This is a genomic window from Phenylobacterium sp. (genome assembly GCF_016793225.1).
Taxonomy (GTDB): domain Bacteria; phylum Pseudomonadota; class Alphaproteobacteria; order Caulobacterales; family Caulobacteraceae; genus Phenylobacterium.
This window is the reverse complement of record NZ_JAEUMN010000126.1, coordinates 1-49,969: the sequence shown is the minus strand read 5'-3', so window position 1 is coordinate 49,969 and position 49,969 is coordinate 1. Positions and strand designations below refer to the sequence as shown.

Here is a 49,969-nt window from a genome sequence, read left to right as displayed (position 1 = left end):
CGTGCGGCCCAAAGCCTGTGTGCGCCGTCGGCCACGATGACGTCGCTCCCGGCCATCTCGATGCGGCGGCGCTGGACACTCGCCGGCGGAAGGTCCGGCGAAGGACGGACAACGCCATAGCGCACCGGCGAAGGCTCCCCTGACGGACGCTCCGCGGTTCAAGTCCGCCACTGCCGTCCTTTGCAGATTCCGAATATGTGCGCGGTATGTGACAGTTCTGTGAAACCTCGATGCCGCTGTCATGAAAGACGAGGTCGGCTGATGATAAGTCGAACCGCCCTAAAGTGTCGAAAAACTGTTGCATAGACGCGATATACGTTGTCGTTTGTCTCCGAAGAGCGGCTCGCGAGCCGCCAAGTCCGGAGGAACGCCCATGCGCGCCATGCTCTGCGCCGCCGTCTTTTCGGCCATGATCGCCGGTCCCGCCCTCGCGCAGCCCGCCCCGGCGCAGGCCGGCGAACCCGGCGCGAAGCCGTCCAGGACCGTCTACGTCTGCGACAAGTCGGCCGCCACGCGCCGCGGCTTCGAGCGGGAGTTCGGCGTCGCCGCGCAGTTCGTCAAAGCCGATCAGGCTGCGGCTACGGGCGGGTCGTGGGCTGCGCCGAAGTGCATCACGGCCGCCGAGGCCCGCAAGCTCAAGCGGGAGCTCGCCAGCGCGAAGTAGCCGTCAGCGCGGCTGCTCCGACGCGGGGTCGTTCCCCAGGGTTGAGGTCTCGCTCAGCGGCAGCGGCTCGGGCGGCGTCCCGGCGCGCACAGCCCGCACCATGGTCTGGATGGTCTCGATGACCACCTCGGGACGCTCGTTCATGACCAGGTGCGACGACAGCACGGTGCGCTGCGATCCGCCGCGCGAACCCAGCGCTAGGCGCACGTGCTGCAGCTCCCACATCGAAACGGGCTTCTCGAAGCCGACCTGCTGTGCGGCCGCCGCTGTCTCCGAGGCGGTGAGGACGTACATCGGGATCTCGTCCAGCAGGCCGCCCATCCGGTTCACGGCCTCGGATGTCCGTCCGAAGATCGCGTCGAGCTCGGAGAGCTGGCCGAGCCACGTGGCGGGATTGCGCGCGATCTCGCGCGTCCGCACATCGGCGCGCGCCGGCGCACAACCCTCCCAATCCGGCGCGGCCTCGGGGGGCTGAGGTTGCGCCTCGGCCGCCGCCAGGCAACGCCGCAGCCGCCGGCGGATCCCGTCGAGGCCGTCGCGTCCGGGCGGGGCGCGGCCCTCCACCGTCGGATCGACCAGCACGAACCCCCGCACCTCTCCGGGCCGGCGGCCGGCGAAGAGGCGGCCGTACAGCCCGCCGGCCGAGTGACCGGCCACCACGAACGGCCCTTCGATCCCGGCGCGCTCCAGGGCCGCGTCGAGATCGCGCGCGATGGCGGCGCCGTCGCGGGGGAGGGGGCCCGGATCGCTGAAGCCATAGCCGGCGCGATCGTAGGCGCAGACGCGCGTCGTGCGGCTCAACTGCGGCTGCACGCGCGCCCAGGCCGCCGAGCTTGCGCCGAAGCCGGATTCGAGGATCACCGTCGGCGAGCCGCGGCCGGCGCAGCGCAGGTTGATGCGGCGTCCGTCCTCCAGTTCGACCAGTCGGCCGGGCCGCCCAAAGGCGCCGGTCGCCGCGTCCACCGCCGGGGCGGAGCCGCAGCCGGCGAGGAAGGCGGCGACGGCCGCCAGCAGCAGCGCGCCGCTCAGCCGGCTGCGTTTCGTACCCGCACAGGTCATCGCCGGGCGTTAGATCAGGAAATCGCCGTGGCGGCACGGGTCTTGCTCAGGTGCAGCGTCCGTTTGACCGAAACGGACGGCTCGGGGACGATTGCGCCCGCCGGGCTTCCTGATACGTAAGAGCGCTACACGGAACACGGAGCAACCTGGTGGAAACCGTCTACGATTGGATCACCGTGGCGATCTTCGGCGGCCTCGTTGTCCTGTTCCTGCACCGCTCGGTGCAGCCGGGCGAGCCGCAGGATCACATCCTACAGTACCTGCCCCCATCCCTCGGCTGCATGGCCGCCAACTGGGTCGGCAACCCTGAACCCAGCGGCATGGGCAACGGCCTGCTGTCGTTCCTCATCGTGGCGGCCGTGCTGATCTACATCCTGATCGTGCTCAAGCCGTTCGGCTTCGACTTCAAGTTCCCCGGCAAGCGCTGAGCCGCGCGCGGGCGTTGACGTCGTGAAATCGCGGCGGCCGTCGGGTCGCCTCGAACCCTTGCCCTGAAAGTCGTCGCAGGCCGCCTGTCGCGGCGCCGCCCCGGCGTATGGACGCGACGGGCGCCGTGGCGTGCCGGAGATGGCGGTGTTGCCGCTCGGCGGCCGCGGCATGCGCCACCGTCTCGCCATTAAGTATTGGCTCAACATAGTCATAAATGTGGCGCTAAATTGTCAGCCTACATTTCGGCTAGACTTGGCGTGCGCAATCGTCGCACCCTCTAGATCGATCCGAACAATCATCGTAACGACTCCGCAATTTCAACGACGTCCTCTCTAGGGGCGCGTTACGACGGATTTCGTCTGTCCGTAGTGTGCGCGGACAACTACAACCGTAATTGTGGAGAGTATTCGTGGCGGACATGCTCGTGGCAAACTCGTCTCAGCTCAGCGCCGTGCTGGCGTCCGCCAAGGGGGGCGACGTCATCAGGCTGGCGCCGGGGAACTACGGCGATGTCAGTATCGCGGGAATGACCTTCGCTACGGACGTGACGATCACGTCCGCCGATCCGGCGCGTGAGGCCGTTCTTCGTTCGTTGACCGTCGCGGGGTCGTCCGGGCTCAGCTTCAGCAACCTGACAGTGAACTTCACGCCCAACGCCGCCACCACCACCTATTCCTCCGCCGTCAAAATCAGCGCGTCGAGCGACATCAGTTTCTCGGGGGGGACGATCAAGGGCGGCGGCGCAGTGACCGGGGTGCCGAGGACCGCCGCGGACACCGACTCGACGGGGAACGTGCTCGGCCTTCCAACTGCCCGGGCCGTCTCGATCGAGCGGTCGAGCGATGTCCGCATCGACGGCAACGACATCTCGAGCTTCTTCAAGGGCGTCGTGCTCTACAAGGTCTCGGGCGTCGCGATCCGGGGCAACCACATCGAGGACATGCGCACCGGCATGGTCACGGGCGCCGAGGTCAGCCGCATGGTCGTCGACGGGAACACGCTCTCGTCGTCGCACCCTTGGAACTGGGGCAAGGGCGATCACGCCGACTTCATCCACTTCTGGACAAACAAGTCCCAGGGCGCCGCCAGCACCGACATCCGGATCACCAACAACCACATCGAACAGGGCGACGGGATCGCGATCCTTGGCATCTACCTCGACGACAACGGCAACAACGTCGGCTTCCGGGGTGTGGAGGTGTCGGGGAACGTTCTCCTGAACGGCAACTCGATCGGCGTGCGCCTCGAGAACACCTCCGCGTCGACCATCCGCGGCAACGTCTTCCTGCAGACGCCCGGAGAGGACAACAAGCCGCCCGGCATCTACCTGACCGACAAGACCCACCACGTGACGGTCGTGGACAACATCCTGGGCTTCATCACCGATGTGCAGAACACCAATGCGGGTCACATCGGGAGCAACACGATCGCCCAGCCCGTCGATGCGTCCCTGCCGGGCTACTACGACAGTGTCGTCCTGGAAACCGTCGCAGACCTCACGGGCAGCGCGGCCGTGAACTACGTCCTGGGCGCCCTCGGCGACGGGGAGCCTGTGGTGGCGACGGACGTGACCGCAGACCAGAAGCTGGCGGCCAAGAGCAACGCCGACACCCCGCTGCGGGGGGGGCTCGGAAACGACACGCTGGTCGGCCTCGGCGGCAACGACACGCTCAATGCCGGCGAGGGCAACGACCTTCTGACGGGCCGCGGCGGGAACGACCATCTCATCGGGGGCGGGGGAGCCGACCGCTTCGTCTTCGCCGGCAGCTATATCGGCAGGGGCGGCACGGATCTGATCGCGGACTTTTCGCGCGCCGACGGCGACCGCATCAACGTGCACTCGATCGATGCCAACAGCCTGATCGCCGGCGACCACGACTTCAGGTTCCTCGGCGCCGGCGCCTTCACGCGCAACCCCGGCGAACTGCGGTACGAGGCGGTTTCGAAGACGGAAGTGCGGGTGATGGGCGATCTCAACGGCGATGGCGTCGCCGATTTCGCCATCCGCGTCGTGGGCGTCGGCACGATGACGGCGAGCGATTTCATCCTCTGACGGAACGACGGCGGCCGTGGCCGGCGCGTCTCAGGACGCGGCGGCCCGGCGACGGCTGGCGAACTCGGCGAACCGGTCGGCGGCCCACCAGGTCGCGAGCCCCAAGGCCACCGCTGCAATGAGGTTCACCCCCAGGTTCTTCACGCCCAGCTTCCAGTAGAGCAGCCAGAGCGGCGCGACGTGTGTGAGGTAGATGTAGAAGCTGGCTGCGGCCACGGCGCCGACGAGGCCGTGCAGGATCGAAGGGACCGGGATGCGTCGCATCCACAGCATCCCGACCGCACTGGCCGAAAGCCACACGGCGTGGGCGTAGCTCGAGGGCTGGGGGTAGGGCTGCCACAGCCCGGGCACGCCCACCACGGAGAGCACGGCAAGCGCCAGCAGCACGCCCGTCATGAGCGTGCGGCGAGCCCGTGTCACGGCTTCGTTGACACACCAGCCGACGGCGATGAGAAGAAGCGTCGAGTCCGGCGTGCGGTTGACGAGGTGATCGTGCTGGAAGATGGCGAAGGCGGCGCATTTCAACACCGTTGCAGCCACCAGGAACGCCAGTCCCGCTCTCCACGGATCGGCTGCGATGGCGCGTCGGACCGGGGGCAGCAAGGTGATCGCCGAGACGATCACGAGGGACTGGATGATCGCTTCGAGGAACCAGAACGGCTCGAGGAGTGAACTGAAGCGCCCGAAGAAATTGCTGACGAGGAGCAGGGACGGAACATCGAAGTCCTGCTTGGCGGCGAGGTAGAGCACCAGGAGCAGGTAGTAGGGCAGGATGATCCGACGCGCGAACGAGAGCGTGAACTCGAAGGCGCGGCCCTCCCTAAGGCGGGCTTTCTGGTAGCGGGCCAGGTTGTAGCCGGCGAGGATGAGCAGGACCTCGGCCCCGCCGCCGACCACCAGGTCCGACGCATGATTCACGACCACCGCCAGGATGGCGAGCATCCGCAGGACCACTTCGGTTTCCAGCGTGCGCAGGCTCCACCAGCGGCGAGGCTCCGAGAGAGGCTGCAAAGCCGTCAGGTCCCGCAGACTGAGCTGCTCCCAATCCTCCGGCAGGAAGCCGAGGATCCTCTCGAGGTCCAGCGACATGGAAACGTAGTTGAGCGAGTCCCCGCCCAGGCTGACGAAGCTGTCGTCGGCCTTGATGGTCTTGCCGGGAAACGCATGCGCGAAGGCGGCGTCGATGGGGTTGGCTGACGAGGGGGCCTCCACCGGGGCGCCAGACGCGCGCGCGCGGGACTGGCGCAGGATGGACTGGTAGTCGACCTTTCCGGACGGGAGCGTCGGGAGTTCGCTCCAGGTGGCCACGTGGAACACGCTGGCCGGGATCTTGTAGTCCGTGGACAGCTGACGCCCGACAACCGCAGGGTCACCGTCCTCGGTCAGCGCCACGTAGATCAACTCGTCGTCGCTGACGACGACGCCCCGCACGCCCAGCTGGCCGAGCCGCGCCTCGACCTCGTCGAGGCTGATCCTCAGCCCGAAGATCTTCGCGAAACGGCTCTTGCGCCCCGTGATCCGATAGAGCCCGTCCGCGGACCTGACGGCCAGATCGCCCGTATGGAGCTCATCCAGGTCCCGACCCCGCGCGAGATCGTCGGCGGCCGTCGCATAGCCCATCATGACGTTTGGGCCGCGGTACACCAGCTCCCCGGCTTCCTCGACGCCGTCCAAGGCGCCGCCGTCCTCGTCGATCAGGCGGAACTCGCCCCCCGGGATCGGCCGGCCGATAGCCTCGGGGCGATCGAGGACGACGTCGGGCGGCAGGTATGCCATCCGGGCGGTCGCCTCCGTCTGCCCGTACATGACGAAGAATTGGACGCCGCGCCCTTTCGCCCACTCCGCCATCCGCCGCACGAGTTCGGGCGGCAGGCGCCCGCCCGCCTGGGTCAGCGTCCTGATCGTGGCCGGGGCTCTATCCCGGAAGTGCACGCGTTCGAGGAGCTCATAGGTGTAGGGCACGCCGGCCAGTGATGTGGCGCCCTGGCCTTCGACGAAGCTCCAGAACGCGGGTTCGACCACAGACTTGTCGGTGAGCAGGACGGTCGCGCCCGCCAGCAGGTGAGAATTGATGACGGAGAGGCCGTAGCTGTAGTGGAACGGCAGCGAGGTGACGGCTCTGTCGTCCGCGGTGATGCCGAGGTACTCCACGATGGACCGGGCATTGGCCTCAACCGCATCTCCGCTCAGGCGAACGAGCTTCGTCGCCCCGGTGGTGCCGGAGGTCGAGAGCAGGACGGCCAGCTCGGGGTGCAGCTCGGGACCTGCGGCGTCGGTCAGGGTCAGGCGCCACTCGGCGCCGACCAGGGCGTAGCGCGCATCCGGCCGGAAGGCCTCGACCAGCCGCGAGTGATCTCCTCCGGCCGCCGTCAGGATCACCGGATGTCCGGCCCGCAGCGCGCCCAGGTATGCGGCCAGGGGCTCGAGGGCGTTGGCGGCTTCGATCAGGAGCAGGCGGCGCTGGGCGCCCAGCCGTGCGGCGAACGCGTCCGCGAGGCCGGCGAGCTCGGCGTACGTCACCGTACGGCCGGCGTCCGTGACGACGGCCGCCGTCGATCCGAAACTCTCGAGGTCACGCGCGAAGGCGCAGCCGGGCTTGCCTGCGGCTGTGCTCACAGCTGCGGCCCGGACCGCTCCCGGGAACGTCGCAGCGTCTCCCCGGTTCGCCTGGCCGACCCGGCCGACACAAGGTAGGCCAGTTTCCTCATGCGCGACGGATGGCGATCTGCGACTTGGTGAGCCCCAGGACGCGCTCCGAGACGTGCTGCGCATCCGGGAACAGCAAGCGGAACTGCCGCCGGTCGATGAGCTGAGTGCCGTCCAGGACGCCGAAGGCGGCGTCGAGGGACTTCGCCTTGCCGGAGTAGGTCACGGGGAACGTCGTCATCACTCGAGCGGCCAGCGGGCGCGGCATCCAGTGGATCATGGGCGCCCGGTAGAAGTGCGGCTCGATGGGGAACCAGTAGTACGGGGTCTGCACGTAGTAGCTGCGGCCGACGCGTCGCGTCTCGCTCGCGAACTGCTTCATGCGGCTCCAGTTGCCCACGTGCTCGATCACCGAGTTCGAGTGCACCAGGTCGAAGCCGCCGTCAGGGTAGGCCGAGAGGTCGCAGGCGTCGCCGACCACCGCCTCGAACAGGGTGGCGTCGGCGCCTTCCGCCTTCAGCTCGAAGGCCGTCACGTTCATCACGACGACTCGGGCGTCGACGTCGCGCAGGAAGTCCAGGCCCACGCGCCGCCAGTACTCGACCGATCCCCCTACATCCAGGATGCGCAGCGGTTTGCCGCCGCCCGCTATGCCGCCGATGAGTTCGCGCAGCCGCAGGTCCCGCTTTTGCCGGAAGCGGCTGGACAGGGACGTCGGATCTGCCGTGTCGGCGAGCCGCAGACGGGTCTTGTGATTGGCGGCCGGCGCGTCGTTCATCAATTCGATCCGAACTGTGTAATAGGAGGCCCTTCATCAGAACGCCGCCAAGCCAGGATTGACGGTCGAACTGTGACGGAGTCTAGAGCGCCGCCGAGCCGAACAGGAATCAGCGGCCGATATTTTAGGTGAGGACGTAAATGATCGCCTACCCTGAGAGCTTCGACCGGCAATTCACGGTCGCTCGGTGCGGGGTGGTGACCCCTCCGGCGGGAAGCCAGACGGCGGTGCTGAACGACCTCGAGGTCGTCACGATCGGGCGGATCCCGCTCCGGCGGGTCTACGCGGCGGACGGCGCGCTGCTCGGCGGCTTCCTGGGTTTCCCCGTGGACTATCGCCGGGGCGCGGTGATCCAGGAGGACATCCGGCTGGACGCCCCGGCGCCCAGCGCTGCGCAACTGGACGCATTCGTCGAGGATTTCGTCTTCGGCCACTCGGGCAGTTTCCTCTTCATCCTCGACCAGCCGACGGCGCGCCGGGTCTACCTGGACGCGGATGGGTCGCTTTCCGCCGTCTATGACGCGGAACGCAAGGTCTGTGCCGCGACGGCGGGCCTGTTGCTGGACCGCGAGGCGTACGACGCTCGGTTCCGGCGCGAGCTCCACGAGTTCCTGAATGTGCGCGCCGACGGCTGGTTTCCGGCCGGCCTGACGGCGCACGTCGGGATCTCGCGGCTGATGTGCAATCACTACCTGGACCTGGACGAAGGCCGTACGCACCGTCACTGGCCCACCGGCCAGATCGCCATCACCGACGATCCCGATGCGGCTATCCGGCGGATCAACGCCTCCATCGTCGACACGGTCCGCGCGCTTCACGCGGGCGGTAGGCTGACGACGACGCTCACGGCCGGCAACGAGACGCGAATGATCCTGGCGGCCTGTCGCGAGATCAAGGATCAGCTGAACTTCTACACGGTCGACAGCGTCGAGACGCGGCTCGACGCCAAGCGCGCGCAGGAACTCGCCAAGCGCTTCGGACTCAATCACCGCCTGCTGCCCATCCGCTACGCCACGCCCGAGCAGGCGGAACAATGGCATGCGCGCGCCGGCCACAGCATCGGCGGTCCGAACATGCTGAGCTTCCCGACCGTCGAGGCGCTGGCGTCGTTCGACTTCGTTTCCGGAGGACTCGGGGGGGAGATCGGGCGCGCCTTCTTCTGGCGGCCCACCGACACCGAGGCGAGCCAGCACTCCGCGCACGACATCGCCGTCCGTTTCGGGATGCCCATCAGCCCCGAAGTCGTCTCGGCGGTGGAGCAATGGATGGCGACGGTCCCGCCCGTGGACGGCTATCTGATGATGGACCTTGCGTACCTTGAGCTTCGCATGAGCTGCTGGGCCTTCGCGCAGGCGTACGCCACGCCGGACAACTATGCGATCCACCCCATGATCTCCCGCGAGGCGTTCGCCGCCATGCTGTCGCTGCCGCCCGACTGGCGGCGCACCAACCGAATGATCATCCGGGGCATCGAGCTGGCCTGGCCCGAGCTGCTTAGCCTGCCGATCAACCGCTACGGGGACTATCGCGACGTCCTGAGGCCGCTCGGCCGCGCGATGCGGAACCCCAACCTCGTGATCAAGAAGCTGCGCAAGCGCTTCGGCTAGCGGTCGAGGCCGTAGCGATAGAGCACGCGCAGTCCGACGTCGCCGACGCCGGGGTTGTAGCGCCCGGCGAGGCGGCCGTGGCTCAGGTGAATCCAGGAGAGTTCGAGCGAGAGCCGCCGCGTGGCCTTGTAGCCGATGGAGAGTTCGGGCTCGAAGAGCACGCGTGAGCCCAGGTCGAGCTTCGTCTGGAAGTCGTTCAGACGCTTCAGGCGCTCCGCAGGGCTGATGCCCGGCTCGTCCGGGGAAGGGAACGCCACCCGGCCGTCGTGGATCGCCAGACCGAGGCCGGGCTGGACGTAAAGGCGCTTCGTCAGGTCGAACCGCCAGGCGAGGCCGCTGGCGACGTAGTTGACGCCGCCCGAGGTGTTGAGCCCCGCCAGCAGGTGCACGCGCGGCCGGCCGAGGAACGCCAGTTCGTCGAGGGCCGTCGTCCGCACGCCGCCGACGATCTGCGCCCCGTCCTCGAACTTGCCGTAGGAAATGCCGTCGTCGATGTCGTGAGCGTAGACGCCGACGAAGGCCTCGCCGGCGGTGGCGGGACCGGCAAAGAGGATGGCGGCCACGAAGGGGACGGCGAGGCGTGACATGCCGTCCCTTCTAGCGGAGCCGCCGCGCCGTTGTCAGCGTACGGCTCCGCTGTCGCCGAGGAGGCAGGGCGCGGTGCGCAGGATGATGGCGACGTCGAGCCAGAAGGAGCGGCGCTCGACATACTCGAGGTCGAGGGCGACGCGGCGGCGGACATCCTCGGGCGTGTCGACCGGACCCCGGCTGCCGTTGACCGCGGCCCAGCCGGTGAGGCCCGGCTTGATCCGGTGCCGGTGGGCATAGGTCTCGACGAGCTTCGAGGCCTCGGCGCCGCCGCTGAGCATCCCGATGGCGTGGGGCCTGGGGCCCACGATCGACATCTCGCCGGTGATGATGTTGAAGATCTGCGGCAGTTCGTCGAGGCTCGTCTTGCGGATGAACCGGCCCACGCGCGTGACGCGGTCGTCGTCGGCGGTCACCTGGCGGGCCGCCTTGTGGTCGGTCGCCTCGACCCGCATCGAGCGGAACTTCCAGACCAGGAACTCCTCGTTCATGTAGCCGTGGCGGCGCTGGCGGAAGAAGACGGGGCCGGGGCTGTCGAGCTTGATGGCGACCGCCACGGCCAGCATCAGCGGGGCGAGGGCGATCAGGCCCATCACCGAGAGCGTCAGGTCCAGGACGCGCTTGGCGGCGAGGTAGCCGGACTTCTCCGGAGTCCCCGAGATGTGCGCGAGGTCGAAGTCGGCGACGCGACCGACAGCCTGGGCCTCGGTTTCGTCGTCGGCGTCGTCGAGGAGGAGCGAGATCGGGTTCGGGATCGGCGCCAGCCGCTCGAGCAGTTCGGCGATGCGCCCGCTGGCCTTGGGCGGCACGGTGATCACGATGCGGTCGACGAAAGGCAGGATGCGGTGGTCGATCAGGTCGGCGGTCTTGCCGAGCACGGGGACGCCCGCCACTTCCGGGCCGACCCGGTCGCGGCGGTCGTCGAAGATGCCGAGGATGTTGACGTCACGGGTCCTGAGCGCGCGCCGGATCAGGCGTTGCGCGGCCGACGTGCCCCCTACGATGATGAGGTTCGGGGTGATGTGCCCCTTCCTGCGCAGCGTGCGGACGACGGCTCGCCAGGCGATGTGGCTCACGCACAGCGCGGTCGCGGCCGCGGCCACCCAGATGGTGCAGGCGATCATCGGGAAGGCCGGGTCGAAGGCCGCGTAGAGGGCCCCCGCGCCGCCGCCCGCCGCGGCGGCCGCCAGCAGCAGGCGGCCGAAACGGCGGCGCGCGCGCTCGCGCGCGTTCATCGAATAGGCGCCGGTGGCGACGAGCAGGAAGAGCGCCAGCATCGGCGCGCCCAGCCACATCACCTCGGGAAGCCGGGTCAGGAGCGTCGCGACGCTCGACGCCGCCATCAGAGCCGCGACGTCGCCGGCCTGGAACAGGCGCGCCAGGCCCGCGCCGGAAATGCGCGACCGCACGCTGTGCAGCTGCGCCGGACGCAGCGGGCCACGCCGATGGACAGGCGCGGCGTCCTGAGTTTCAGGAACGGCGCGGAAGGCGCCGGTATCGTCGGCCATTCTGGCCTCCCCAACCGTCTCGGGCGCGACCCTAGCCGGGGGCTCTGAGCGATCGGTTAACCGGGATCAGTAGGCGCGTTCGTCGCCGAAGATCAGCGGCAGGGTCCGCCACACGATCTTCATGTCGAGCGCGAAGGACCAGGTATCGATGTACTCGTTGTCGCTCTGGACCCGGTCGATGATCGCCTGCGGGTCGCGGACCTCGCCACGGAAACCGCAGACCGCGGCATAGCCGGTCAGGCCCGGGCGCGCGCGGAAACGCTGGTCGTAGCCGGGCACCGTCTTGCTCCAGGCCTCGTCGTGGGCGACCGCGTGCGGCCTCGGGCCGATCAGCGACATGTCGCCCTTCAGGACGTTCAGCAACTGGGGCAGCTCGTCGAGGCTGAACTTGCGCAGGATCGACCCGAGCGCCGTGACCCTGGCGTCCTGTCGGGTCGCCTGCCGTACGACGTCGCCGTCCTCGGCCACGGTCATGGTGCGGAACTTGTAGACCGTGAAGATCACGCCGTTCAGGCCCGTGCGGCGCTGCCGGAAGAGCGCCGGACCAGGCGTCTCGACGCGGACGAGAACAGCGATCGTGAGCAGGAGGGGCAGGAAGACGAGCAGCGCGCCCAGCGCCATCACGATGTCGAAGGCGCGCTTGCGCCGGCTGGTGGCGACCTTGGCCTTCACCGGAACGGCCTGCGGGAGTGGCGCGACGGCGGCCCGGGGCGGGCTGGCAGGCGTCCACTTGGCCGGCTCGGCATGACCATGAAACTCCGCCAGCTTATTCATAGCAGGCTCGGCGGTCAGGCTTGCCGAGTCCGCGGAGGAACGCCTCCATGGCTTCCGGGCTCCAGAGCCGGACGCTGAGGCGGGGGCCCCGGGAGCCGATCTCGGTGGAGATCCGGGCATCGCCGTCGACCTCGCCCTCGTGCGCGTTGAGAAAGCCGTAGAAGGCGGCGCGAATGCGCTCGGCGTCTTCCTCGGCTCCGAACCGCGTTTCAATTCCGGACATCTTCCCCGCCGTCCCGTCGACCACGCCGGGAACCGAGCAAGAGCCGCGCCACGGCCCCGTCCTTCCCGGGCGGTCGCTCTATATTCGGACGATGCGACCGTTCGGTTGCATGCGGCGTTGATCAATCGTCAACCATGGCGCCGAAGCGGCGTCAGTACGCCTGGGGATCGCGGAAAATGATGACCGCCGTCTTGGCGAGGATCGCGAAGTCCAGGCCCAGCGACCAGCTGTCGATGTAGAGGTTGTCGGCGGCGATCCGGTCGCGCATGCAGTCGATGTCCCGGATCTCGCCACGGAGCCCATTGACCTGCGCGAGGCCGGTAAGGCCGGGCTTCGCGCGGAACCTGTCGCGGTATGTCGGGATGTGCTCGGCGTAGTGCTCGTCGTGGGCGAGAGCATGCGGCCGAGGGCCGACGATCGACATGTCGCCCTTCAGGACGTTCAGGAACTGGGGCAGCTCGTCCAGGCTGAGCTTCCGCAGCACCGCGCCCACCGCGGTCACGCGCGAGTCGCCGCGAGTGGCCTGGCGCACGTTGGCGCAATCCTCGGCCACCGTCATGGTCCGGAACTTGTAGATCGTGAAGACGCGCCCGCCGCGGCCGGTCCGCCGCTGCTTGAAGATCACCGGACCGCCGGACTCGATGCGCACGAGCAGGGCGATGGTGAGCAGGAGCGGCAGGAACGCCAGGAGGGCGAGGGCGGCGCCGGCGATGTCGATGCAGCGCTTCGCCACGCTGGAGGCCGCGGAGACCTCGACGTCGCGACCACGCGCCGCGGTCGGCCGGTCTGTCGCCGCGCCTTCCTCTGTCGTTCGTGCGAGGACGTCCGTCATCGCCTTGAGCACTCACTCCTCTGCCGGCGTCCTGGGCCGCCGCGCCCTTATGGTTGCCGTCCCGTTAGCTCTTTCCCCAAACGACTTGTTCACGCTCGTCGGGCTTAACTCGTCCGAGCCCGAAAAGCGGGCGGAGTCGGAGTAGAAAGATGCCGTCCGACGTGTCTGTCGAGTTGATGACGCCCGCCGCGGTGGAAACCCCGGCCCGCCGCATCCCCGTCGGTGTCGGCCTGACGCTGGGCGCGATCGCGTCGCTCGCTCTGTGGACCTGCATCGGCCTCGGCCTGCGCGCACTGGTGGCCTGAGCGCACCTCCCTCCACGGCGCGGCGGACCGCGCCTGCTCGAATTCCGGCCGTCTTTTACATGCGGGCCCTCTGAGGGGCAATCGAGGGCGAACTCCACGCCGTCGCGCGAGGCCGTTCCCGTTTCGGCGCACACGCGCTAGGTGAAGCGCCTGTCAGGCCCGCGCGGGAGACCCCCATAGCTTCGCCCGTCTATCCGTTGATCCTCTGCGGCGGGGTCGGCGAGCGGCTCTGGCCCTTGTCGCGGCCCGGGCGGCCAAAGCCGTTCCTCCCGCTTCTGGGGACTCGCTCGACCTTCCAGGCGGCGCTCCTGCGCGCCCGGGCGCTGGCCGGCGGCCAGATCATCGTCTCAGCGGCGGCGCGGGACGAGGCCCTCGTGCGTGAGCAGCTCGCGGCGGTCGACATGGACGCGCTCATCATCCTGGAGCCGGAGAGCCGCGACACCGCGCCGGCGATCGCCGCGGCGGCCGCCTGGACCGCCCAAGAGGATCCGGACGCCGTGCTGGTGGTGCTCCCCGCCGATCATCACATCCCGGACACGGACGCCTTTCGGGACGCCGTCGAGGTGGCCGTCGTCGCCGCGCGTGGCGGGGCGATCGTCACCCTGGGGCTGCGGCCGGATCGCCCCTCGACGGCGCTCGGATACATCCGGCCGGCGCAGGGAAGGGAGCCTGTGCGGCCGATCGCCGAGTTCCTGGAAAAGCCTGACGCGGCGCGTGCGGCGGCCCTGGTCGCGGAGGGCGCGCTCTGGAACGGCGGCGTCTTCGTCGCCCGGGCGCAGGTGCTGCAGGACGAGATCGCGCGCCATGCGGCGGAGGTGGCGAGCGCGGTCGAGGCTGCGTTGCGGGAAGTCCAGACCGAGGCGGGTGCGGTCCGGCTCGGGGCGAGCTACGGTCGGGCGCCCCGGATCGCTTTCGACCGCGCCGTCATGGAACGCACCGACCGGGGGGCGGTGCTGCCGGTTGAATGGGCCTGGTCGGACTTGGGCGCTTGGGATGCGGTGCTTGCCGCATCCGAGCAGGATGTGCACGGCAACAGCCTCACGTCGGGCGTGCAGGCGCCCGGCGCGTCGCAGGTTCTGGTGCGGGCAGCAGACGGGGTGGACGTCCGGGTCGTCGGCGCGAGGCGGCTGGTCGTCGTGGCGGAACCGGACGCCGTGCTCGTGTGCGGGCTGGAGGCCGCCCAGGACGTCCGGGAGGCTCGGGCGGCCACGGCTCTCGCATCGGTGCGCGCGGCGCCGGGCGTCGAGGTCGCCGTCGTCGGCGCGAACGTCGCGGTGGTGGCCGCGTCGCAGGCCGTGCTGGTGCGCGCGCCCGAGCCCGTGCTTCGGCCGCGCCGCACGCCCTTCGGGAGTTTCGAAGAGGCGGCCGAATGGTTCGGCGTCTGGCTGGACGCCGCAGCCCTGCCGCTGTGGGCGACGCAGGGCGTCGATGCCGCCACGGGGGGCTTTCGCGAAGCCCTGACCTGGGACGGGTCGGTTCACGATGTCAGGAGACGTGCGCGCGTTCAGGCGCGCCAGGCCTTCGTGTTCGCAAGCGCCGACGCGGACGGGATCACAGGCCCCTGGAGCATGCTGGCGCGGGACGGCTTCGGCTGGTTCCGCCGTCAGGGAAGGCGGGCGGACGGCCTGTATGCGACCGCCTTCTCCGTGGAAGGTCAGGTGACCGACCCTGAGCCGCGGCTCTATGAGCACGCGTTCGTGCTGTTGGCGCTCTGCGCGCTCAGCCGGAGTGACGGCGACGCAGCGGGAGAGGCGGCCTCGATCGCGGAACGCCTCAGGACGCAGTTCCAGCACCCCGAAGGCGGCTATCGAGAGGCTGGGCCGCAACCGTTCCAGGCCAACGCCCACATGCACCTGCTGGAGGCGGCGCTGGCGTGGGACTCCGCAGGGGCTCCGGGTTGGGCTCGGGCGCTGGCCGACGAGGTGGCGACGCTTTCCCTGCGGCGGTTCATCGATCCCGCGACCGGGGCGGTTCGAGAGTTCTTCGACGCCGGATGGAGCGCCGTGGACGGCGAAGCCGGCCTCATCGAGCCTGGGCACCAGTTCGAGTGGGCATGGCTGCTGCACCAATGGTCGAACGCGCGGGGGGACGCGGACGCGGCGGATGCCGCGCGGCGCCTCTTCGCCGCCGGGCGCAAGGGTTGGGACGCAGGGCGAGGGGTCGTCCAGAACGCCGTCTGGCCGGACCTGTCGGTGCGGGACGGCGGCGCCAGGCTGTGGGCGCAGACCGAGCACCTGAAGGCGGCCGTGCTGCTCGGCGAGCAGGGGGCGGCGTTGGAGGCCGCGAACGGCCTGCTTGCCTTCCTCGACACGCCTCAGCCGGGGTGCTGGCGCGAGCGGATGGCCGCGGACGGCGCGTTCCTCGAAGAGCCCTCGCCGGCCACGTCGCTTTACCACCTCTACGGCGCCATCCGTGAGCTCAGGCGCGCGGCGGCCAAACCATGGTAAGCCCGCGCCGATGGTGATGAACCCCTTCACACGGACGCCGGCCCGCATCGCGGTCATCGGCCTCGGCTATGTGGGCCTGCCGCTCGCCGTGGCGTTCGCCGCCGACCACGACGTGGTGGGCTTCGACCTCAGCGAGACCCGGATCGCCGAACTCGCCGCCGGCCAGGACCGGACGATGGAAGTGCGGGCCGAAGAGCTGGCCGCCGCCCGTCGGCTGAGCTTCTCGAGCGACCCCGAGGCGCTCTTGGGCGCCAACGTCTTCATCGTGACGGTGCCGACGCCCATCGACGGCCACAAGCGCCCTGACCTGAGCGCCCTCATGGCCGCCAGCCGCACCGTGGGAAGCGCCATCCGCCAAGGCGGGGTGGTGATCTACGAGTCCACCGTCTACCCCGGAGCCACCGAGGACGACTGCGTGCCGGTGGTGGCGGAGGTTTCCGGTCTCGGGTTCAACCGTGATTTCTTCGCCGGCTACAGCCCGGAGCGCGCCAACCCAGGTGATCCCCACCACCGGCTGGCCGACATCGTGAAGGTGACGGCGGGATCGACGCCGGCCGCCGCCGAGTTCGTCGATGCGCTCTATGCCTCGATCGTTCGGGCCGGCACCCATCGCGTGAGCTCCATCCGGGTGGCCGAGGCGGCGAAGGTCATCGAGAACACCCAGCGCGACCTGAACATCGCGCTCGTGAACGAGTTCGCCCTGATCTTCGGCCGGCTTGGGATCGACACCCAGGAAGTCCTGGGCGCGGCGGGCACCAAGTGGAACTTCCTGAACTTCAGGCCGGGCCTCGTGGGGGGGCACTGCATCGGGGTGGATCCCTACTACCTGACCCACAAGGCCGAGGCCGTCGGCTACCACCCGGAAGTGATCCTCGCCGGACGGCGGATCAACGACGGCATGGGCGGCCACGTGGCGCGGGAGCTGGTCAAGGAGATGATCCGCCGGGGCGTGCTGGTGAAAGGGGCCCGCGTGCTGGTGATGGGGCTGGCGTTCAAGGAAAACACGCCCGACCTGCGCAACACGCGCGTGATCGACATCGTGCGCGAGCTCGAGGACTACGGCGTCCGGGTCGATGTCTGGGACCCCTGGATCAGCCACGATGCGGCCCGCCACGAGTACGGGCTGGAGATGGTCTCCGAGCCGATGAGGGCGGCGTATGACGGCGTGGTGCTGGCCGTGGCGCACCGAGAGTTCGCCGCCCTCGGAGCCGAGGCGATTCGCGCCCTTGGCCGGCCCGACGCCGTGGTCTTCGACGTCAAGGCCGTGTTGCCGAAGGACGCCGCGGACCTGCGGCTCTAGTCCTGCCTGCCTCTACTCCGCTTGATCGCCCGGTAGAGCCGGGGCGGCAGAAGATCGGCGATCAGTTCGCTGCGCGCCACCTTCCAGTCGGTCTTGTCCTCCGTGCCGGGGCGAACCTTGAACTGGGTCGTGTGATCGCGTTTCGCAGCGCTCCAGGTGGAGGTGTAGTAGTAGAGCGCGATCGACCGGCGGCTGAGACCCTGAGGGTGGTTCACCGGCTCGGGGTTGCCGTGCCAGCTCTCGGACGTCGTGTTGAAGATGACGCAACGGTTGAATTCCGGCGCCAGCTTGTGTGCGCACGAACTCATGCCGTCGTTCCAGAGCTCGAGCGAGCCGCCGTATTCCAGCTTCCAGTCCTTGTTGAGGTAGATCAGGACGTTGATCCGCCGCTCCAGGTTCATCGGCTTGTGGTGGTTGAAGTCGGCGTGCACCCCCAGGTGGCCGCCGGTCTGGATCTCGTGGAACCCGGCGCCGAGGAAGTACGGGTCCGGAATCAGACCCTTGATGCCCGTAATGTTCTGCAGGACCTGGATGAATGGTCGTGAGTTGAAGCTGTAGAACAACGTCCGCAGCCACGGGTTCATCTCGTCCGGGTTGAACTGCGACTTGTAGCGTTCCTGGTCCCGATCGAAGGTGTTCGCCTCTGAGCGGAGGTTCGACGGAAACTCGTCGAGGCACCGCTGCAGCACCTCCGGCGGAAGGAACCCATCGATGCAGATGTGGGGGAACGGCTTGGCGGCCATGTAGCCGGCGTTCAGCTCCAGGCCCTTCTTGCGGTCGATGTCGGCAGGGACGAACCCCGTGGCGGGATCCATCTCGTGCAGGTACGGCGTCGTCGCCACCACCTTCTCAGCCGCCAGCATTGCGCTCCCCGATACTCCAGCCATGATCTTCCAACCTACCCGATCTCTACGCGCGAGACCTTGAGCTGGATCAACCCAACTCCGGGTTAACGCCAATAGCAGGTCCCTGATGGCGGCCGAAGCTGAGCCTTGAAGAAATCCCTTCGACGGCCGCCTGCAGCCCCCGGGCCTGCAGGAAGCGTGCCGCCAGGCGCCTCGGCGCGCACCGTCGAGCTTGAGCCCGGCCCGGAGTCGCGCGACGGTCCCCGCCCATGGATCGCAGGAGCTTCTTGGGCTTCGGAAGCCTGGCCGCGCTGGCGCCGTCGCTGACTTGGGGTGCGGCCCCGGGCCCTGAGGGGCCTGGCTCGCCGCCGCCGCCGATCGGCGGACCGGAACGGGCGGCGCGCATCGCCAAGGTCCAGGGCCTGCTACGGCGGGAGGGCCTCGCGGCGCTGATCGTGGAGCCGGGCTCGAGCCTGGTCTACTTCACAGGCGTGCGCTGGGGCCGCAGCGAGCGGCTCACCTGCGCGCTCATACCGGCCCGCGGCGAGGTCGTCATGGTGACGCCCTTCTTCGAGGAGCCGTCGATCCGCGAGAGCCTCGGCGTGCCGGCCGACGTGCTGACATGGCACGAACATGAGGATCCGCTGGCGATCGTCGCGACGTGGCTGAAGGCCCGCGGGGCGGCGTCACAGGACGTCGCGATCGAGGAAACCAGCCGCTTCTTCATCGTGGACGGGCTGAAGCGGAACCTGCCAAGCGTCCGCGTCGTCAGCGGCGCCGGTGTCGTGCGCGCCTGCCGGATGCTGAAGACCCCGGCCGAGATCGCGCTCATGCAGCACGCGTCGGACATCACGATGGCGGCCTATCGCTACACCGTCCCGCGGATCGAGGCCGGCATGCGCCCCGAGGACATCGGCGCGATCATGAACGGAGCGACGGTGAAGTTGGGCGGGCGGCCCGAGTTCGCGCTGGTCCTGCTGGGCGAGGCCGCGGCCTACCCGCATGGATCGGGCAAGCCCCAGGCGGTGAAACCCGGGGAGGTCGTGCTGATGGACTGCGGCTGCACCTTCCAGGGCTATCAGTCGGACATCTCGCGGACGTTCGTGTTCGGCGAGGCGACGCCGCAGCAGCGCAAGGTCTGGGGCGAGGTCCGGCGCGGGCAGGAGATCGTCTTCGAGGCCGCCCGGCTGGGGGCGACCTGCGGCAGCGTCGACGACGCCGTGCGCGGCTACTACGCGAGCCTGGGGTATGGCCCGGACTACAGGCTGCCCGGTCTCTCCCATAGGACGGGCCACGGCATCGGCATGGACGGGCACGAGCCGGTGAACCTCGTCCGCGGTGAGACCACGCGGCTGGCGCCCGGCATGTGTTTCTCCAACGAGCCGGGCATCTACCTCCCGGGCGCGTTCGGGGTCCGCCTGGAGGACTGCTTCCACATGACGGAGCAGGGGCCGAGGTGGTTCTCGCAGCCGGCGAAGTCCCTGGACCAGCCGGTCTGACCTCGCGCTGCGCGGCGGCCGCGCCTCAGACCCCGTAGTACTCGCGATACCAGTCCACGAACCGCCCGACCCCGATCTCGATCGACGTGGACGGCGCATAGTCGAGGACCCGCCGGGTCTCGGCGGTGTCGGCCTCGGTGGCGGCGACGTCGCCCGCCTGCATCGGCAGGAAGTGGATCTCGGCCTTCCTGCCGAGCTTCTCCTCCAGGACTTCGATGTAGCGCATGAGCTCGACGCGGCGGCTGGCGCCGAGGTTCAGAACCCGCCAGGGCGCGGCGCTGGTCGCGGGATCGGGCTTCGTGGCGTCCCAGGCCGGATCGGCCGACGGCGGACGGTCGATAGCGGCTACGAGGCCATCGACGATGTCGTCGACATAGGTGAAGTCGCGCTGCATCTCGCCCTGGCCGTACACCTCGATCGGCCGGCCCTTCAGGATGGCGTCGGTGAACTTGAAGAGCGCCATGTCGGGACGACCCCAGGGGCCGTAGACGGTGAAGAAGCGGAAGCCGGTGCAGGGGATGCCGAACAGGTGGGCGTAGGCGTGCGCCATGGCCTCGTTCGCGGCCTTGCTTGCGGAATAGAGGGTGATCGGGTGCGTGGCGGCGTCGTGCACGCTGAACGGCAGGTTTGCGTGATTGCCGTAGATCGAGCTGGTGGACGCGTAGATCAGGTGGCGCGGCGGGTGGGCCCGACACCCCTCCAGGACGTTCAGGAAACCGACGACGTTGGAGTCCACGTAGGTTTCGGGGCTCTCGAGGCTGTAGCGGACGCCCGCCTGGGCCGCGAGATTGATCACGGCCTCGGGCCTGGTCTCGGCGAACAGCGCCGGCATGCGTTCCCGGTCGGCCAGGTCGATGGTCACGTGCCGATACGCGGCGGAGGCCTCCAGGATCGCGAGCCGGGCGCGCTTGAGCTGGGGATCGTAGTAGGCGTTCAGGCTGTCGAGCCCGACGACGGCATGGCCCGCGGCCAGCAGGCGCCGGGCCAGATGAAAGCCGATGAAGCCGGCGGAGCCGGTGACGAGGATCGCCAAGGGAACCTGCGCTCGAGGAATCCGCGCGACGGCGCGCAGGCTCGTGCGTAAACCGCGTCGCGGCGCCTGACTAGCGCCCGAGCCCGACCACCTTGCGCAGCGCCGCCACGCCGGTCGGCTCGGACGAGGCCGCCTCCAGCCGGGCCGAGGCGGCCTCGGCGGCGCGCAGCCGCGACAGCACGGGGAAGAGCGCCGAGGCGGTGGCCGCCAACACCCCCATGCGACCTTCCCGCCATCCGCCCCGCGCGACATAGGCGCCGAGGAAGGTGAGGAGGCCCGAGGCGACGATGGCGCCTGCGCCGCGGATGCGCCCGGCCTCGGCCAGATCCTCGGCCGCCAGCGCCGTCAGACGATCGAGCCGGGCGATGACGCCGCCCGCGTCGCGGCCCACCGAGCGGCGGATCGCGCCCTTCAGAGCGCCTCCCGAGGCGCCGGCGAGCACATAGGGCGCGTTGAGGCGCCGGGGGCCCCAGGCCTTCAGGCCGCGCTTGTAGAGGCGCGCTTCCCGCCGCGGGGCGAGGGGACCGGCCCAGCCGCCGCGGACGCGCGTCTCGCCGATGTAGTTGTCGATGGGCAGCTCGTACCAGTCGCCGACCGGGCGCATCTGGATGGCGGCGCGGATCTCCCACGCCACCGCGGCGTCCACGAGCTCGTCGGGCTCGATCTCGAGGATCCACTGCGAGGTGGCGGCCTCGATGCCCGCCTGCCGGCGCTGGTTCTCGAGCGGGAAGATGCCGTCGATCACGACCGCCCCGTGGCGGCGCGCGATCTCCTGGCTGCGGTCGGTGCAGCGGTCGGCGACCACCACCACCTCGTCGCAGAAGCTCAGCTTGCGAAGGCACGCATCCAGGGATGCGTCCTGATTCTGCGCACAAACGAGCGCCGTGAGTTTTACCACGTACCCCGCTCCCATCCCACCATGGGTAAAGACGCCGCCGCAGGGGCCCGCCCCCCAGCCGCGGCAGCGCTTCAGAACGCGGCCGCGAGTCTCACGCCGAAGGTGCGCGGGCGTTGCGGGGTCGCCTGGCGGACGGCTTCGATGATGTCGGGCGTCTGGGGATTGTCGGCGAAGCTGAAAGGGTTGCCGTAGGCGAACGTGTCGCCATCGTCGTTCAGGGGATTGGTCACGAAGGCGGTGAGCCGCCAGTATCGGGCATAGACCTCGGCGGCCAGCTCGGTGCGCAGGTAGTGGTCGGTGCGCGGCGGCTGATCGAAGGACAGGCCGGACCGACCGACGTAGCTCGCCTCGGCGACCAGGCGCAGGGACAGCGTGTCGCCGAGCGGCCGCAGGTAGGTGACCAGCACGCCCGCGGAGAGATCCGGCACGCCGGGCAGGTCGTCGGCGATCCGCGCGGCGGGCGACACCGGGAAGTCGGGGTTGATGTTCTTGACCCGCGAGTCCGAGACAAGGCCGTTCGCCTGCACCGTGAGCCCCGATGGGAACTCGTAGGCGGCCTCGCCCTCGAGGCCGAGGATGCGCGCGTCTCCGACGTTGGCCGTGTAGGCGAGCCCGGACTGCCGGTACTGGTCGGTCTGGATGTTCGCCCAGTCGTCGTAGTAGGCCGCTGCGCGGACGGTGAGGCGGTTGTCCAGCCGGCGGAACTTGGCGCCGACCTCGAAGTTGCGCAGCCGGTCGGGCCGGAAGGTCGTCCGCGTCGTACGGATCGGGAAGAAGCCCGAGGAATTGAAGCCGCCCGGGCGATAGCCCTCGCTGACCAGGGCGTAGACGAGGTCGCCGTTCGGGAACTCACGCTGCAGCGAGATCTTGGGGGAGAAGCCGTCGAAGGTCCGCGCCTGATCGAAGAAGCGCGGCGCGAAGGGGGGGCTGATCCTGAGGTCGGCGGTGGTGACGACCCGCGTCTGGAAGACCCGGCCGCCCAGCGAGGCGGTCCAGCCGCCGCCGAGGTCGTACGAGCCTTCGCCGTAGAGCGCGTACTCGGTCAGCTTGTCCCGCCGGCTCTCCCAGTAGACCGTGGACGCCGACGCCGGCGAGAGGAACTCCAGCGTGGACGGGCTGCGGGCGCGCGTGCGGGCCGCATAGAGGCCGACCAGCCAGTCGAAGCGGGCCGCCGGCGAGGAACGCACCACGAGATCCTGCACGACCATGGTCGATCGGGTGCGCTCGTCATAGACGCCGAGGTCGGCCAGTTCGGCCCCGAAGATCCCGCGCGCGGCCGACGCGTCGTACTGGCTGGCGAAGACGTGGTGGATGTAGCTCGTCGACGACGCGACGGTCCCCCAGCCGAAGTCCCCCTGCAGGCGCACGCCCCCGTAGGAGAAGTCGTTGTTGTGCGTCTCGCGGATCCGGTTCCCCCGCTCGTCCGGCGCGGCGGCCCGGCCGGGCCGCGCCATCGCCTGGGGCTGCCGCCGGCCCCCCGTCATCTCGGCGGTGACGTACTGGGTGTCGTTGGAGCGGAGGTTCTGGGTGGCGGCCAGGGCGTCGAACCGCCAGTCGTCGCTGAGCTGCAGCCGGAACGCGAGGCGGCCGCCGTCGCGCCGCGTCTGATCGACGTTGGTGACCCTGAGGCGGACGTCGTCGAGATAGCCGCCCTGCACGTCGCGGTAGGCGACGAGACGAAGTCCCGCGCGGTCCTGCAGCAGGGGCAGGTTCATGTACCCGTCGAGTTCGTGGCTGGTGCTCCCGCCCTCGGTGGTCGCCACCGTCGCGGAAGCTCCGAACGCGACGTCGCGGACGTCAGGCTTGGCCGTCACGATCCGGTAGATGCCCGCGATGGCGCCCGACCCGTACAGCGCGCCCTGGGGGCCGCGCACGACCTCGATGCGTTCGACGTCGACCAGGCGGAGGTCCGGGTCCGGGGCGTTGTAGTTGATCGGCGCGTCGTCGAGGTAGGTCGACACGGTGGTCCGGGTGCGCCCCGTGAACGCGCCGTCCGACAGGCCTCTGACCAGCAGCTTGTCGCGCCCCGGCCCCAGGTTCGTGGAAAGAACGCCCGCCAGTTGCCCGATCGTCTGGCCGACGTCGTTTGCCCGCGTGGTGGCGATCTGGTCGCGTGAAATGGCGCTGACCCCGGCGGGGAGGCGGTCCAGCGCGGCCGGCCGCTTGGTGGCGGTCACGAGCACCTCGGCCACCACCGCCGCGGCGCGTGGCGGCTCGGGCGGGGGCGGGAGCGAGATGCGGGGGGGCGCGGCGGTGATCCGCACCGTGCGGGAATCGATGCGGCGATGGCGGCACGGCGCCCCCGCCAGGATTCGGTCCAGCGCCTCGTCGAGCGTGTAGGAGCCCGAGAGTTCGACGCGGCCGCCGGCGCCGCAAGTGGCGGTCCCGAGGATGGAGACGTTGGCCTGCAGCGCCAGATCGATCAGCGCGTCGGCGTAGGAGCGCGGCGGGATGTTGAGGCGCAGGCGCGCATCAGCCGCGTCGGCCCGGCCCGCTACGCAGGCAAGGACAACGCCGCCCAGCACCGCTCGGAGAGGCAGGCTCCGTCGTCGAATGGCTCCACGCCCTGCTTAACGGTCCGACGCAGGATCGCGCTTGAGGACCACGGCCGAGCCGGAACGTACCGCGCTTATGGGAACGAGCAAGGCGAGGCGACGTATCACCGCAGCCTGGTCGTCGAGGACGAGCACGCCCGAGATGGGCATGGCGCCGAGCGCCGGATCCTCGATGCGGATCGGGGTCTGGAACTTCTGGTTGAGATCGTCAACGACCTCGCGCAGGGGCTGCTCGCGGTAGATGAGCCGTCCCGTGCGCCAGGCGAGGACGTCCCGCGGTTCGGCGGCCGCTACGCGGGCCTCGGCGGCGCCTTCCTCGTGCTCGAACCTCTGGCCGGGGCGGAGGCGGTACGCCTCGCCCGCGGCGCCGTCGCCGGGGCGCACCTCGACCGACCCGCGCGCGACGGTCACGGAGACCTGGCCGCCGAGCCGGCGGACGTCGAACTGGGTGCCGACCACGCGGACGAGGCGGTCGCCAGCCGCCACCACGAACGGCCGCCGGGCCGCGTGCGCCACGTCGAAGACCGCCTGGCCCTCCTCGAGCGTGACGCGCCGCGCGCCGCGCGAGAAACTGACCGTCAGGCGGGTGCCGCCGTTCAGGTCCAGGGTCGAGCCGTCCGGGAGGGCGATCGTGCGCCGCTCTCCCTTGGCCGTGACAAAGGTCTGGGTCTCGGGGCCGGCGAGTTCAGGCGCGAGCACCACCGCGACGGCCGCAGCCGCGGCCGCGGCGCCCAGCCCCAGGGCTGCACGGCGACCGACGCCGACCGGCGCCGGCGTGGCGCGGCGTTCGGCGAGCGCCCGCGCGACCGCGTGGCCCTGCGCGCCATAGCCCTGCGAAACGGCGAGGGCGGCGTCGAACGCGGCGGCGTTCTGGGGGCTGGCCGACAGCCAGGCGTCGAAGGCCACAGCCTCCGCTTCCCGAAGGTCTCCGGCTTCCAGCCGCACGACCCAGACGGCGGCGTCCTCGCGCCGCGTCTCGTCGCCGTATCGCCAGCCGAGGTTCATCGCTCTCCCCTGACAGGCCCCATGCGACGGCCCGTCGCACGGTTAGACGTCGCCGAGGGCGCTTGCCCCCCGGTCGTCCGGTACAATTTCAGGTAGAGCCTCATAGGCCGAGTCTCGCCGTCAGCGTCTTCAGCGCCGCCGACACATGCTTTTCCACTGATTTGACGGAGATTCCCATCTCCCGCGCCGTCTCGGCGTGGCTGCGGCCCTCCAGCTTGTGCAGCCGGAACGCGCGCCGCTGCTGCGGGGGCAGCTCGGCCGCAGCGTCCACCAACTGGCGCAGGCGTTGGCGGGACGACACGGCTTCGTCGGCCGGGGCGAGTTCGGCCACGTCCTCGTCGCCGATCGTGACGTGGGCGACCCGCCGCCAGGCGGCGTCGCGGGCGCTGGATCGCGCGTCGCCCCGCGCGCGGTCGAGCATGACGTTGCCCGCGATGCGGTAGATGAGGGCCACGGGGTTCTCGGCCGTGACGCTGAGGTCACGGGTGGCGATCTTGACGTAGAGTTCCTGGGCCAGATCCTCGGCGAGCTCGGTCGACCCGCAACGCGCCGCGAAGTACCGGACGAGATTGGCGCGCCGCTCGAGGTAGATCTCGAGCAGCGGGTCGGTGGGCCGCTGGGCGCCGGGGTTCGCCATCAGGCTCATACGGTGTCAGAAATGCCTCAATCCGGCGCTGTCGCCAACGTCGCAGCGGACGCCGGGCGAATTCACTGGGGGGCGGGCGCGATCGGCGGCGTCTAGCCTTCGACGTCACTTAGGTTCGCGGCGCCTCGATGGGCACGCCGCGCTTGGGGAGCGGCGTCATGGCGTGCGGGTCGCGGGGGAGCGGCCCGCACGTCCAGCCCCAGGAATTCTCGCAGCCGATTCGCCGATGCGCCCTGGTCTGCCGCAACGGCATGCCTGGAACATGAGCCAACCGGGCGCCATTTCCGTATTCTATCCACACGATAGCGCGAGCTTCGCCGGTGACGGATTGGCCCGCGGTATGCAGACGGGGTTACAGCCTCTATGAGGATCGCTCGCGGTGAGGGGGCGCTGGGGACGCCCCTGTGCCAAATTGGGTTCGAGGAGTAGCAGATCTATGAGCCTTAGGACCGTGCCGGGACTCGAACCCGCGCCGACCAAACATGCCAAGCTTGTGCAATGGGTGCGTGAGATCGCCGACCTGGCGGAGCCGGACCGCGTGGTCTGGTGCGACGGGTCGGAGGAAGAGTGGAACCGCCTGACCGCCGAGCTGGTGGCCGCGGGGACGCTGAAGCCCCTCAACCCGGCCAAGCGGCCGAACTCCTTCTACGCCGCCTCGGATCCCCGCGACGTAGCGCGCGTCGAGAGCCGCACGTTCATCTGCTCGGAGAAGCCGGAGGACGCCGGCCCGACCAACAACTGGCTCGACCCCAGCGAGATGCGCTCGGACCTGAAGGACCTCTTCAGGGGCGTGATGCGCGGCCGCACCATGTACGTCGTGCCCTTCTGCATGGGCCCGCTCGGCTCGCGGATCAGCCAGATCGGCGTCGAGATCACCGATTCCGCCTACGTGGCGGTTTCGATGCGGATCATGACGCGGATGGGCAAGGGCGCCCTCGACATGCTGGGAGACGACGGCTTCTTCGTGCCCTGCGTGCACACGGTCGGCATGCCGCTGGTGGACGGCGTCAAGGACGTCGCCTGGCCCTGCAACGAGGTGAAGTACATCGTCCACTTCCCCGAGACGCGGGAGATCTGGTCGTACGGCTCGGGCTACGGCGGCAACGCGCTGCTGGGCAAGAAGTGCTTCGCGCTGCGCATCGCCTCGGTGATGGCGCGCGACGAAGGCTGGTTCGCCGAGCACATGCTGATCCTGAAGCTGACGTCGCCCGAGGGCGCGGTGAAGTACATCGCCGCAGCGTTCCCGAGCGCCTGCGGCAAGACCAACATGGCCATGCTGCAGCCCACGCTGAAGGGCTGGAAGGCCGAGACGATCGGCGACGACATCTGCTGGATGCGCTTCGGCGACGACGGCCGCCTGTACGCGATCAACCCGGAGGCCGGGTTCTTCGGCGTCGCGCCCGGCACGGGCGAGGTCACCAACAAGAACGCCGTGGACGCCCTGTGGGGCAACGCCATCTTCACCAACGTGGCGCTGACCGACGACGGCGACGTCTGGTGGGAAGGCCTCACCGACACCCCGCCCGCGCACCTCATCGACTGGAAGGGCCGCGACTGGACCCCCGACAGCGACGAGCCCGCGGCGCACCCGAACGCGCGCTTCACGGTTCCGGCCGCCCAATGCCCGGTGGCCGCGCCCGAGTGGGAAGACCCCGCCGGGGTGCCGATCTCCGCGATCCTGTTCGGCGGCCGCCGCGCGTCGGCCGTTCCGCTGGTCACCGAGGCGCTGGACTGGCGTCACGGGGTGTTCATGGCCTCGAACGTGGCCTCGGAAGGCACGGCGGCCGCCGAGAACGCCATCGGCGAACTGCGCCGCGACCCGTTCGCGATGCTGCCGTTCTGCGGCTACAACATGGGCGACTACTTCGCCCACTGGCTGAAGATGGGCGAGACCGCGCCCGACGCCGGGAAGCTGCCGCGGATCTTCTTCGTCAACTGGTTCCGCAAGGACGAGCGGGGCAAGTTCGTCTGGCCCGGCTACGGGGACAACAGCCGCGTGCTGAAGTGGATCGTCGAGCGGCTCGACGGCAAGGCGGAAGCGGTGAAGACGCCCATCGGCCTCGTGCCGGCCAAGGCCAGCCTGGACACGTCCGGCCTCAGCCTGACGGATGCGCAACTCGACCTGCTGCTGACGGTCGATCCCGCGATCTGGCGTCAGGAGGCGGCGCTGATCCCGGCGTTCTACGAGCGCTTCGGCGAGGCGACGCCCAAGGCGTTGTGGGACGAGTACGAGGCGCTGGTCTCGCGCCTGGAAGCCGCCAAGTCGCCTGAACGGGTCGTCGCGGCCGAATAGCCGCGGGCGCGCCGCCGACTCCCTGACTTCCCTGCGCAGCAGGGTGGAGGGGTGTTGAGCACCGCGGGCAGCCCCCTTCCACCGCCTTCGGCGGTCCCCCCCGGATCACGTCCGGGGCGGGCTGTGAAGTCGCCGGGCGTGAGGGGCGGTGGAGCCGCCCGGCTTCAACCGCAGAGATCGCAGAGGAGCGCGGAGGCCGCGGAGATCTCTGCGCTCTCTGCGTGCGTCTCTGCGTCCTCTGCGGTTCGATCGAGCGCCTGCGGCGGCAGCCCTGCCCGGCGGTCGTTCTCGGCGCTGTGGCTGCCGCTCGCCCTCTCCACCACCCGCTCTTCGGCGGGCGGTACCCCTCTCCCGCTTTGCGGGAGAGGAAGGTGCGGCGGCGCGAAGGCCATCGGCCGTATGCGATAGCCCTGACCTTTTGGGGGACGCGGGCCGTGGGGTCAGCCGCCCTTGACGACGCGGAGGCTGGGCGGCGCCGCGGGCGCCTCGCCGCGCACCTGGGCGACCAGGTCGAACAGCGCGCGCCTCACAGCCTCGGTGTCGCCGTCGCGGGCGACCTGGGCCAGATCCTCCAGGTGGCCCGGCGTCATGCGCACCGCTGAGCCGGAGATCACTTCCAGGACCTTCGAGGCGGCGGGGAGGGAGGTCTCGGTCTCGTCCAGCAGGGCTTCCGTGAGCTTCTCGCCCGGACGCAGCCCCGTGATCTCGATCTCCACGTCCTTGCGCCCGGAGAGCGCGATCATCTGCCGGGCCAGGTCGAGGATCGACACCGCGTCGCCCATCTCGAGCAGGAAGAGCCGCGAGTCGCGGCGATCGTCCTCGTGGCACGCCGCGGTCGCGTGCAGCACCAGCTGGGCGGCCTCCGGGATGGTCATGAAGAAGCGCGTCATCTCGGGATGGGTCACAGTCACCGGACCGCCGCGCTCGATCTGCGATTTGAAGATCGGCACCACCGAGCCCGAGGACCCCAGGACGTTGCCGAAGCGGACCGCGGAGAAGCGCGTGCCGCCGTCGTTGGTGGTCTGCTGGGCCTGGATGACCGCTTCGGCGAGCCGCTTGGTGGCGCCCATGACGTTCGTGGGGTCGACGGCCTTGTCGGTGGAGATCAGCACCATCTGGCCGGCCCCGGCGGCCTTGGCGGCCTCGCACACGTTCCAGGTGCCGACGACGTTCGTGAGCAGGCCCTCGGCGGGATGCCGCTCGACCATGGACACGTGCTTCAGCGCCGCGGCGTGGAAGACGAGGTGCGGCCGCTCCTGGACGAACACGTTGGCCAGGCGCTTGGCGTGGCGGACGTCGCAGAGAACGGCCTTGGTGGAGATGTGCGGATAGGTCTCGCGCATCTCGCGCTCGATCTCGAAGAGGGCCGTCTCCGAGAAGTCGAGCACCGTGAGGTGGCCGCAGCCGAAGCTGGCCACCTGGCGGCAAAGCTCCGCGCCGATGGATCCGCCGGCGCCGGTCACGAGAACGCGGCGGCCCTGGATCAGGCGGCCGATGGCCCCCCGGTCGAGCTCGATGGGGTCGCGCGCCAGCAGCTCCTCGATGTTGATGTCGCGCACCGGAAGGAGGGTCAGCCCCTCGTGGTGGCTCAGCTCGACGATCGAGGGCAGCCGCAGCAGGCGGATGCCGTCGGTCTTGAGGCGGCCCAGGACATCGGCGGTGAGGCCCTTGAGCTTGGCCGGCTCTTCGAGGAACAGGATCGCGCGCGGGTAGCGGTTCCAGCGCCGCAGGTCGGCCAGCGCGGCGTCCAGGCGATCGATGGCTTCCAGGATGCAGACCCCGCGCACCTGTGCGCCCACGTCGCGGCGATCGGTGCCGATGATTCCGACCGGCGTGTAGGCGCGGTCGTTGCTGCGGGCGACGTCCCGCAGATAGGTGTCCGCGAGCGACGGCGGACCGATCAGCAGCAGGGACGGGGCCTGGGCGAGGCGGTCGGTGGCGGTCTTGAGCGGGGAGAAGCTCTCGAGGGCGTGCTCGTGCAGCGCGCGGCGCAGGATCCGCACGCCCATGGCGCTGACCATCTGGAACAGGGGCGCCATCACCAGCGTGGAACGCGGCAGCCCTTCGGCGCGGTCGAGGACGAAGCAGGCGAGCAGGAAGACGCCCACGGTGAGCACCGCGCTGCGCGTGAGCACCAGCGCATCCGGGATGGACACGTAGCGCCAGGGCGAAAGCTCGCGCCGGAACGCGAGGCTGAAGACGCCGGCGATGGCCGCATAGAGGGCGGCGAGCTGGAAGAAGGACATGGCGCCCGCCTGACCGAAGCCCAGCTCGGGCTGCGTCGGCGCGACGAAGAAGGCCACGGAGAAGGCGACAGCCGCGAGCAGCATGTCGAAGACGACGGTCTGGGCCCGAACGGTCATCCGCTCCATGCGCCGAACTCCGCTGACGTCCTGTCGATTCCCGACCATAGGGCGGTGCAGGCGGTCCGTCAGTCAAAACAAGCCGTGGAAGCGCCAAGGCGCCAGCCCGCTCGGCCGGCGCGGCCCGCCAGGGCGGCGGAACCTAGGTATTGCGGCCTCCGGAGGCAACCCGGAACGGCCTCGCCGGATACGAAAGAGCCGCCGCGGTCAGGCGGCGGCTCCCCTGCGCGAATCGCGCGAGCGGTCACCAGACGAGCTTGATCGCCCCGACCACCCGGGAGTCGCCGTAGCCGAGCGGGTCGGCGGCGTTGGAGGCGTCCGTGTCGAAGTAGCGGACGTCGAAGCCCACGTTGTCGGTCAGCGCGAAGCCGACGCCCACGTTCCAGGTCGTATAGTCGAGGCCGCCGTCCTGCTCCTGACGGCCGATGGCGCCGCTCACCGAGAACTTGGTCTCCGGGATCGTCACCGCCGCGTTGGCCTCGTAGTAGAACGCGTCGTCCGCGGCGCCGAAGAAGTTCGGCGAATAGTAGGTCGCCACGCCCAGGGTCGCCGGGCCGGCCGGCACCGAGGCGGCGGCCTTGAACTCCCAGTAGTCGTAGTTCGACGCGCCCTTGTCGATGTAGCCGTAGTAGATCACGCCCAGGTCGAAGGTGACCGCGCCGACGGTGGGCTTCACGCCCGCGTAGATGTCGAACTCGGCGTCCGTGGAGTCCAGGAAGTCCACGTTGGACACCCACACGCCGGCGTATCCGATGCCCAGGGTGGCGTCGACGCCGCCGAACACCTGCGGATCCTCGTCGGTCTGGCTGAAGCCGCGGAACACGTAGTCGGTCGACGCGCCGATGTTGAACGAGAAGGACGGGCCGGAGCTGTCCTCCTGGGCGGCGGCCGCGCCGGCAAAGCAAAGCGAGGCGGCGGCTGCCGCCAGCGCGAGTTTGAGCGTTCTCATTTGTCTATCCCCTCTTGATGCACCCGGCCGTGACCGGCACGCCGCGCCATGGTCGGCGGCGAACGCCTCAGATCAACGCGGGGGGGCCGGTCCAGCGAAGCCACGAGTCCGCTGACGAACGATTAATCAGGCTGAGCGCGCGGCGCCTGAAAAATGGGCGCCGGGGCGGATCAGCGGGCCACGAGCGGGGCGAATCCCAGGTGCGAGCCGGCGTCCACGAGGAGCGTCTCGCCGGTGACGTGACGCGAGTGCGGCGAGGCCAGGAAGACGGCGGAGACGGCGATGTCCTCGGCGGTGGAGGCGGCCTTCAGCGGGGTGCCCGCCGCGGCGTTCTCCCGGACCCGAGCGGCGGCCGCTTCGCCGACGCCCTTGCCGAACCACGGGGTGTCGATGAAGCCGGGGCAGACGGCGTTGACGCGGATCTTGGGCGCCAGCGCGCGGGCCAGCGACAGGGTCATGGTGTTGAGCGCGCCCTTCGAGGCCGCGTAGGGCACCGACGAGCCGATGCCGGTGACGCCGGCGATGGAGGCGGTCATCACCACCGCGCCCGGGCGCTCGCCGGCCTCCAGCAGCGTGCGGCAGGCGCGGACCATCTGGTAGGGGCCGATGACGTTGACGCCGTAGAGCTTCAGGAAGTCGTCGGCGGAGACGCCGTCGAGGTTCGCGTGATTGTTGAACGTCGTCGTGCCGGCGTTGTTGAACAGCGCGTCGATGCGGCCGTAGGGCTCGGCGGCCGCGGCGATGCGGCGGCAGTCGTCGTCGTTCGCCACGTCGCCCTGGACCAGCACGGTCTCGGCGCCGTGAGCCTGGCACTGGCGGGCGGTCTCCTCGGCGTCGTCCCGGTTGCGCGCGTAGTTGATGACCACGGCCTTGGCGCCGCGGGAGGCGACCTCGACGGCGACGGCGCGGCCGAGGCCGGTGGAGGCGCCCGTGACCACCACCACGAAGTCGTGAAAATCACCCTGGGCCATCGCGCGTCCTCCCGTTGTTGTTTGGGGCCGTGCTAGCCGGTAAAGGCCGCGCATGGAAGAGACCCATCTCACGCAGCTCGGGCGGGAGGCGCGGGGGTTCGAGAGCCCCGAGGCGGCGGTCCTCGAGCGCGTGCCCAATCCGCATGCCGGGACGACCTATCTGGTGCGCTTCACGGCGCCGGAGTTCACGTCGCTCTGCCCGGTGACGGGGCAACCGGACTTCGCGCACCTGGTGATCGACTACGCGCCGGGCGACTGGCTGGTGGAGTCGAAGTCGCTGAAGCTCTACCTGGGGTCGTTCCGCAACCATGGGGCGTTCCACGAGGACTGCACGGTCGCGATCGGCCAGCGGCTGGTGCGCGAGCTGTCGCCGCAGTGGCTGAGGATCGGGGGGTACTGGTACCCGCGCGGCGGCATCCCGATCGACGTCTTCTGGCAGACCGGCCCGGCGCCTGAGGGCTTGTGGCTCCCGGACCAGGGCGTCGCGCCCTACCGCGGCCGCGGGTAAGGCCCGGGGCGGCTCAGGCGCGGCGGCGATCCACGGGCAGCCAGACCTCCACCGTCGTCCCGCGCCCGGGCGCGCTGGCGCAGGCGAAGACGGCGCCGATCGTCTCGGCGCGCGCGGCCATGGTCCTCAGCCCCTTGCCCGACCCCGGCTCGCCGTCGCGGACGAAGCCCCTGCCGTTGTCGGTGATCGCGACGCGGACGCCCGGGCGGCCCTCGCGCGTCTCGGGCGCGCAGGCGAAGACGAGCACCTTGGCGGCCGAGTGGGCGAGCGCATTGGCCACCGCCTCCTGGACCAGCCGCAGGAACTGCAGGGCGTTCGCCGAGTCCAGCCACCCGATCGAAGGGCAATCGCCGACATCCCAGCGCACGACGAGGCCCGCGCGCCCGAGGTCGGGCTCCCAACGGTGCCGCAGGTTCCCGAGCAGGGCGAGAATGTCGCCGCCCAGCGGGTCCAGGGAATCCACGGTGAGCTTCAGGTCGGCCACGGCCCGCCGCAGCAGGTCTATCGTCTCGGCAGGATGCTTCTGCTTCCGCGCCACCGCGAGGGCGGTCACAAGGCTGGAGCCGATGCCGTCGTGCACCTCGCGCATCAGGCGCTCGCGTTCGCTTTCCAGGGCGCGCTCCACCTCGAGCCGGCGGCGGGCGGCCTCGCTGGCGGCCAGGTCGGCCCGCGCCGCGGCGATGCGGCCCTCAAGCGAGGCGTTGAGCGACTCCACCGTGCGGACGGCCGAGACGAAGCGGCGGCCGACGACGAAGAAGAACGCGGCCAGGATGGCGAAGGCGTTGTAGGGCTGGAGATAGAAGCCGGCGCCGTCCCACCAGAGCAGGTGGTCCTGCCGTCCCAGGTCGTGCACGCCCACGGCGAGCGTCGCCGCCATGATCGTGAGGAGCAGGACGCGCGCGAAGGCGTCGCCCCGCCAGGGCGCCCGCACGAGCACGCCGATGCTGACGGCCCCGGTGGCCAGGACGATGGCGGTGCAGATCCGTCCCTCATGCCCCAGGGCGGTGAGGACGACGGACGCGATGGCGTTGGCGGCGCCCAGGGCGAACCACAGCACGTTCCAGCGCTCGCGGTGCGGGACCTTGAAATACTCGCCGACGAACCCGAAGCCGAGCGGCGTCAGGAAGAAGATCATCGTCTGCGAGAGCAGGCCGAAGAGCAGCGGATCGAAGGGCGCCCGCTCGAAGAAGAACACCGTGCCGCGAATGAAGTAGGCGATGCCGAGCGCGGCCAGCCAGGCGAGCTCGGGCTCCTGGCGCCGGCGTGACAGCCACAGGAGAAAGGTGACGGCGGTGAGCGCCAGGACGATGTAGTTGGCGATCTCGGCGCCCTTGACCCGCCACAGGGTCTGGCGCGCGTGGAGCGGGCGCAGCTCGGCCAGGGGCGCGAGGCGGATGTCGCCCACCACCAGGAACCAGTCCAGCGCCGAGTCGACCCGCAGGAGCAGCTCGTTCGGACCCGCCCGCAGCGCCTGGGCCGGCAGCGGCACGAGGACCGGGCGGTTCCAGCCGATGACGCGGTCGTCCTTGCCCGCGTAGGTGCGATAGACTTCGACGCCGTTCAGGTAGGCGACGTAGCGCTCGGCGATGTCCTCGGTGTAGAGCGCGTGCGGGCCGCTCCCCAGCTGGTCCATATCGAACCGGGCCCGCACCCACACCGTGATCCTGTGGTGCTTCCGCGCGCGGGCTTCCTCCTCCAGCGAGAGCTGGGGCAGGGGACGCCGCGTCCAGCCCGACGCCGGCGGGGTGTCGCTCTCGGAGACGGCGAACTCGGCCTCGCGCACCACGAGGCCGTCCCCGGCCCGGGCCGACGCCACCGCCGCGCCGAGCGTCAACGCCAGCAGGCAGCCCAGCCAGAGCCTGAGCGGCCATGGGAACCACCCGGCGATGGTCAATCGAGGATTCCCTGGCTGGAGGCCTCGAACACGGCCTCCGCGCGCGAGTTCACCTCGAGCTTCACGTAGATGCTCTTCACGTGCGTGCCCACGGTGTTGACCGACAGGCCCAGCAGCTCGGCGCATTCCTTCTTGGAGAAGCCGCGGGCGAGCATGTTCAGGACGTCGCGCTCACGGTCGGTCAGCGTGGCGTCGCCGGCCTGCGGCTCGGGGCGGATGTGGCGCAGGACCTGGCGGGCGATCGCGGGGCTGATGGGCGAACCGCCGCGGCGCACGTCGCGGATGGCGGCGACGCAGGCCTCCGGCTCCATGTCCTTCAGGAGATAGCCGCGGGCGCCGGCCCGGATGCAGTCGATCACCCGTCTCTGCTCGGCGAACATGGTGACCACCATGACGTCCGCGCCCGGATGGCGAAGGGCGCTGCCGCGGATGAGCGCGATGCCGTCCCCGTCCGGGAGCCCCAGGTCGCACAGCAGGACGTCGTAGCCGCCCGCGGCGACAAGGGCTTCGCCCTCGGCCGCCGTGGAGGCGGTCGCGACGACCCGAAGGCCCTCGGCCGGCGCGATGACGCCCGCGAGCCAGGCCGCCATCGCGGGGTCGTCCTCGACGATGGCGATGCGGATCGCTGCGCCGCCCGGCGGCGTCCCGGCTTCCTGTCGCTCCAAAAGGGCCCCCCTGAAGGCGCAGGGACGATGATGAACGAAGGCGCCAGCGGCGTCGACGACGTGTCCATCACCCAAACAGGTGAAGCGCGGCCACGGCGGCCCGGGCTAGCCAGCGAGTCCCGGTTCGCCCCGGGCCGCTCGAAGATGGGGGTTGTTTCATGTCCAGGTCACTCGCGCCGCTGGCTGCCGCCGCGCTGCTCGCCCTTCACGCGGCGCCCGCCGCCGCCGACGTCATCGTCGACACCGGCGAGGTGGAGTTCCCCTTCGCCGTCTGGGCGATCGGAGAGTTCGGTGACGACCACATCGGTCTCGCCGCGGCGTTCACCGTGTCGCAAACCACCCGGATCACCGACTTCGAGAGCTTCTTCGGGCTCAATGCGCAGCCGCAGACGCTCCACATGGGGATCGCCAACAGCCTCGGGGCGGTCCCCGGCAGCGAGATCTTCTCGGCCCAGGTCAACATCGCGGCCGAGCAGGGCGGCGACTTCTACGACTGGCACGGGGTGCACGGCGCGAACGTGGTGCTGGGCCCAGGCGAGTACTGGATCACCTTCGAAGTCCGCGAGGACGACACGTTCGAGAGCGGTCTTGCCTTCTACGCGCCGAACCCGACCCTGAAGGAGGCCAGCCACCGCCGCTCGACGGGGAACTGGGGCGTTTCCAACGACCTCGACTTCTCCCTGCGGATCTACGGCGACCCGGTGGGGGCCGTGCCCGAGCCCTCGGCCTGGGCCCTGATGATCGCCGGCTTCGGCGCGACCGGCGCGGCGATCCGTCGTCGGCGTCGCTGCGAGCCGGCCTGAGGCGCGCGGGCGCCCCCAACCACCGGATCCTCACGCCGCCCGGCGACGCCATGGCTTCCTCGTCGCTCGAACGAGGCGTCGCTGCGGCGCGGCAAGGACGAAGGACGAAGCCGCGTCGGCGTCATGACCTGTCCATCACCCAAACAGGTGAGGCGCGGCCCTCCCGGCCCGGGATAGCCAACAAGTCCAGGCGTCGTCCCGGGTCGCCGGGCCGCTCGAAGATGGGGGTTCAGATCGATGTCCAGGTCACTCGCACCGCTCGCCGCCGCCGCGCTGCTCGCCCTTCCCGCGGCGCCCGCCGCCGCCGACGTCATCGTCGACACCGGCGAGGTGGAGTCCCCAACCACCATCTGGGCGCTCGGGGAGTTTTCTGGCGACCACATCGGGCGCGCCGCTGCGTTCACGCTGTCGCAGACGACCCGCATTACCGATTTCGAGAGCTACTTCGGGCTCATAACGCAGCCGCAGTCGATCCACATGGGGATCGCCAACAGCCTCGGAGCGGTTCCCGGCAGCGAGATCTTCTCAGCCCAGGTGAACCTCCAACCCGAGGGCGACGGCGATTCCTATGGGTGGTACGGCGTGCACGGGGCCAACGTGGTGCTGGGAGCCGGCGAGTACTGGATCACCTACGAAGTGCGGGAGGACGATAGCTTCTTCCTGAGCGGCCTCGCCTTCTCTGCGCCGAACCCGACTGTGAAGGAGGCTAGCCATCGCCGCTCGACGGGCGTCTGGGACGCCTCGAATGATCTCGACTTCTCGCTGCGCATCTTCGGCGATCCGTTGACGGCCGTGCCGGAGCCCTCGGCCTGGGCCCTGATGATTGCCGGGCTCGGCGCGACCGGCGCGGCGATCCGTCGCCGGCGACGCTACGAGCCGGCCTGAGCCGCCCGGGCGCCGGGAGCACACGTCGCCATCGCTGGTTGTCCTAGCCGAGGGCGATGCGGATCGCGCCGCCGCCCGCTGGCGTGTCCATCACCCAAACAGGTGAGGCGCGGACCTCCCGGCCCGGGATAGCCAACAAGTCCAGGAGTCGTCCCGGTTCGCCGGGCCGCTCGAAGATGGGGGTTCAGATCGATGTCCAGGTCACTCGCACCGCTGGTCGCCGCCGCGCTGCTCGCCCTTCCCGCGGCGCCCGCCGCCGCCGACGTCATCGTCGACACGGGCGAGGTGCACTTCCCCTCCGCCGTATGGGCGCTCGGCGCGTTCGCCTTGGCTCATCCCGCACCGGACCACATCGGGCTCGCCGCAGCGTTCACCCTGTCGCAGACCACACGCATCACCGACTTCGAGAGCTTCTTCTCGCTCAACCCGGTGGCGCAGTCGGTCCACATGGGGATCGCCGACAGCCTCGGGGCGGTTCCCGGCAGCGAGATCTTCTCCGCCCAGATCGACATCCCTCCGGAAGACGTCCCCTTCGGCTACGGCTGGCACGGGGTGCACGGCGCGAACGTGGTCCTGGGCCCCGGCGAGTACTGGATCACCTTCGAGGTCCGGGAGGACGACAAGTACGAGGGCGGCCTTGCCTTCTTTGCGCCGAACCCGACCGTGAAGGAGGCCACCCACCGCCGCTCGACCGGGACCTGGAGCGCGACGAACGACCTCGACTTCTCGCTGCGAGTTTTCGGCGACCCGCTGGGGGCCGTGCCGGAGCCCTCGACCTGGACCCTGATGATCGCCGGTTTCGGCGCGACCGGCGCGGCGATCCGTCGTCGGCGACGCCAGCCAGCCTGTCGGGCGATCCGAGCCGACAGATGATCCTCGGCCCGCACTGAATTGCCGAGGCGCGGCGAAGGTTGTCGGGCGAGTCCAAGACCGAGTCTTCCAAAGCAAAGCTTGAGTATGTGCGGCCTTGGGGACTGTCGGTGCGCGTGTTCACCGTGCCGGACGCCAGTTGATCGGCGGGTCGCAGATCGACGGGGGCTGTTGCAAACGCGGGCCAGAAGCCTAGAGTTGACTTTGCCCAACTCTCCTCGGGCGTGTCACCTCAGGCCGGGCGGCGCGGTGCGTCGTCCGGCCGTCGTGTTTCCGGGCCGTCGTGTTTCTCGGGCCGTCGTGTTTCTCGGGGCGCGTATCTCCCGCGCCGTCAGGGCGCCCAATGCGTCACGAGGGGGTCCAGCGCGGCCCGCTCGCGTTCGAGAGGCGGCTCGCGGGGCGTTCCCAAGAGGATGACGCCGGCGATCCGTTCGCCGGCCCGCACGCCGAAGACCTCCGCGGCCTCGGGGTCGTAGCTGTACCAGTCGGTGATCCAGTTCGCGCCGTAGCCCATGGCCAGCGCGCCATAGAGCAGGTTCGCGCAGACGGCCCCGGCCGAGAGCACCTGTTCCCATTCGGGGATCGCCGCCCCCGCGCGCGGCGCGGAGACGACCACCACCGCCAGAGGCGGGACCGCGAGCTTGCCCAGCTTCGTGATGAGGGCGGCGTCGCCGCGCGCCTCGGCGACCACGGCCAGCCGGGCGACCAGGGCCGCCTTGGCGACCGCCGCCACGACGATGAAGCGCCAGGGCGAGAGCTTGCCGTGATCGGGAACCCGCGCGGCGACGCGCAGGAGATCGGCCAGTTCCTCGGCCGACGGGGCCGGCTCGACGAGGGTGAGCGCCGACGTGGAGCGGCGCAGCGCCAGGAACCGGAGCGCCTCGGGCGACGGCTGGAGCGGCAGGGTGTCGCCGAACGCGGGCGGCGCGGGGAGCTTCGAGGGCAAGGGACCGGTCCGGCGCTTGAGGGGAGACGGGAGGCTCTTTATGGGGACGGCCGAGCCGGCGGCAAGCCAAGGGACAGTTCGATGGGCGAAAAGCCGGCCTGGCTGCGGGCGCATGGGACGCCGTGGGTGCGCGGACCCGAACGCGTGGTCTACGACAACCCCTGGATCCGCGTGACCGAGTACGCCGCCACGGCGCCGACCGGCGCGGCGGCCGTGTACGGCCTGGTGGGCTACAAGAACCTGGCGATCGCGGTCCTGCCGCTGTTCGACGACGGAACCACGGTGCTGGTGGGGCAGCACCGCTTCCCGGCCATGGACTACAGCTGGGAGATCCCGGAAGGCGGCGGGCCCCTGGCCGACGATCCGCTCGCGAGCGCGCAGCGCGAACTGGCCGAGGAGACCGGTCTCGCGGCCACGGACTGGCAGGTGATCCTGACCGCGCAGCTCTCGAACTCGGTCAGCGACGAGCGGGCGATCGGATACCTCGCGACGGGGCTGCACGCGGCCGGCGACGGGCGACACGCCGACGACACCGAGGCGTTGGAGCAGGCGCGCGTCCCGTTCCGCGAAGCGTTCGACGCCGCGATGGCCGGCGATTTGCAGGACATGCTGACGGTGGCGATGCTGCTGAAGGCCCACCATATGGCTCGTGAAGGGCTTCTGGCGCCGGCTTTGGCCGCCGCTATGTTAGGGTAGGGAGAACCCAATGGGTCGAGAGGACGCCATGAGCCAGCGCCTTGAGGTCGTCGATGTCACCGCCCCGCCCCCGGTGTGGGCGGCGCTGCGCAACGAGGCCTACGCCGCCGCCAAGTCGGAGGCGGCGCTCGCCAGCCTGCTGGCGGCGGTCATCCTGAACCACGATACGCTGGGCGACGCGCTGAGCTACCAGCTCGCGCGCAAGCTGGGCGACCAGGAGCTGCGGGCCATGAGCCTGCGCGACACCATCGAGGAGGCCTACGAGTCGCAGCCCGACATCGTGGCGACCGCCGAACTGGACCTGAAGGCGGTGTTCGAGCGCGATCCTGCCTGCAAGGGCTACGTGCAGCCGTTCCTGTTCTTCAAAGGCTTCCTGGCGCTGCAGACACAGCGCGTGGCGCACTGGCTGTATGGCGAGGGCCGCGAGACGCTGGCCTTCTACCTGCAGAGCCGCACGAGCGAGCTGTTCCAGGTGGACATCCACCCCGCCACGCGCATCGGCAAGGGCGTGTTCGTCGACCACGGCACCGGCATCGTCATCGGCGAGACGGCGGTGATCGGCGACGACGTCTCGATGCTGCAGGGCGTGACCCTGGGCGGCACGGGCGCCGAGCGCGGCGACCGGCACCCGAAGATCGGCAAGGGCGTCCTGCTGGGCGCCGGCGCCAAGGTGCTGGGCAACATCCAGATCGGCGACTACGCCAAGGTGGCCTCGGGTTCGGTGGTGCTGAAGGACGTGCCGGCCGGCTGCACCGCGGCCGGCGTGCCGGCGCGGCTGGTGAACTGCCCGACCTGCGAGGAGCCGGCGCGGACCATGGACCACACCCTGCCGATCATCCCGGACTATTCGATCTGACGTCGGCGAGACCCGGGTTCCCCGGGTCTCGTTGGACCCGCGAGGGCCAGCCCGCGCGGCTCCTGACCGCGACGGGACGCGAGAACCACGGACGGTACGGAAGGGCGCCTACCGCGCCTGGGCGAACTGCAGTGACCCCGGGGCCACGAACCGGCGATCACGCCTGACCGCGGGGCGCCGGTGCGGACGCGGGAGGCTGCCGTCCGCGTTATCCGTGGTTCCTTCTTCCGGCTCGCTGATCTAGAAGGTCGCCCGTACGAACCCAGGAGCGTTGGCGTGGACGAGAAGACCATCCGCAGGATCGAAGGCCATCTGCGTGGCACCTTCGCCAACGCGCGGATCAACCTCGTGCCGCGTCCCAAGCAGAAGGACTCCGCCGAGGTCTATATCGGCGAGGAATTCATCGGCGTGGTGTTCCAGGACGAGGACGAGGACGGCTCGTTCATGTTCGAGATGGCCATCCTGGCCGAGGACCTGCCGTAGGCCTGCCGGGGATCAGTCGTCCCGCAGTAGCCGGTAGCCGAGGCCGGGCGCGAGACGCAGCAGCGGCGGCAGGGCCGCGGCCTTTCCGACGTAGATTTCGCCCCGGCCGGCCTTGAGGCCCTCGAGCAACCCAAAGGCGGCCGCATCCGGGCTGAGCTTGCCGGCGCCGCGCCCGCGCGTCATGTCGGTGTCGACCAGCGGCAGGACGGCTTCGGCCACGTGGACATGCGGCGCGGCGTCCTCGCACTGGTAGCGCAGCGCCCGGGTGAACGCCCGGACCCCCGCCTTGGTCGCGCAGTAGACGGGCGCCGACCGCTTCGGCGCCAGCGCAAGGCCGCTCGTCACGTTGACGATCGCGGCGCGGGGCCGGCTCGCGAGGTGCGGCAGCAGGCCGGCGCATAGGGCCACCACCGCCTCGAGGTTGATCGTCATCTCGGCGCGGAGGTCGCCGAGGCGGGCGGCCGCCTCGCCACGGACGAAGTCGCTCGCCACCTGCACGCCGGCATTGTTGATCACGACGGACAGTTCGGGATGCCTCGAGAGCAGGGTCGCCACGGCCGCATCCACGTCCTCGCGGCGGCCGAGGTCGAGGGGCCAGGGCGTGAGGCGGCCCGCGGCGTCCCGGGCCGCCTCGGCCAGGCGATCGGCGTCCCGCGCCAGGGCGATGACATGGGCGCCCTCGGCCAGCAGGCGGCGGGTCAAGGCGGCGCCCACGCCCCGTGTGGCCCCGGTGACGAGGACAGTGGCGTTGCGAAGGTCCATGCCGCGCTCCCGAAATCGAAGATGCAAATGGCCACGGCGCGCGGGTTGCCCGATTATCCGCGGTTAATGCGCGACCGGACTTCCGCTCTTTCGCAGCGTCTTTCGACCATCGCCGGCGGGCCGCTGCCCGGCGCAGAGGATCTCGACCGGAAGGTCCTCTCGCGCAGGTACAAGCCCGGCGAGCATCTGTTCCACCAGGGCGACGCCGACGGGCATGTCCGGCTGGTGATCTGCGGCCTGGTGAAGCTGGTCTACGAGGATGCGAAGGGGAGGGCCTTCACGAAGTCGATCGTGGAGGGCGGCGACATCTTCGCCAGCATGGCGGCGTTGGCGGGCGAGGGGGCTAGCTTTAGCGCGGTGGCCCTCACGGCGGCCGAGGTCGAGCAGGCGCCCTGGAGCGAACTGCAGCGGCAGGCGGCGCGCCACCACGCCTGGGAAACGGCGTCGCGCCGGTTGTTCATGGACTATGCGCGGCGCAAGGAGGCCCGCGAGTTCGAGTTCCTGACGCTCTCGGCCGCCGAGCGCTGGACGCGGCTGACCCGGGAGCGGCCGGCCCTGGTGCAGGCGGCGCCGCAGGCCGAGCTCGCCGCGCTGATCGGGGTCACGCCGGTGGGGCTGAGCCGGCTGAAGGCGCGACTGCGGCGGTGTGGCTTGGGGGACTGAGCGCGGGGTGACGGCGAAAGGCAAAGCGCTCTCCCTTCAGCTGTCATCCCGGTTTCCGCGTGAGCGGAAGACCGGGACCCATACGCGCCTGCATTGAAGGTGATGACGCGGCGGCGGCGGTTGGGGATGTGCCTGGGACGCCGAGTCTATGGGTCCCGGTCTTCGCCGGTGGCGAAACCGGGATGACAGGGGAAAGGCAAAGCGCTCTTCAGCGCACCTGGGTCACCTTCAGGACGCCCGCGGGGAGGGGGGCGATGGGGGGCTGGGGCTGGGCGGTGTCGAGCCAGGCGGCCCAGTGCTGGCGGGGCAGGATGACGATCTGGCGGTCGTGGTATGGCGCGATGTCGGGGCCGGGCGGGCAGGTGAGCAGGGTGAAGCGGTCGTCGCGGATGAGGCCGGCGATGGCGAAGAAGCCCCCCTCGGCCGCGGTGAACAGCCACTTGGACTTGGGCGCCTTGGCGCCGGTGAACTCGAAGAACCCGTCCGCCGGGACGAGGCAGCGGCCCGAGCCGAAGGTGCGGCCTTCGGAGCGGAAGTTGATGACGGGTCCGCGCGGGCCCGGGAAGCCCCAGCGGAGCTGCGAAAGGCGCCCGCCGCCGCCGGGCCGGCCGGCCAGCAAGTAGGCCGGGTCCGTGGGCCGGATGGAGGCGCGGGGCTCGAGGTTCGGCGCGCCACCCTCCCAGTCGATGGGCACGCTGAGTTGGCTGAAGGCCTCGAGCAGGTCCTGGAGCGAGTTCTCGAACCGGAATTCGTTGCACATGAAATATACGGACTCCGGTCGAAGCGGCGCTGTATCTTAGATGCAGATCAGGCGGCGCCGCGGATGATCCGGCGGGCCTGGAATGGCGGGATGATCGCGGTGATGTGCGCGGCCCAGCGGAGCCGGGCGTCCCGGCGCATGGGGCCGGCGATGCTCTCGAGGTCGTAGAGGCCGGGCCGAGATCCGCGCAGCAGCCGCTTGACCAGCACCTCGTCGGTCTCGACCTCGACCACCACGACCTGGCCCAGCATGTCGGGCGTGGGCGCGGTGCGCTGGTCCTCGAAGTAGATGAGGGCGCCGTCGTCGGCGAGGCCGCGCATGGAGTGGCCGACGACGCGCAGCGCCCGCGCCCGCTCGGTCCCCCCGGGCGGGATCGGCGCGATCTCCGCCGGGTCCTGCCCGAGGGCGAAGAGGACCACGCCCTCGGGATTGGCGCCCACATGCCCGATCACCGGGACGAACTCCGCCGCGGCCCCCGCGGGCGCGGCGGCGCCGGTCGCGTCGTAGAGCCACTCGGCCGTGACGCCGAATGCGGCCGCGTACGCCTTGGCCCGCCGGTAGGAGAAGGGCGCGTTGCCGTTCTCGTTCGCCGCATAGGTGTTGCGGCTCCAGCCGAAGGCGTCCGCCGCGGCGGCGGCGGTGTCGAACCCCCGCTCGATGCGGGCCTGCCTGAGGCGCTCGGCGCGTCCGTCCATGGCTGTAGATTACATGTCATCGCATTTGACTCAAGCCGATGTAGAATATATACAGAACGCATGGTGAACAGACATCAGGAAACGTACTCCGTGCTCCGCTGCGGCGGCGCGACCCCGGCGCGAGCCTGCGCTGAGACCGGCGTCAGATCCGGACGTGGATCGTGGCTGGAAGCCGGGTTCCAGGCCGGACTGGGCGTCGCCGACGGGCGCGCGATCCGGCCGCGGTTCGCAGGCCACGCCGAGCACGTGGCGGCCGTGCAGGCGGCCGGCGGCTATCCGGTGCTCGTCCGATGAGCCGGGATGGCGACGCCGCCACGCTGGTGGCCGGCGCCCTCGGCCGACGCAAGCCCGGCGAGCGCGGGCAGTTCCTGCGCGAGCTGCTGGCGCATACGGCGGCCGGGCTGGTGGTGATCGAGGGCGAGGCGGAGGCGTCGGAGGCGGTCTACCGGCTGGCCGACGCGGTTGTGGCGCGGGGACTGAAGCTGTGATGCGCAGGGCGAAGCTGAGACCGGAGGACGTCGCGCGCGAGCGGATGATCCGCCAGGAGCGCCAGCGCAAGGCGCAGGCGCACGCCGCCGCCGTGGAGGCGGGCGTCGCCGAGACCGTGGCGCTATCGCGGGCGCGGGGGGAGGCGATCGCCGAGCCGGCGGCGGGGCGGCGGGGCCAGCCTTACCGCCGGCAGAGCGGGCTGGACTGGCTGGCCGCGAAGGGCCGCATCGGCGCGGACCGTCTGGCGGCCGGGCAGCGCTACGGCGCGGCGTACCGGCGGGTGAAGCTGGAGAAGGCGATCCCCTCGACCCTGGACGTGCGCGTGCGCGGCGAGTTCGTCCCGCCGGCGCTGGAGGACGTGCTGGCGCGAGGCGAGGGCACGGAGGCGGCGCGCCGGCGGCTGCTCGAGTTTCGCCGGCGGCTGTGGCGGCAGCCCGACCTGGTGGCCGCCTGCGACCTGATCTGCGGCGAGGAGAAGACGCCGCGCGAGGCGGCGGCCGGCGATCCGCGGGAGGCGGCGCGGCTGGAGGCGCTGCTGAAGGTGGCCCTGGACGTCCTGGCGGCCTAGGGCTGGCCGGTCATCCAGGCGGCGGCCCGGTCGAGCAGCTCGGCCATGACGTCGGCGTCCTTGCGGCCCGTGCGGGCCGGGACGTGGAAGCTGTGGTCCGCCGCCTCCGCGAGCACGAGCGTGGCGCGCGGGCCGAGGTCTTCGACGACGGGGCGCAGCAGGGCGAGGTCGGCCAGGGTGTCCGCCGAGCCCTGCAGGAAGAGCATGGGGACCTCCACGGCCTTCAGGTGATCGGCGCGGTCCACGCCCGGCTTTCCGGCCGGGTGCAGCGGAAAGGCGAAGAAGACCAGGCCACGCACGTCGGCCAGCGGCGCGGCGGCCTGGGCCTGGGACGTCATGCGCGCGCCGAACGAGCGGCCGCCGGCGAAGAGCGGAAGGCCCTGCGCACGGCGGGCGGCCTCGACCGCGGCGGCGCGCACGGCGGCGTGGGCGACCCGCGGCGGGTCGGGACGCCGGCCGCCCTTCTCCATGTAGGGGAACTGGTAGCGCAGGGTCGCCACGCCGCGCGCCTCCAGGCCGTCGGCGACGACGGCCATGTGGCGATGGGTCATGCCGGCGCCCGCGCCGTGGGCGAGGCTGAGCACGGCCCGGGGCGAGGGCGGCGATTGCCAGAGGGCGGAGACGGTCTGGCCGTCAGGAAGGTCGAGGGCGAGCGGTTCGGCGGGCATGGCGCGACCATAGACGATCCCGCCACGCCCCGGCATGGTCGGCGCGATGGCCGATCGGCTCGACAGCTACCGCGCCAAGCGGCGCTTCTCGGCGACGCCCGAGCCGGCGGGCGGGCCGGGCGGCGGGGCGTCGGACGCGCCCATCTTCGTCATCCAGAAGCACAAGGCCCGGCGGCTGCACTACGACCTGCGGCTTGAGATGGGCGGGGTGCTGAAGAGCTGGGCGGTGCCGGAGGGGCCCTGCCTGGACACCAAGGTCCGCCGCTTCGCCAAGCTGACCGAGGACCATCCCCTCGAGTACGGATCGTTCGAGGGCCGCATCCCGGAGGGCAACTACGGGGCGGGCAATGTCATCATCTGGGACCGCGGGACCTATGTGACGCTGAAGGACCCCGAGCAGGGGCTGGCCGACGGCGAGATCAAGTTCCGGCTGCTGGGCGAGAAGCTGTCGGGCGGCTGGACCCTGGTGCGGCTGAAGGGCGACGGGACCGACTGGCTGCTGATCAAGGAGCGGGACCCGTCGGCGCGCCCGATCGAGGACTACGACGTCCTTGTGGAGGCGCCGGACAGCGTGGTCAGCGGCCGGTCGGTGGACGAGCCCGAGCCGGCGCCGAAGCCGCGCAGGACCGTGAGGAAGGCGGCGCCGGGCAGGATCGAGGGCTCGGTGGCCGCTTCCCTGCCGGCGAAGTGGAAGCCGCAGCTGGCGACGCCGGCGGACGCCGCGCCGAAGGGGCCGGGCTGGATCCACGAGATCAAATACGATGGCTATCGCACGCTGGTGTTCGTGGACCACGGCCAGGTGCGGATGATCACCCGCAACGGCGTGGACTGGACGCACCGCTACGCGGCCGTGGCCAAGGCGTTCGAGCGGCTGCCGTGCCGGACGGCGATCCTGGACGGCGAACTGGTGGTGCAGGACCCGCGCGGCGTGGCGCGGCTGGACCTGCTGGAGCAGGCGCTCTCGGCGGGCGACAGCCACGCCATGACCTACTTCGCCTTCGACCTCGTGCACCTGGACGGCTACGACCTGTCGGGCGCGAAGCTGATCGATCGCAAGCGGGCGCTGGAGGGGCTGCTCGCGCCGGTGGCCGATCCCCGCTCGCAGATCCAGATCAGCGACCACTTCGAGGGCGAGGGCGACCAGCTGTTCGCCGAGGCCAGCCGGCTGGGCCTGGAGGGCATCGTCTCGAAGCGCGCGGACAGCCGCTACGTGCAGCAGCGGTCGGCCAACTGGCTGAAGGTGAAGCGGGTCGAGATCGATGAGTTCGTGGTCATCGGCTTCCTGTCGAACATGCCGAAGAACGCCTCGTCGCTGGTGCTGGCGGAGGACCGCGGCGGCGAGCTGGAGTACGCCTGCCGCGTGGGCTCGGGGATCGGGGAGGACCTGGCGCGCGAGATCTACCGGGCGCTGGAGCCGCACCTGCGGGCTAAGCCGGTCGTGCCGGTCCCGCCGACGCCGGGCGCCAGGTGGGTGGATCCGGCGTGGAAGGTGGAGGTGGGCTACCGCAGCCGTTCGCGGATCGGCGCGCCGCGGGCGCCGACGCTGATCTCCATCGCGCCCTGGAAGCCGCAGCCGGCGGCGCGGGCGGTGAAGCCCCGGCTGGTCAGCGACCGCGACCTGGCGGCGATCCACCTGACCAACCCGCAGCGCGCGTTCTCGGACACCGGCGTCACCAAGCTGGACGTGGCGATCTACTACGCCCGCGTGGGCGACTGGCTGCTGCCCGAGGTGCTGCGCCGGCCGGTGACGGTGATCCGCTGCCCGAGCGGGGACCTGAGCGAGCTGTTCTACCAGCGCCACGCGTTCAACGGCCTGCCGCCGGGCCTGGAGACGGTGGAGCTGTCGGACGAGGAGGGGCGGGCGGCCTTCATCGCCATCACCGAGCCCCGGGGATACCTGGGCCTGACCCAGTTCGGCGCCGTGGAGTTCCACCTGTGGGGCTGCCGGATCGACGACCCCGAGCACCCGGACCGGATCGTGCTGGACCTGGATCCGGACGAGAGCGTGCCGTGGAGCCGGGTCTGCGACGGCGCGGAGGTGCTGCGCGACCGGCTGCAGGCGCTGGGGCTGACGCCCTTCCTGCGCACCACGGGCGGCAAGGGCCTGCACCTGGTGGTGGCGCTGACGCCCGGGCGGCACGACTGGGCGACGGTGAAGGGCTTCTCCGAGGCGGTGGCGCGGGCGGCCGCGGCCGACAGCCCCAGCCTGTTCACGGCGGTCTCGGGCAAGGAACGGCGCAAGGGCAAGATCTTCGTGGACTACATCCGCAACGCCCGCGGCGCGAGCGCGGTGGCCTCGTACTCTCTGCGCGCCCGGCCGGGCTTTCCGGTAGCCACGCCCATCGCCTGGGACGAGCTGCGGAAGTTGTCGGGAGGACACACCTTCGACCGTCTTTCAGTGGTCCGGCGGCTGGAGACCTTGGCCGCGGACCCGTGGGATGGTCTAGTATCGAGTAGTTCAGACCTTACGACTAAGATGCTCCGCGACGTTGGGATGAAGAGGTAGGTTCCGCATGGCCGGTCGGGCGAGCTGGAAGGGTTATCTCAAGCTCTCGTTGGTGTCGTGCCCGGTGAAGCTCTTCCCGGCGACGTCGGCGAGCGCGGGCAAGATCAGCTTCAACCTGCTGCACAAGGACACGCTGAACCGCGTCCAGCAGAAGTACCACGACCCGGAACTGGGCGAGATCGACCGCGCCGACCTGGTGAAGGGCTACCAGTTCGAGAAGGACAAGTACGTCGTCGTCACGGCCGAGGAGCTGGACGAGATCGAGATCGAGTCCTCGAAGACCATCGACATCGACGGGTTCGTGGACGCCGCCGAGATCGACCCGATCTACTTCGACTCCACCTACTACCTCGCGCCCGACGGCCCGATCGCCGAGGAGACGTTCGCCGTCATCCTCGAGGCCATGCGCCGGGCCGACAAGGTGGCCATCGCCCGCATCGTCCTGTCCGGCCGCGAGCGCCTGGTGGCGATCCAGCCCATCGAGGACGGCTTCCGGCTGACCACGCTGCGCTCGGCCAAGGAGATCCGCGAGGCCTCGGGCGCGCTCGAGAAGCTGAACGCCAAGTACGGCGACGACATGCTGGCCATGGCGGGGCAGATCATCGCCTCGAAGCAGGCGACCTTCGCCCCGGCGGCCTTCGAGGACCGCTACGAGGAGGCGCTGCTGGCGCTGGTGAAGTCGAAGATCGCCGGCGGCCAGCCGGTGATCACCAAGGCGCCCGAGCGCGGCAATGTGGTGAACCTGATGGACGCGCTGCGCCGCTCGATCGAGGAGGAGCGCCGGCCGCCGGCGCCGAGCCTCGGGAAGGCCGCGAAGGCGGCCGGGGGGAAGGCTTCGGCCGCGGGCAAGGCTCCGGCGAAGGCGACGGCCGCCAAGGCGCCGCCGAAGAAGCGGGCGCCCGCCGCTTCCTGACCCGATGGATGTGCGTGACCGCGCGATCGCCCTCTACGGCCGGTTCCAGGCGGGCGCGCGCGAGCGGCTGGCGGGCGAGATCGAGGCCCGTGGCGGCGTCGTCGCGCGCGACCTGACGCGGCGGTCCGACGCCCTGGTGGTGGGCGAGCTCGCCACCGCGCTCATCGATTCCGGCGCGCTCCCGCAGCGGATCGGGGCGGCGCGGGCGCGCGGGGTCCCGGTGCTGGGCGAGCGCTCGTTCGCGGCGGCCCTGGCCGGCGAGGCGGCGACCGAAGCGACGCTGCCGCTGGCGACGGCGCTGGCGGGCACGGCGCTCTCGGCGCAGGACGCCCAGGTGCTGGCCGCCTTCGACCTGATCGGCCTGGACGGCGACCGGACGCGCTTCGGCGACGCGCAGCTGATCCGCACCGCGGCCGACCTGATGTCGGGCGGCCGCACGCTGGGCGGCGTCGTGCGGATCCTGGCCCGCGCGCGGGACCTGTCGCCGCGGGGCCGTTACCGGATCGTGCTGACGCCCGCGGGCGACGCGGCGCTCAAGTGGGCCGACGGGCTGACGACCCTGGAAGGGCAGGGGCAGCTGGCGTTCGACGAGGCTCACGCCACGGTGGACGACCTGTTCGAGGCCGCGGCCATGGCCGAGGCCGAGGGCGACCTGGAGGCGGCGGCGCATCTCTACGACCTGTGCGCCCGGGCCGATCGCCGCGACGCCATCGCGCCCTACAACGAAGGCAACATCCGGCTGGCCCAGGGCGCCTTCGACCAGGCGCGGCTGGCCTACCAGCGGGCGCTGGGGCGCGACCCCCGGTTCGTGGAGGCGCGCTACAACCTGGCCCAGGCGCTGGACGCGCAGGGCCGTTCGGAGGCCGCCGCGGGCGAGCTGGCCCGCGTGCTGGAGACCGATCCGCGCCACCCGGACGCGGTGTTCAACCTGGCGCAGCTGCGGATGAAGGCCGGCGCGCTGGGCGACGCCGCGGCGCTGTACGAACGCTACCTCGCCCTCGACCCGCCGGAGGACTGGGCGCGGACGGCGCGCCGGGCGCTGCGGTACTGCAGCGGGCAGGCGTGATCG

47 protein-coding genes are annotated in these 49,969 nt (G+C 70.5%); 23 read left to right on the top strand and 24 right to left on the bottom strand.

Annotated features, from left to right (window positions below; all coding sequences use genetic code 11):
• Window positions 1-373: 373 nt before the first annotated feature.
• Window positions 374-664, top strand: coding sequence for a hypothetical protein (locus tag JNK30_RS15095; protein WP_293483349.1), 291 nt, complete (start codon window positions 374-376; stop codon window positions 662-664).
• 3 nt (window positions 665-667) lie between these two features.
• Here JNK30_RS15095 and JNK30_RS15090 read toward each other — a convergent pair whose 3' ends face one another.
• The gene (locus JNK30_RS15090; protein WP_293483347.1) at window positions 668-1,723 is read right to left on the bottom strand and encodes an alpha/beta hydrolase; all 1,056 of its coding nucleotides are present in this window, start codon (window positions 1,721-1,723) and stop codon (window positions 668-670) included.
• Between the two features lie 149 nt (window positions 1,724-1,872).
• Here JNK30_RS15090 and JNK30_RS15085 point away from each other — a divergent pair, with 149 nt between their 5' ends.
• Together JNK30_RS15085 and JNK30_RS15080 are read left to right on the top strand one after the other, a co-directional pair.
• Entirely contained in the window at window positions 1,873-2,151 is a 279-nt protein-coding gene (locus JNK30_RS15085) for an XrtV sorting system accessory protein (protein WP_293483345.1), read from the top strand.
• 419 nt (window positions 2,152-2,570) lie between these two features.
• A complete protein-coding gene (locus JNK30_RS15080; protein ID WP_293483351.1) occupies window positions 2,571-4,205 on the top strand; it encodes a right-handed parallel beta-helix repeat-containing protein in 1,635 nt (544 codons plus the stop codon).
• Window positions 4,206-4,235: 30 nt separating this feature from the next.
• On the opposite strand, the gene JNK30_RS15075 is transcribed toward JNK30_RS15080, so the two are convergent.
• Both JNK30_RS15075 and JNK30_RS15070 read right to left on the bottom strand, forming a co-directional pair.
• Window positions 4,236-6,821, bottom strand: a complete 2,586-nt coding sequence (locus JNK30_RS15075; protein WP_293483343.1) for an AMP-binding protein — start codon at window positions 6,819-6,821, stop codon at window positions 4,236-4,238.
• 88 nt (window positions 6,822-6,909) lie between these two features.
• Window positions 6,910-7,629 (bottom strand): methyltransferase domain-containing protein, encoded by a 720-nt coding sequence (locus JNK30_RS15070; RefSeq protein ID WP_293483341.1) that lies wholly within the window; start codon window positions 7,627-7,629, stop codon window positions 6,910-6,912.
• 140 nt (window positions 7,630-7,769) lie between these two features.
• Here JNK30_RS15070 and JNK30_RS15065 point away from each other — a divergent pair, with 140 nt between their 5' ends.
• A complete protein-coding gene (locus JNK30_RS15065; RefSeq protein WP_293483340.1) occupies window positions 7,770-9,236 on the top strand; it encodes a hypothetical protein in 1,467 nt (488 codons plus the stop codon).
• Here JNK30_RS15065 and JNK30_RS15060 read toward each other — a convergent pair.
• From JNK30_RS15060 to JNK30_RS15040, 5 genes are all read right to left on the bottom strand, one after another.
• Window positions 9,233-9,823, bottom strand: coding sequence for an acyloxyacyl hydrolase (locus JNK30_RS15060; RefSeq protein WP_293483339.1), 591 nt, complete (start codon window positions 9,821-9,823; stop codon window positions 9,233-9,235). The genes JNK30_RS15065 and JNK30_RS15060 overlap by 4 nt on opposite strands.
• Window positions 9,824-9,856: 33 nt before the next feature.
• Window positions 9,857-11,332 (bottom strand): exopolysaccharide biosynthesis polyprenyl glycosylphosphotransferase, encoded by a 1,476-nt coding sequence (locus tag JNK30_RS15055; protein ID WP_293483338.1) that lies wholly within the window; start codon window positions 11,330-11,332, stop codon window positions 9,857-9,859.
• Window positions 11,333-11,398: 66 nt separating this feature from the next.
• Window positions 11,399-12,106, bottom strand: coding sequence for a sugar transferase (locus JNK30_RS15050; RefSeq protein ID WP_293483337.1), 708 nt, complete (start codon window positions 12,104-12,106; stop codon window positions 11,399-11,401).
• Window positions 12,099-12,329: a hypothetical protein gene (locus tag JNK30_RS15045; RefSeq protein ID WP_293483336.1), complete on the bottom strand. Its 231-nt coding sequence runs from the start codon at window positions 12,327-12,329 to the stop codon at window positions 12,099-12,101. Before JNK30_RS15045 ends, JNK30_RS15050 begins: the two co-directional genes overlap by 8 nt.
• A 151-nt stretch (window positions 12,330-12,480) precedes the next feature.
• Complete coding sequence (locus JNK30_RS15040) at window positions 12,481-13,161, bottom strand: exopolysaccharide biosynthesis polyprenyl glycosylphosphotransferase (protein ID WP_293483335.1); 681 nt, start codon at window positions 13,159-13,161, stop codon at window positions 12,481-12,483.
• 149 nt (window positions 13,162-13,310) lie between these two features.
• Between JNK30_RS15040 and JNK30_RS15035 the strand changes: the two genes are divergently transcribed.
• From JNK30_RS15035 to JNK30_RS15025, 3 genes are all read left to right on the top strand, one after another.
• Complete coding sequence (locus JNK30_RS15035) at window positions 13,311-13,466, top strand: hypothetical protein (protein ID WP_293483334.1); 156 nt, start codon at window positions 13,311-13,313, stop codon at window positions 13,464-13,466.
• Between the two features lie 197 nt (window positions 13,467-13,663).
• Window positions 13,664-15,913, top strand: coding sequence for an AGE family epimerase/isomerase (locus JNK30_RS15030; protein WP_293483332.1), 2,250 nt, complete (start codon window positions 13,664-13,666; stop codon window positions 15,911-15,913).
• Between the two features lie 10 nt (window positions 15,914-15,923).
• Window positions 15,924-17,213, top strand: a complete 1,290-nt coding sequence (locus JNK30_RS15025; protein ID WP_293483330.1) for a nucleotide sugar dehydrogenase — start codon at window positions 15,924-15,926, stop codon at window positions 17,211-17,213.
• On the opposite strand, the gene JNK30_RS15020 is transcribed toward JNK30_RS15025, so the two are convergent.
• Window positions 17,210-18,076 carry a 2OG-Fe(II) oxygenase gene (locus JNK30_RS15020; protein WP_293483328.1) on the bottom strand — a complete coding sequence of 289 codons (867 nt, stop codon included), beginning with the start codon at window positions 18,074-18,076 and terminating at the stop codon, window positions 17,210-17,212. The two genes, JNK30_RS15025 and JNK30_RS15020, sit on opposite strands and share 4 nt — an antisense overlap.
• Before the next feature lie 269 nt (window positions 18,077-18,345).
• Between JNK30_RS15020 and JNK30_RS15015 the strand changes: the two genes are divergently transcribed.
• Entirely contained in the window at window positions 18,346-19,557 is a 1,212-nt protein-coding gene (locus JNK30_RS15015; RefSeq protein WP_293483326.1) for a Xaa-Pro peptidase family protein, read from the top strand.
• Window positions 19,558-19,582: 25 nt separating this feature from the next.
• On the opposite strand, the gene JNK30_RS15010 is transcribed toward JNK30_RS15015, so the two are convergent.
• The 5 genes from JNK30_RS15010 to JNK30_RS14990 form a co-directional block, all read right to left on the bottom strand.
• Window positions 19,583-20,590, bottom strand: coding sequence for an NAD-dependent epimerase (locus tag JNK30_RS15010; protein ID WP_293483324.1), 1,008 nt, complete (start codon window positions 20,588-20,590; stop codon window positions 19,583-19,585).
• A gap of 70 nt (window positions 20,591-20,660) precedes the next feature.
• Window positions 20,661-21,488, bottom strand: a complete 828-nt coding sequence (locus tag JNK30_RS15005; protein WP_293483322.1) for a glycosyltransferase family 2 protein — start codon at window positions 21,486-21,488, stop codon at window positions 20,661-20,663.
• 71 nt (window positions 21,489-21,559) lie between these two features.
• Window positions 21,560-24,013 (bottom strand): TonB-dependent receptor, encoded by a 2,454-nt coding sequence (locus JNK30_RS15000; RefSeq protein WP_293483320.1) that lies wholly within the window; start codon window positions 24,011-24,013, stop codon window positions 21,560-21,562.
• Window positions 24,014-24,058: 45 nt separating this feature from the next.
• Window positions 24,059-25,048 carry a FecR domain-containing protein gene (locus JNK30_RS14995; protein ID WP_293483319.1) on the bottom strand — a complete coding sequence of 330 codons (990 nt, stop codon included), beginning with the start codon at window positions 25,046-25,048 and terminating at the stop codon, window positions 24,059-24,061.
• A 100-nt stretch (window positions 25,049-25,148) separates the two neighbouring features.
• On the bottom strand, window positions 25,149-25,694 hold the full coding sequence (locus JNK30_RS14990; protein WP_293483318.1) for an RNA polymerase sigma factor: 546 nt from the start codon (window positions 25,692-25,694) through the stop codon (window positions 25,149-25,151).
• 436 nt (window positions 25,695-26,130) lie between these two features.
• On the opposite strand from JNK30_RS14990, the gene JNK30_RS14985 reads away from it, so the two are divergent.
• Window positions 26,131-27,987 carry a phosphoenolpyruvate carboxykinase (GTP) gene (locus JNK30_RS14985; protein ID WP_293483317.1) on the top strand — a complete coding sequence of 619 codons (1,857 nt, stop codon included), beginning with the start codon at window positions 26,131-26,133 and terminating at the stop codon, window positions 27,985-27,987.
• A gap of 440 nt (window positions 27,988-28,427) precedes the next feature.
• On the opposite strand, the gene JNK30_RS14980 is transcribed toward JNK30_RS14985, so the two are convergent.
• The 3 genes from JNK30_RS14980 to JNK30_RS14970 form a co-directional block, all read right to left on the bottom strand.
• On the bottom strand, window positions 28,428-30,359 hold the full coding sequence (locus JNK30_RS14980; protein WP_293483316.1) for a nucleoside-diphosphate sugar epimerase/dehydratase: 1,932 nt from the start codon (window positions 30,357-30,359) through the stop codon (window positions 28,428-28,430).
• Window positions 30,360-30,594: 235 nt separating this feature from the next.
• A complete protein-coding gene (locus tag JNK30_RS14975) occupies window positions 30,595-31,299 on the bottom strand; it encodes a TorF family putative porin (protein WP_293483315.1) in 705 nt (234 codons plus the stop codon).
• Window positions 31,300-31,469: 170 nt separating this feature from the next.
• Window positions 31,470-32,270 (bottom strand): SDR family NAD(P)-dependent oxidoreductase, encoded by an 801-nt coding sequence (locus JNK30_RS14970; RefSeq protein ID WP_293483314.1) that lies wholly within the window; start codon window positions 32,268-32,270, stop codon window positions 31,470-31,472.
• Window positions 32,271-32,322: 52 nt separating this feature from the next.
• On the opposite strand from JNK30_RS14970, the gene queF reads away from it, so the two are divergent.
• On the top strand, window positions 32,323-32,778 hold the full coding sequence (gene queF / locus JNK30_RS14965; RefSeq protein ID WP_293483313.1) for a preQ(1) synthase: 456 nt from the start codon (window positions 32,323-32,325) through the stop codon (window positions 32,776-32,778).
• Window positions 32,779-32,791: 13 nt separating this feature from the next.
• Here queF and JNK30_RS14960 read toward each other — a convergent pair whose 3' ends face one another.
• Both JNK30_RS14960 and JNK30_RS14955 read right to left on the bottom strand, forming a co-directional pair.
• Window positions 32,792-34,672, bottom strand: a complete 1,881-nt coding sequence (locus tag JNK30_RS14960; protein WP_293483311.1) for an ATP-binding protein — start codon at window positions 34,670-34,672, stop codon at window positions 32,792-32,794.
• On the bottom strand, window positions 34,669-35,337 hold the full coding sequence (locus JNK30_RS14955) for a response regulator transcription factor (RefSeq protein ID WP_293483309.1): 669 nt from the start codon (window positions 35,335-35,337) through the stop codon (window positions 34,669-34,671). The genes JNK30_RS14960 and JNK30_RS14955 overlap by 4 nt, the downstream gene beginning before the upstream one ends.
• Window positions 35,338-35,495: 158 nt before the next feature.
• Here JNK30_RS14955 and JNK30_RS14950 point away from each other — a divergent pair, with 158 nt between their 5' ends.
• The 3 genes from JNK30_RS14950 (at window position 35,496) to JNK30_RS14940 (ending at window position 37,898) form a co-directional block, all read left to right on the top strand.
• Window positions 35,496-36,140: a PEPxxWA-CTERM sorting domain-containing protein gene (locus JNK30_RS14950; protein ID WP_293483307.1), complete on the top strand. Its 645-nt coding sequence runs from the start codon at window positions 35,496-35,498 to the stop codon at window positions 36,138-36,140.
• Window positions 36,141-36,377: 237 nt separating this feature from the next.
• Window positions 36,378-37,025, top strand: a complete 648-nt coding sequence (locus JNK30_RS14945) for a PEPxxWA-CTERM sorting domain-containing protein (protein WP_293483305.1) — start codon at window positions 36,378-36,380, stop codon at window positions 37,023-37,025.
• A 192-nt stretch (window positions 37,026-37,217) separates the two neighbouring features.
• Entirely contained in the window at window positions 37,218-37,898 is a 681-nt protein-coding gene (locus JNK30_RS14940; protein ID WP_293483303.1) for a PEPxxWA-CTERM sorting domain-containing protein, read from the top strand.
• A 328-nt stretch (window positions 37,899-38,226) separates the two neighbouring features.
• Here JNK30_RS14940 and JNK30_RS14935 read toward each other — a convergent pair whose 3' ends face one another.
• Entirely contained in the window at window positions 38,227-38,841 is a 615-nt protein-coding gene (locus JNK30_RS14935; RefSeq protein WP_293483302.1) for a nitroreductase family protein, read from the bottom strand.
• Window positions 38,842-38,922: 81 nt separating this feature from the next.
• On the opposite strand from JNK30_RS14935, the gene JNK30_RS14930 reads away from it, so the two are divergent.
• The 3 genes from JNK30_RS14930 to JNK30_RS14920 all read left to right on the top strand — a co-directional run bounded on the left by JNK30_RS14930 (window position 38,923) and on the right by JNK30_RS14920 (window position 40,876).
• Window positions 38,923-39,537, top strand: a complete 615-nt coding sequence (locus JNK30_RS14930; RefSeq protein ID WP_293483301.1) for an NUDIX hydrolase — start codon at window positions 38,923-38,925, stop codon at window positions 39,535-39,537.
• Window positions 39,538-39,565: 28 nt separating this feature from the next.
• Entirely contained in the window at window positions 39,566-40,393 is an 828-nt protein-coding gene (gene cysE, locus JNK30_RS14925; protein ID WP_293483299.1) for a serine O-acetyltransferase, read from the top strand.
• Window positions 40,394-40,669: 276 nt separating this feature from the next.
• Window positions 40,670-40,876 (top strand): DUF3126 family protein, encoded by a 207-nt coding sequence (locus tag JNK30_RS14920; protein ID WP_293483298.1) that lies wholly within the window; start codon window positions 40,670-40,672, stop codon window positions 40,874-40,876.
• 12 nt (window positions 40,877-40,888) lie between these two features.
• Here JNK30_RS14920 and JNK30_RS14915 read toward each other — a convergent pair whose 3' ends face one another.
• Window positions 40,889-41,638: an SDR family oxidoreductase gene (locus JNK30_RS14915; protein ID WP_293483297.1), complete on the bottom strand. Its 750-nt coding sequence runs from the start codon at window positions 41,636-41,638 to the stop codon at window positions 40,889-40,891.
• Between the two features lie 66 nt (window positions 41,639-41,704).
• Between JNK30_RS14915 and JNK30_RS14910 the strand changes: the two genes are divergently transcribed.
• The gene (locus JNK30_RS14910) at window positions 41,705-42,301 is read left to right on the top strand and encodes a Crp/Fnr family transcriptional regulator (RefSeq protein WP_293483296.1); all 597 of its coding nucleotides are present in this window, start codon (window positions 41,705-41,707) and stop codon (window positions 42,299-42,301) included.
• Window positions 42,302-42,509: 208 nt separating this feature from the next.
• Here the strand turns inward: JNK30_RS14910 and JNK30_RS14905 are convergent, their stop codons facing one another.
• Both JNK30_RS14905 and JNK30_RS14900 read right to left on the bottom strand, forming a co-directional pair.
• Complete coding sequence (locus JNK30_RS14905) at window positions 42,510-43,061, bottom strand: SOS response-associated peptidase (protein ID WP_293483294.1); 552 nt, start codon at window positions 43,059-43,061, stop codon at window positions 42,510-42,512.
• Between the two features lie 47 nt (window positions 43,062-43,108).
• Window positions 43,109-43,756, bottom strand: a complete 648-nt coding sequence (locus JNK30_RS14900) for a helix-turn-helix domain-containing protein (RefSeq protein ID WP_293483293.1) — start codon at window positions 43,754-43,756, stop codon at window positions 43,109-43,111.
• 60 nt (window positions 43,757-43,816) lie between these two features.
• On the opposite strand from JNK30_RS14900, the gene JNK30_RS14895 reads away from it, so the two are divergent.
• The 3 genes from JNK30_RS14895 to JNK30_RS14885 are packed head-to-tail and all read left to right on the top strand — an operon-like array spanning window position 43,817 to window position 44,813.
• Window positions 43,817-44,050: a hypothetical protein gene (locus tag JNK30_RS14895; RefSeq protein ID WP_293483292.1), complete on the top strand. Its 234-nt coding sequence runs from the start codon at window positions 43,817-43,819 to the stop codon at window positions 44,048-44,050.
• Complete coding sequence (locus tag JNK30_RS14890; RefSeq protein ID WP_293483291.1) at window positions 44,047-44,244, top strand: hypothetical protein; 198 nt, start codon at window positions 44,047-44,049, stop codon at window positions 44,242-44,244. The genes JNK30_RS14895 and JNK30_RS14890 overlap by 4 nt, the downstream gene beginning before the upstream one ends.
• A complete protein-coding gene (locus JNK30_RS14885; RefSeq protein WP_293483289.1) occupies window positions 44,244-44,813 on the top strand; it encodes a hypothetical protein in 570 nt (189 codons plus the stop codon). The genes JNK30_RS14890 and JNK30_RS14885 overlap by 1 nt, the downstream gene beginning before the upstream one ends.
• Here JNK30_RS14885 and JNK30_RS14880 read toward each other — a convergent pair.
• Window positions 44,810-45,481, bottom strand: coding sequence for an alpha/beta family hydrolase (locus tag JNK30_RS14880; RefSeq protein ID WP_293483287.1), 672 nt, complete (start codon window positions 45,479-45,481; stop codon window positions 44,810-44,812). The two genes, JNK30_RS14885 and JNK30_RS14880, sit on opposite strands and share 4 nt — an antisense overlap.
• A 46-nt stretch (window positions 45,482-45,527) precedes the next feature.
• Here JNK30_RS14880 and ligD point away from each other — a divergent pair, with 46 nt between their 5' ends.
• Genes ligD through JNK30_RS14865 form a run of 3 tightly spaced genes read left to right on the top strand, consistent with a single transcriptional unit; the run spans window position 45,528 to window position 49,966 of the window.
• A complete protein-coding gene (ligD, locus tag JNK30_RS14875; RefSeq protein WP_293483285.1) occupies window positions 45,528-47,987 on the top strand; it encodes a DNA ligase D in 2,460 nt (819 codons plus the stop codon).
• Window positions 47,988-47,994: 7 nt separating this feature from the next.
• Window positions 47,995-48,900 (top strand): Ku protein, encoded by a 906-nt coding sequence (locus JNK30_RS14870; RefSeq protein WP_293483283.1) that lies wholly within the window; start codon window positions 47,995-47,997, stop codon window positions 48,898-48,900.
• 4 nt (window positions 48,901-48,904) lie between these two features.
• A complete protein-coding gene (locus JNK30_RS14865; protein WP_293483281.1) occupies window positions 48,905-49,966 on the top strand; it encodes a tetratricopeptide repeat protein in 1,062 nt (353 codons plus the stop codon).
• Window positions 49,967-49,969: the final 3 nt, after the last annotated feature.

Bases quoted from the DNA above. Each gene is read 5' to 3' on its own strand.
- JNK30_RS14990 (WP_293483318.1), bottom strand. From the start codon at position 25,694: ATGAGCCTGATGGCGAACCCCGGCGCCCAGCGGCCCACCGACCCGCTG.
- JNK30_RS15070 (WP_293483341.1), bottom strand. From the start codon at position 7,629: ATGAACGACGCGCCGGCCGCCAATCACAAGACCCGTCTGCGGCTCGCC.
- JNK30_RS14930 (WP_293483301.1), top strand. From the start codon at position 38,923: ATGGGCGAAAAGCCGGCCTGGCTGCGGGCGCATGGGACGCCGTGGGTG.
- JNK30_RS14865 (WP_293483281.1), top strand. From the start codon at position 48,905: ATGGATGTGCGTGACCGCGCGATCGCCCTCTACGGCCGGTTCCAGGCG.
- JNK30_RS15025 (WP_293483330.1), top strand. From the start codon at position 15,924: ATGGTGATGAACCCCTTCACACGGACGCCGGCCCGCATCGCGGTCATC.
- JNK30_RS15020 (WP_293483328.1), bottom strand. From the start codon at position 18,076: ATGCTGGCGGCTGAGAAGGTGGTGGCGACGACGCCGTACCTGCACGAG.
- JNK30_RS14885 (WP_293483289.1), top strand. From the start codon at position 44,244: ATGCGCAGGGCGAAGCTGAGACCGGAGGACGTCGCGCGCGAGCGGATG.
- JNK30_RS14895 (WP_293483292.1), top strand. From the start codon at position 43,817: ATGGTGAACAGACATCAGGAAACGTACTCCGTGCTCCGCTGCGGCGGC.
- JNK30_RS14905 (WP_293483294.1), bottom strand. From the start codon at position 43,061: ATGTGCAACGAATTCCGGTTCGAGAACTCGCTCCAGGACCTGCTCGAG.
- JNK30_RS14915 (WP_293483297.1), bottom strand. From the start codon at position 41,638: ATGGACCTTCGCAACGCCACTGTCCTCGTCACCGGGGCCACACGGGGC.
- JNK30_RS15095 (WP_293483349.1), top strand. From the start codon at position 374: ATGCGCGCCATGCTCTGCGCCGCCGTCTTTTCGGCCATGATCGCCGGT.
- JNK30_RS14995 (WP_293483319.1), bottom strand. From the start codon at position 25,048: ATGAACCTCGGCTGGCGATACGGCGACGAGACGCGGCGCGAGGACGCC.
- JNK30_RS14910 (WP_293483296.1), top strand. From the start codon at position 41,705: ATGCGCGACCGGACTTCCGCTCTTTCGCAGCGTCTTTCGACCATCGCC.
- queF (WP_293483313.1), top strand. From the start codon at position 32,323: ATGGAAGAGACCCATCTCACGCAGCTCGGGCGGGAGGCGCGGGGGTTC.
- JNK30_RS15045 (WP_293483336.1), bottom strand. From the start codon at position 12,329: ATGTCCGGAATTGAAACGCGGTTCGGAGCCGAGGAAGACGCCGAGCGC.
- JNK30_RS15080 (WP_293483351.1), top strand. From the start codon at position 2,571: ATGCTCGTGGCAAACTCGTCTCAGCTCAGCGCCGTGCTGGCGTCCGCC.
- JNK30_RS14890 (WP_293483291.1), top strand. From the start codon at position 44,047: ATGAGCCGGGATGGCGACGCCGCCACGCTGGTGGCCGGCGCCCTCGGC.
- JNK30_RS14975 (WP_293483315.1), bottom strand. From the start codon at position 31,299: ATGAGAACGCTCAAACTCGCGCTGGCGGCAGCCGCCGCCTCGCTTTGC.
- ligD (WP_293483285.1), top strand. From the start codon at position 45,528: ATGGCCGATCGGCTCGACAGCTACCGCGCCAAGCGGCGCTTCTCGGCG.
- JNK30_RS14980 (WP_293483316.1), bottom strand. From the start codon at position 30,359: ATGGAGCGGATGACCGTTCGGGCCCAGACCGTCGTCTTCGACATGCTG.
- JNK30_RS14950 (WP_293483307.1), top strand. From the start codon at position 35,496: ATGTCCAGGTCACTCGCGCCGCTGGCTGCCGCCGCGCTGCTCGCCCTT.
- cysE (WP_293483299.1), top strand. From the start codon at position 39,566: ATGAGCCAGCGCCTTGAGGTCGTCGATGTCACCGCCCCGCCCCCGGTG.
- JNK30_RS14985 (WP_293483317.1), top strand. From the start codon at position 26,131: ATGAGCCTTAGGACCGTGCCGGGACTCGAACCCGCGCCGACCAAACAT.
- JNK30_RS15035 (WP_293483334.1), top strand. From the start codon at position 13,311: ATGCCGTCCGACGTGTCTGTCGAGTTGATGACGCCCGCCGCGGTGGAA.
- JNK30_RS14945 (WP_293483305.1), top strand. From the start codon at position 36,378: ATGTCCAGGTCACTCGCACCGCTCGCCGCCGCCGCGCTGCTCGCCCTT.
- JNK30_RS14940 (WP_293483303.1), top strand. From the start codon at position 37,218: ATGTCCAGGTCACTCGCACCGCTGGTCGCCGCCGCGCTGCTCGCCCTT.
- JNK30_RS14900 (WP_293483293.1), bottom strand. From the start codon at position 43,756: ATGGACGGACGCGCCGAGCGCCTCAGGCAGGCCCGCATCGAGCGGGGG.
- JNK30_RS15050 (WP_293483337.1), bottom strand. From the start codon at position 12,106: ATGAATAAGCTGGCGGAGTTTCATGGTCATGCCGAGCCGGCCAAGTGG.
- JNK30_RS15060 (WP_293483339.1), bottom strand. From the start codon at position 9,823: ATGTCACGCCTCGCCGTCCCCTTCGTGGCCGCCATCCTCTTTGCCGGT.
- JNK30_RS15065 (WP_293483340.1), top strand. From the start codon at position 7,770: ATGATCGCCTACCCTGAGAGCTTCGACCGGCAATTCACGGTCGCTCGG.
- JNK30_RS15090 (WP_293483347.1), bottom strand. From the start codon at position 1,723: ATGACCTGTGCGGGTACGAAACGCAGCCGGCTGAGCGGCGCGCTGCTG.
- JNK30_RS14970 (WP_293483314.1), bottom strand. From the start codon at position 32,270: ATGGCCCAGGGTGATTTTCACGACTTCGTGGTGGTGGTCACGGGCGCC.
- JNK30_RS15040 (WP_293483335.1), bottom strand. From the start codon at position 13,161: ATGACGGACGTCCTCGCACGAACGACAGAGGAAGGCGCGGCGACAGAC.
- JNK30_RS14880 (WP_293483287.1), bottom strand. From the start codon at position 45,481: ATGCCCGCCGAACCGCTCGCCCTCGACCTTCCTGACGGCCAGACCGTC.
- JNK30_RS14870 (WP_293483283.1), top strand. From the start codon at position 47,995: ATGGCCGGTCGGGCGAGCTGGAAGGGTTATCTCAAGCTCTCGTTGGTG.
- JNK30_RS15055 (WP_293483338.1), bottom strand. From the start codon at position 11,332: ATGGCCGACGATACCGGCGCCTTCCGCGCCGTTCCTGAAACTCAGGAC.